The organism is Caulobacter sp. GW821-FHT09H08 (assembly GCF_059415885.1).
This window is the reverse complement of sequence record NZ_JBWKOC010000005.1, coordinates 115344-173014: the sequence shown is the minus strand read 5'-3', so window position 1 is coordinate 173014 and position 57671 is coordinate 115344. Positions and strand designations below refer to the sequence as shown.

The following is a 57671-nucleotide window of genomic DNA, read 5'->3' as shown; positions in this document are numbered from 1 at the left end:
GACGAGACCCGCAAGGTCAAGAAGGGATCGCGCAAGACCACGATCCATGCCGACGACACTCTGACGGTCGAGAAAGGCAACAGCCGCACGACGGTTTCGAGCGGCGACTACAACGTCACCATCTCGAAGGGCAAGGCGGTCATCGAGGCCAAGCAGTCGATCGAGCTCAAGGTCGGGCAGACCAGCATCAAGCTGACCCCCTCGGCGATCGAGATGACCAGCTTGAATGTGAAGATCGACGCCAAGATGGCGCTGGCGGCCAAGGCCGGCCTGACCGCCGACCTCAAGGCCGGCATGACTTTCACCATCAATGGCATGATCGTGCTGATCAACTAGGAGGCTGGGGTGTCGGGGGACTGGACCAGGGTGAAATGGACGGAGGCGGGGCAGGTGACCGCCGTGCTCGGCTGGACGGCCGCGCCCGGCGATCCTCCGGCCGGCGACACGCCCCATGCCTATTTCAGCGCCCTGCGATCGGCCGGCCGCCAGGCCGAGGCGGTCGAGTTCCTATCCCAGGCCTTGCCGCGCTGGGAGGTGGTGGCCTGGGCCGCGCGGGCCGTGCGCGATCTGGGCGGGCTGGGCGACGCGAGCGACCAGGCCGCCCTCCGTTCAGCCCTGCTGTGGGTGGAGGATCCGTCGGAAGAACGCCGCCGCGCCGCTCAGGGTAGCGCCGAGGCTGCCGAGGCCGACAGTCCCGCCCGGTTCGCCGCCTTGTCGGCCTTTTTCTCCGGCGGCTCGATCGCGCCCCCCGACGCCGACATCCTGCCCGCGCCGCGCGACGCGGCCGGGCGGTTCGCCGCCGGCGCCATTCTCACGGCGGCGGCGCGTCGCGAAGACATGGACGCCACCCTCGCCGCGGCGCTGGATCTCGGCTCGGCGATCGCGGCCGAACGCGCGGGATGACCCGATGAGCCTGACCCTGTCGATTACCAATATCGAGACGCTCGACAACGGCGAGGACATCCAGCTGCGCCTGGATCGGCGCGGCGCGGTCATCGGCCGCTCGCCCCACGCCGATTGGAGCCTGCCCGACCCGCGCAACTACATCTCCAGCACCCACTGCGAGGTGGAGTTCCGCGACGGCGGCTATTGGATCAACGACCGCTCGACCAACGGCCTCTTTATCAACGGCTCCAAGGAGCGACTGAGCGCGCCCCATCGCCTCGCCAACGGCGACGACCTGGCCATCGGCCACTATCGGATCTCCGCGCAGGTGGCCGATACCCCTGCGCCTCCGGCGCCGACGGTCTCGACCGACAAGGGCGGGTGGTGGGACACCGCCCCGCCGGAGCCTGCGCCCGTTCGCCGCGAAGGGCTCGGCTTTGATGCGCCGGCCCCGCCGCCGGCCCCCGAGCCGCGGCCCGTCTCCGATTGGCACGTAGAGGCTTCGGCCCCCAAGGCAGGCTGGACGCCGCAACCGGCCGGAACCTTCGGTACGGCCGAACACGACGATTCCTGGGTGCAACCCGCCGCGGCGCTGAGCGGGCGCGGCCCCCTGGCGGACGCCTGGACTCCGCCGCCGCCGGCCGGTCCGGCCGTCGATGTCTGGGCTCAGCTCGAGGCCAACAATCGCGTGGACTGGGGCCGAGGCGGGTTCGACAGCCGCTGGGGCGCACCGGCTCCGGCCACCGCTCCGCCCGTCGATCCGGCGCCTCAACCCCCGGCCAAGGCCGCCCCCTCGATCAGCCCCGCCGAGGCGGCCTGGACGGCGCTGCTGGAAGCGGCGGGTCTCGACGAGGGGGAGCTTGGCCCGCCGGGCAAGGCCGGTGCGAACGCGGGCGCGCTGCTACGGCGGTTGGTCGCTGGACTGGTGGTGATGCTCGAGGCGCGGGCGCGGGCCAAGGCCCAGCTGGGCGCCCAGGGCACCGCCTTCAATCCGGACGGCAACAACCCGCTCAAGTTCGCCCGCACGCCGGATCTCGCCCTGGCTCAGCTGCTCGGGCCGTCCCAGCGCGGCTATCTCGAGGCCGACCGCGCCATCGACGACGCCTTCAAGGACCTGCAAGCCCACCAGATGGCCACCCTCGCGGCCATGCAGGGCGCGCTGCGCTCGACCCTCGACCGCTTCTCGCCCCGCGCGATCCGCGACCGCGCCGAGCATCGCGGGATCCTGAGCAAGATCCTCCCGGGCGCCAGAGAGGCAGCGCTGTGGAAAGCCTACGAGCGCGAGTTCGAGGGCGTTGTCGAGGGCTCGGACGAGGCCTTCATGGACGTCTTCGCGAAGGCGTTCCGGGAGGCTTATGAGCGGGCTGCAGGGAGGGGGTGGTAGTGCCGAGAGCAGTTCTCATAGCGCAGCGGCAACTCGATGCTTTCGAAGCTGCGCAAGCCGCGCGCGTCCGGGAGCGGCTCGTAAACCTCCTGCGGAAAGATGTGCCAGAGCTTTGTGAAAATCTGAGTGACGCTGTGCTATGGCAACATGTCGAAACGTCCGAGCAATCTGCAGCAAGGTTCGGCATCGATGATCCAGTTCCACTTGTACAATTTGCGGTCCTCGCTCTCAGTGCAGGTCTCGATCTCTTTGAACACCCCGATGTCGCCGAATACCTTCATTCTTCGGACCTTGATCAGTTCGCGAAAATGGCTGGGCTGGTCGCCGAGATAGAGCATCAGGTCAGTTAGAAATGTTGGCTCTTCTGGCGCGCGCGGGTGCAGCCGTATTGGCAGCTATTAAGAGTCCCGCGCTGCGTAAGGCGACAATCGAAGGAGCGAAAAGGGCGGCTGTGTCTGCAAAGGAGTTGGGCAAGAAGGCTCTGCAAACATGCAAAGTAGCAATCGGCAAAACGAAAGTACCCAGTAGGGCAACCAAGACGCTTGAAGCGGTACGCAAGACCGGCAGGGCCCCGCCGGGCTATAAGGGAGGCAGAACTTTCCAAAACCGCGATGGTGGGCTCCCGAAAGGGGGGGCTTATAAGGAGTATGACATTGATCCGCTGCCGCAGGCAGGGGCGTCGCGGAATGCTGAAAGAATTATTGTAGACGATGTTTCAAAAAGAGCTTGGTATTCGCCAGATCACTATAAGACTTTTATAGAGATAAAGTGATGAAAGAATTTGTATTTGGAAAGAAAATTTTGAGAGATGGCAAGAGTCACATAATCTCTGTGAAAAGAGACATATGTGATAAATATTCTTTATTCGAATTTTTCTACAATGAAATGAAATTTCCGGAATATTTTGGAAATAATTGGGATGCGTTCGAGGAGTGCTTGGAGGATTTCCTTGAAGAATGTGCCGTGGAGGTTTGGCTTCTGCATGACGACGTGCCAATGGCCAACAATATTCGAGATCTAGGTATTTATCTTAAAATCCTCCAATCTGTGATGCGGGACAGGTTTGATGGGAGGCAGCTTTTTGTCAGGTTCCCCTCTGACGCTGAAGCAATGATTGCCGAAACGATAAGTCTATAGCCTCATGGGAAAACCCGCCGCGCGCATCACCGACATGCACGTCTGCCCAATGGTCAATCCTGGGCCGGTTCCACATGTTGGTGGTCCGGTGGCGATGGGTTCGCCCAATGTCATGACCGGCAAGCTGCCCCAGGCGCGGGTCGGAGATCTGGCTGTCTGTAACGGGCCGCCGGACGTCATCGCCGTTGGGTCTACGGGCGTCTTCGTCAACAAGAAGCCGGCCGCCCGGATGGGTGACCAGACCGCGCACGGCGGCGCCATCGTGGCGGGTCTGCCGACCGTGTTGATCGGCGAGACAAAGGGCGGCGGTGGAGGGGGCGCTGCGGTGTCAGTGCTGGGTTTCGCCGACTTCGCGGCGCAGGCGGAGACATTGATTTCGGCCTTCAAGGCCGGAGCGCCCTTCTGTGAAATCTGCTTCCAGAACGCCGTGGGCAAGCTCAATGCCAAGCTCTCGGCGCCCATGCTGAAGGGGGCGCCTGCGGCGGTCACGGCCAAACCGCCTACATCCGCGGCTCCGGCGGGCCCGTCTGCGCCGCAAGGGGCGACAATCGGGCCATCGAGCAAGACCTGCGAAGTTGTCTCCCTGACCTTGGCGTGCTCGCATGGCCGCTCCGCGGGCTCCGAAAACATTCTCTGCGTCGTGCCCGGCGGATCCCTCTGGTCGGACAAGATCACGGGTAGCCTAAAGATGAAGGGCGGCTGCGGGGTCCACCCGGCCTGGACGGTATCGGGTCATACCAACGCCGCCGGCAAGAACGCCAGTCCCACCTTCGACGCCACGCCGCTGGGCCAACGACCATCGGCCGCGCCGGGAAGCGACCACGTTTCCTACACGGTCAATGGCGAGAGCTGTGGCGGTAGCGCCGGCTCGATCACCGTGCTGGCTTACCCGCCGGAAGAGTTGAGCGTTTCGATCGACTTCATGAAGGCGATCAAGTCGATCGAAGACATCTTTACCAAGACCGGCGCCGCGTTCGGCGACGAGGAGGGAAAGAAATTCGAGTTCCTGCACGGCAGTCTGGCTCTCAGCACCAAGTGGTCTGAGGCTAAGGACTGGCGGTGCTACAACGAACGCAAAGTATCGGGTGGCTTCAGCCCACTCTTTGCCGGCTCGGCCAAACTGCCTTTCTACAAACCCGTACCCTGGCCGCTAAACAAGGTCGTCAAGGTGGAAGCCTACGTGACCGTGAAGGGATCTTGCCAAGTCCAAACCTCCTTGGCCTGGCAGTATTGGCCCTATCCTGAAGCGGGTAAAAAGCAGACGACTTGGAAAACCAATATCGTCGAAGGTGGAGGAGAGTTTCGGTTGGGCTTGGGAGCGGGCGCTAGCGTTGGTGAGGAGGTCTCGATCACGATCGAGGGAACTATTGGCGCCTCCATATCGGTTGAACCCGCGCATCAGGACTATCCCGCGGCGACGGTGAAGTGGGTCGTGGGCGATGGCCGTTTCGACGTGGCGGTGGAGATGCCGTGGGCGCTTGAGTTCAAGCGCGCTGCGACGCTCTGGCCAGGCTACACCGACGAGGCCGAGTGGCGTTTCGATGAGGCGAAAAGCTAGATGCCGTCGCTGCCGCTTCTGATGCTCGAATTGGATGTCGAGGGTCTGGCCGCAAGGGTGGAACTCAATGGCGTGGTCGTCTTTTCTTCAGATGGCCGGCGATCTCTACGCCAGAATCGGCGGCTCAATGGCTGGGCGCTGCCCGGCGGCAATCGCTTGCAAGTCCGACTGGCGAAGGTCGCCGAGGGAGCGGCTTCCTTCTTCATGGCCGTGCGTATCGTCCCGCGGGGGGGGGAGATCGCCGCCACGCCTGCAGTCTTGACCTATGAATGGAACGCTGAACGCGATTTGCTGGCCCCCACGCCACGTTTGGTCCTGGAGGAGACCGTTCCCTTCGACGGTCAGACTTGGCGCTGGGCGCAAGCGCCTACGCTCACGCTGAGCGGCGTGGATCGCGCTCAGATCGACAATCTGATCCGGCGCCTGCGCACGGCGTTGGTCGAGCGCCGCGCCGACGAGGTGCTGGCGCTTCAGGCGATCCAGCTGGAGGAGATGGCGCTTGCAGTTGGCGACGATCCGGCGCGCTACCGCGCTCAGTATGCAGGATTCCTGGCTGAGTTCTTCGCGGATCCGACCTTTGCCGTCGAGCCCTACGACGGCGACACACTGACACTGGAAGCGATGGCAGGCGGGCGTGTCGTGCATCCAGTGACTCGGGACGGTCCCGTCGTCCGGGCTCGTGCGGGCGAACGAGCGATGGCCATCGACCCCTACCTGTCAAAGATCGACGGACGCTGGACGATCGTGCGCTGATGTCCGCCGCCCCCCGCCTCTACGCCGTCCTCGACCTCGCCGCCGACCCGGGCCTCAATGCTCACGTAGCGCGGCTGGAGCCCGAGGCCGCTGCCTGTCTGTTCGAGGGCAAGTTGCACCCGGACGTGAAGGCGGTGTCGCCGCACGTCGTCGAGCTTGGCGCGACCGATCCGCTGTCCAGACTCTGGCGTGGCGAGGGATGGGGCCGCTCCTGGGGCCTGCTGCTGTCGTCGAGCGCGAGCCTGCTGGCGGTCCGGCGGCGCTTGCGCCACTTCACCCTTGCCAAGCTGCCGGACGGGGTCGGGCCCGTCCTCTTCCGGTTCTGGGATCCGCGCGTCTTTCGGACCTATCTGCCGCTGGTCGAGTCGGCCGAGCTGGCCGGCTGGTTTACCGACATCGATCGCTACATCGTCGAAACCGAGGACGGGGCGGGGAGCCTGCGATACAGCCTCGAGGGCGGCCGGCTGGTTGTCGAGACCTTGCCGCCGCCCTCGCGCTGAACCGCCTCAGCAGCCCATCGCCGCGTTGCAGCGATTGACCGGCTTGGGCGGTGGTTCCGGCGCTCTCTCCACGGGCTTTTCGCGCGCCACCGGACGCGCCGCGACCCGCTTCGGCTTGGCCTTGACCACGGCGCGGACCGGCTCGGGCGCGGCTTCCGGCGGAGGAGCAGCGGTGGCGACCGGCGCGGGCGGCGGCGCGGGCGCTGCGGGCGGTGCTTCCACCGTGTACCAATCCATCTGGCTGCTCCAGCCCTTGGCCTTGGCCTCGCTGGCCAGCCGCTCGGCGATCGGGCCGCCGCTCTCGCTGGTGAACGGGCCCGCGCCCCGCAGGGCGAGCAGGCCGTACGGTCCCTGCTGGTCGTTGCAAAGACCGATGCGAGTCCGATTGGCCCCGGCGGGAGAAACCTTGGCGATCGCGCCGGCCCCCGGCTGGATCTGCAACTTGCTCCGGAAGATCGCCTGAACGGTGCCGCCCGGACGCAGGAGGTAGAGCGCCATGTCCTCGCCGCTGGCCGTCGCCGTATCGACGTCGACAAAGGCCAGGGCCTGGCGTGGATCGCCACCGCACTCGGCCTGGCGGGCGGGCGTGAACGCGGGACTGGCGGCCTTTACCCATTCCGCCCCGGTCAGGGTCGGCGCCTTGAGCGGGCGAACCGCTTCCAGGAGCGCGCAGGATTGGCCGGCGACGAACAGCACGCCCGAGAGATCGGCATTGGCGACCCTCTGGCTGGTCGGCCCTTCGAAACCGGCCTGGGCCGCGCCCTTGAGGCGCGTGCTTTCGGGTCCGCCGTCTTGCTCGAGCCAGGCGCATTGCACGGCGCGCAGGCCTTCGTCGATGGTCGAGGCGGCCGCCGCGCCCCCGGCGTGGTCGTTGTCCTTCATGACGTTGTAAACCAGGGGCGCGCCGACCAGCAGGACGCCGACCCCAACGGCCGCGGCGATGACCGGCGGCGTCAGCCACCCGGCCGGCTTGCGCGCCTCGTTCTCGCCCTGACCAGGCGTCGCCTGCCGGGCCGGCGCCTTGACCTTGCTGGCCTTGGGAGATCCGCTGGGGAAGCTCAACGGCGCGTCGCCGACCGTGGCGATCGCGTGCAGAACCTCGTCCATCGTCCGGAAGCGGGCCTTGGGATCGGCCGCCAGCATGCGGCCGAACAGCGGCCGCAAGGCCGGCGAGAGCACCGAAAGGTCGGGCCCCGCGCGGCGACGATCGACGGCCTCCACCAAGGTGGTGCCCATGTCGACATTCTTGCCGCCGGCCACCGCCAGCATGACCAGGCCCAGGCTGTAGATATCGGTCCAGGGTCCGACCTCACGCCCGAAATCGCCGAACTGCTCGGGCGCGACGAAGGCGAGCTTGCCGGCGAAGCCGTCGCCGACGATCGTGGCGTGGGAAGCCTCCAGATCCTTGGCGATGCCGAAATCGATGATGGTCGCCGCCTCGATCCGATCGCCTGGGATCAGGATGTTGTCGGGTGAGATATCCCGGTGAACGGCGCCCAGGTCGTGGGCGACCTTGAGGCCCTCGGCCAGACGCTTGGTCAGGGCCAGGAAGTCGGCCTGGGACAGCTTGAGGCGGCCGATCAACTGGTCGAGCCCGACCCCGTCCAGGAAGTCGGTGACGATGTAGAGCACTCCTAGCGTCGGCTCGTTGGCCAGGACCCGATACTGCACGAGCGCCGGGTGGCTGAGGCGCGTCAGGGTGCGGGCCTCTTTCCGGAACATCGCCTGGACGTTGGGATCGGCGGCGAGGTGCGGCAGCACGACCTTGATGGCCACGCGCTCGTCGGTGTTGACGTTGACTCCTTCGTAGACTTCGCCCATGCCGCCGCGGGCGATGAAGCGTCGCACCTCGTAGATGTGATTGAGCACCGACCCGATCGCCACCCGGCCCGGTGGCGCGGCGCCTGGCGGGGCCATGGGTGCGCCTGGCGCGTACGAAACCGGTGCGGCCGGCGGCAGGCTTGGCTGCAGCACCGTGGCCTGGGGGGCAGCTGGCTTGCGGCCCTTTCGAGCCTTGGGCACGCTGGGTTTTTCGGCCTGCGCCGAGGCCTTCGGCGTAGCCCGCGCCTGCCCGCCGCCCGCCAGCCAATCGTCCTCGACCGCCGGTCCGCGGTCCGAGGGCAGGGGCTCGAACACGGTCTTGGCCAGGTCTTCGTCCTTGGGGGCCTTGGCCATGGTCTAGTCGACTCCCGGAAGGGTCAGGGCGGTCATTTCCTCGCAGGCCACGGTGATCAAGGTGACGTTGTCAGGCGCGCCCCGTTCAAGGGTCAGCGCCAGCAAGGCCCGCGTGGCGGTGCTCGGGTCCGAGGCCAGCAGATGCGCCTCGATCTCGGCCGAAGTGACCTGGCCGCTGAGCCCGTCGCTGCAGAGGAGGAAGACGTCGGTGGAGCGCAGGTCTCCGCCCAGGATCTCGACCTTGAGGTCAGCCTCCACGCCCACGGCGCGGGAAAGAACGTGCGACATAGGGTGGCCCTGGGCCTCTTCGGCCGTGATCAGCCCCCGGTCGATCATGTCCTGCACCTGAGTATGGTCACGGGTCAGTTGTTCGAGCCGTTGATCGCGCAGCCGGTAAAGGCGGCTGTCGCCGACCCAGGCGTAGCCGAAGCGCTGACCATCCGAGACCAGGACCACCACCGTGGAGCCCATTCGCGCGCCTTGCGCTTCGGCCTGGGTCCGGATGCGGTCGTTGGCCGTATCCAGGGCGCGGCGCACGCTCGCCAGATCGCTCTCGAAGTCGCCCGTGGCGACCACCTCGCCCAAGGCCGCGACCACGGTGCGCGAGGCCCACTGACCGTTCTCGTGGCCGCCCATGCCGTCGGCCACGGCCCAGAGGCCGATGTCGCTGCGCAGGATCAAGGAGTCTTCGTTGGCGCTGCGCACCCGCCCTTCGTGGGTCTGGTGGGCTGCGGAAAAGCGAAGGTTGGACCTCATGCGGCTTCCTCCAGGAGTCCGGCGACACGTTCAATAACCGCCGCGACGAGACCTTGCGGCGGGTCGGCGTCCACGACTGGCGGCTCAAGGCCGGCGAGCGACCACCAGACGCCTGGGCCGGAGCTTGCGGCGAGCGCGGCGGCGGCGGAAAGCGACTGCGGGGGCGGCGCGATCTCGGCTAGCCGTTGCAGGCCCAGATCGGCGTCGAGCGCTTCGATCAGCATCGCCCGGATGGTCGCCTCGGCGGCCTGGACGAGGTTCAGTCCGACGAAGGCCGCGTCGGCGCCGCTCAGGCCGTCGATCCCGGCTACGATCAGATAGCGACGGCCGGCCGCGTCGACCGAGGCGGCGATCGCCCCGCAGGACCAGGCTTCGCTCGCTAGGCCGGGGCCAGCCACGAACCCCCAGGGCGGGGTGACGTCGTGAGCGCCGGCGAAAGCCTCGCCAAGTCGATCGCGCGCGATCTCGAGTTCGGCGCTGGTCCAGTCGTCCCAGACGCGCTCGGCTTCAGGCGTCAGGCCGCGCGCGACGAAGTCGCCGTGGGCGGGGAGCTTTCCGAACAGGAAGGGCGAGGCCATGTTAGAGCTCCGCCGGGCAGCGGAAGCCCCAGGGGCCGTCCCGGAACGGATTGCGCAGGCCGCGCGGCAGCACCACGCTGAACGTCGCCGAGGAGCTGCCCTTCGCGAAGGTCGCCCTGAGGCTGTCCCCGCTGTTGACCAGCTGGGTAGGCGGTCCCATCAGCCGGAACAGCGCCCATTCACCGCTCTGATAGACATAGTCGGATGTGCCCTGGAAGGTGACGCTGGCGGTGGCGTTGTCGTTCGGCGTCCACTTGAAATCCACGGGCCGCGTATCCCCCCGGGTGAACACGTGCGTGGAGCTGCCGATGCGCACCTCCACGGCGCTGACGCCCGGGCTGAAGCTGACGGCGGTCATCTGCATCTGCAGGCCGTCGGACATCAGTAACTGCAGGTCGCGCGCCTCCTGGAACCGCTGTGGGCTGGAGACCAGGCGCTGGGCTACAGGATCCTCCAGCCGCCATCGCCAGAACGGTCCGCCCAGATCGATGTGCGGAGCAAGCTTGGCCTTGACGAACTGGTCCAGCGCCCCGTTGGGTCCGAAGAAGTCGGCGACTTCCCGTCGGCTGGCGTCGGTCGCGGCGCTGCGGACGAACGGATAGGCTTGGCCGGTCACGCGCTGGCAGGTCGGCAACAGGGTCTGCTGATACTCCTGCTTGAGCGCCTCGGCCGAGATCGACACTCCCGCCTCGCTGACGCGGCCGGCCGCGCCGGCTACGAAGGGGCGCAGATCGTCCGACGGCAGGCTCATCGCCATCATCTGCAGCTTCGAATTGGCCTCCTGCACGGCGGCCGCCGCGGTCGGGTCCGAGCTCGGCCGCAGGGAGGCCTCCTTCACCTGTCGAACCAGGTTAACGAAGGCCGTCGCATCGAAGCTCGACAAGGCAGCGAAGTCTGCGGTTACCCGCGCCCCGGCGTCGAGCCCGGCCAGTTGGGCCGGCTTCTTCCCCGGCAGGGCCAGGTTGGTCTGCCGCCGCACGTCGGCCAGGATGACGCCTAGAGGAGAGGGGGGCGACAGCAGGGCCTGGGCCGCGGCGTCGTCGCGCACATAGTCGGCAGGGGCCAGCGCCGAGAGCACCTCGCGCCAGCGCTGGCTGTATTCGGCCGTATAGGCCTGGCCGATCTCGCCGAACAGGGCGACGCGCGCCGTTGGCGGCGGCGGCTGATCGCCCAGCACCCAGCTCTCATCCGCCAACTGCTCGACCACGCGGGGCAGCCGGGCCTGGTATTGCTTGATGTAGCCCTCGCGCGTGAAAAGGAACGGCACCGAGAGCGCCTGGACCCGCGCGGGGTTGGCGAAGGCCCGGTATTTGGCCGCCGGCAGATTGGGGCGCCAGGCCGCGCCGCTGGCCGGCAGGTCGCGCAGGATGGCGTAACCTCGCTGCCCGGGCGTCAGGCGAGTGAGGAGGGCGGCCTGGGTGCTGGTGACCAGGGCCGGGTCGAAAGGCGCCTGGCGCGCGCCGCCCCAGACCCGTCCGATCTCAGGGTCCGATAGCAGGGCCTGCAAATGCTCGCCCAGCGTGGCGCGCACGCTGGCCATGTCCTCTCCCGAAAGGCTCGATCGCCGCCAGTCGGCCGTGACGAAGCCTGACACGCTTTCAATGTCGCGATCGTGGATCTTGGCCGGGGCGTCCCCGGCCAGCAGCCGATAGGCGCGCAGGCCCGAATAGAGCTCGACCGGCGGGACCTGGCTGTCACGCAGGAAATCCTCCATGCGCAGCATCAGGCGCGGCAGCAGGATGCGCTGCAGTCCGTCGCGGTAGGCCTCCTCGACGTCCCGGCTCAGACCATCGTCGTGCAGACCAAGGCCGAGCGGGATCTTGGGGAAACCCTTCTGGCGCCGAGCGGCATAGCCGCCGGGCAGGGCGCGCAGCCCCTCCAGCGCGGGCAAGGCCTCGACCAGGCCCGGATCGGCGGCGCTGACCTCACGGAAGTCCAGGCCCTGCAGCGACGGTGCAAGCGCCTCGGCGGCGACCTGAACCCGTTTCTGGAAGCCGCGATTGGCGATGAAGCTGGCCGTCCAGGCCAGGAGTAGAAGCGCGCTGACGGCCGCCAGGCCGGCATAGGCGGCGGTGACCAGGGCCGTGCTTTTGCCCCGCGCCCGGGCGGTTGGGTGGGCCAGGCCCGCCTCGCGAAACACCACCTCGTTCAGCAAGCGGTTGATGAAATAGGCCCGGCCGCGGCCGACCTGCGCGCCCTCGCCATCGCCGTCGACCAGGGCGGCCTTGTCGCCAAGCAGGGCGTCCAGCGGCGCGCCTTCCTGCAGGCCGCTGGTGAAATAGAAGCCGCGCAGCGGGCCGGACGGTTGCTCCTCCTCGACCGGAAAGGCTCCGGTCAGCAGGCGCACCACGGCGTCGCGCAGGCATTCCAGCTGGGCTGGAAAGCCGATGATCAGCCCGCGCCGTCGCGCGTCGAGCTCGGCCTGGATCCGTCCCGACACGCGGTCGGCGACGGCTTGGGCCACCTCGTCATAGGCCACCGCCAGGGCGCTCGGTTCGGACTTGCGGCCCAAGGGCAGGGTCGCGCCCAGAACCGCGCGGCGGCCCTCGACGTCCAGATCGTCGTAGTACTCGCGGAAGCCGCTGATGAGGTCGGTCTTGGTGAACACCACATAGACCGGGGCGAGGGTTTCCAGACCATCGCGCAGTTCGCGCAGCCGCCGCCGGATGGTGTCGGCCAGGCGATCGATGGTCGCGCAGTCGGCGCCGACGACGGTGTCCAGCGCCACGGCCACGAAGACGCCGTTGATCGGTTGCTGAGGTCGGTTGGCGCGCAGCAGGGCCAGGAATCGCGACCAGCCTTCCTTGTCCCGCGCCTCGTGGGAATCCTGGCTGGTGTAGCGCCCGGCGGTATCGACCAGGACGGCCTTGTCGGCGAACAGAAAGTCGAGATTGCGCGTGCCGCCCACGCCTTCCAGCGCCTTGTCGGCGAACGGAAACCGCAGGCCCGAATTGAGCAGCGCGGTCGTCTTGCCGGCGCCGGGAGAGCCGATGATCACGTACCAGGGGCGGCTGTAGAGGTAGTTGCGGCCTGCGCCGGTCTCGGTCTTCAGCTTGGCCATCGCCGCTTTCATGCGGTCGTCGAGCACGCGGCCCTCGTCCTCGGCCGGCGAGGACTGAGCCAAGCCGCCGGCCAGCCGCTCGCTCGCCCGTCGCGCCGCCAGCAGGCGCAGCGCCGCCGCCACGCCCCAGACCGCCGCCACGACCACGACGAACGCCAGCCGCCAGGGCCAGGGGCGAAGACCATGGATCAGGAGCGGCAGCACGAAGGCGGCCAGCAAGGCCACCAGCAGCGCCGCGGCGATCGACAGCACCCACCAGTCGCGCAGGAACGTCGTGAGGCGCTTCATCGGCCGCTCCGTTCGATGACGACCTCGACCCGACGATTGCGCGCCTTGCCGCCGGGACTGTCGTTGGGTCTGAGCGGTCGGCTGTCGCCGAAGGTTTCGGCGACGACGGCGCGGCTCTTGTCGGTGAGGGCGCCGCGGACGATGCGGGCGGCCGCGTCGGCGCGCGCCTGAGCCAATTGCCGGTTGTCGGTGAAGGTCAGTCCGCCGCGCGGGCGGTCGGAGTCGGTATGGCCCTCGATACGGACCGGTCCGGGCTCGGCGTTGAGCGCCTGGGCCACTTCCTCGAACAGTCCGGCATAGGCCGGCATCAGGCTGTCGGATCCCGGTGCGAACAGGCCCGGCACGAGGGTGCGCACGCGGATCGCGCCCGGCTCGTCGAGCACTTCGACCTCGCCGGCGCGAATGCGCGTGGCCAGGCGTCGGCGCAGGCCGTCGGCCTGGGCGCTGACCGCCGGCTTCACGGGCTCGGCGCGGCGCGACAGGGTCAGCGGATCGTCCGGGATCAAGGCGGCGACCGCCTCGCGCGCCGAGCGGCCGGCCAGGCCCAGCCAGATATGCAGCGCCAGATAGACGACCAGCAGCAGGCCCAGGGTCGCCGCGGCGGTGATCGCCACTCGCGTCCACGGCGTGACGGTGTTGATCGGCGCGTCCTCGCCGCGCCAGTGGGGCGATAGCTCGACCCGCGACAGGGTTGGCGGATGCGGCAGCGCCTTGAAGACCTGCTGCATCAGGGCTTCGAGCTGAGCCCGGCCGCCGGCCATGACCCGGTATCGGCCCTCGAACCCGGCCCCCATGCAGGCATGATAGAGCTCCAGGAGGTGACCGCTCTCGCGAGGCCGCGCCACCATCTCGTTGAGCAGGCTCCAGAACCGGTCGCCGCCGATCGCTTCGTGGAAGAACCTCACGACGATGCTGCGCTGGGCCCACTCGGCGACGTCCGCCGGCTCGAAGGGCAGGTTCAGCGCGATGTCGTCGGCGGTGGCGGCCAGCGCATAGGTCGCCCGCCGCAGCTCCTCCTCGGTGTAGATGCCCGACAGGCTGGCGCGAAACTGCTCGATGTCGACGGTCACCTGCCTGTGCAGGTCCGGCAGGCGCATGCGGGCTCGCGCCGAACGCATGGAGGCGAGCAGGGCCAGCAACGGCGTGGCGCTGGTCATCATGGGATTGCGCGGCGCCAGACCCGGCGGGGCCTCGGGAATGTCGTCGCCCCGCGCGGCGCTCGGCGGCCGATAGGCCGCCGCGGCGGTCTCGCGCATCTGCGCGAGCGGCGAGGGCTGGAAGAGCGTGCGGTTAGGGCCCGAGCCCTTCTGGTCGCTCATGACCCGCTCCGCTTGACCCACCAGAGTTCAAGTTCCAGCTCGGGCCAATCCCCCGCTACGTGCAGCCCGATCGCCGGCGTCTTGGTTAGTTCGGGCCAGTCGGGCGAGGTCCGGTCGAGCTCGAAATAGAGGAAGCCCGGCATGACCCTGAGCTGCGGCGGCGGCGTCGGCGTCGGGGTAATCCGCACGCCGGCCTGCAGCGAGCTGGAAACGATTTCGCGCATGCGCGTCACCGGTCCCAGCTTCACGAGCGAGGCGAACCTGGCCAGCATCGCCTCGGGCGGGGCGGCGGCTCTGGCGGCCAAATAGAGCGCCCCGTTCTGGAAGACGCCGTGGTCCTCGACCCGCGCGGTGAAGGCGCCGGGGCCGACCGGCTCCAGCTTGAACTGACCGGCCGAGCGGGCGATCTCCATCGACAGGGCCGCTTGCAGGAGCTCGAACGGCGGCTGGAACGTGGCCTGCAGACGCTCGTGGTCATAGGCCGGGAAATTCGGTGGCCGCCGCTGGGGCAGGGCCAGGGTGGCGATCTCGCCGGCCATGCTCACGAAGGTCTCGTAGAGGCGTTCGGGATGCAGCGAGGGCAGCGACCTTTGATGTTCCAGCACCGGACGCCAGCGATTGAGCGCCTGCAGCAGCAGGAATGAGGCGAAAGTCTCGGCTCCGCCCCGGGTCGCCTCGACCGCCCGCACCGACAGCTCGTCGACCCGCTGCTCGGCTCGGCCCAGGATATCGACGACCATGGCCTTCAGCCGTTCGGACGCTCGCGTGTCGAGCGTCGGAGCGATGAACTGGTCGTCCAGCACCACACGGCCGCCGCTCACCTCGCGCACACGCGCCAGGGCCAGGAGCACACGGCCGTCGGTGTGTTCGGCGGTGAGTCCGAAGGCGAGGTTGGGGCGGGCCACCTCGATCGTTTCCGACAGGCGCTCGTCGGCATAGGTGTCGTGCAGGACAGCGTCCTCGACGACGTAGCGGACCGCCGGATCGGCTGCGGTGGAGAACGCGACCGCGCCGGGCTGCCGCGCGGGGAGCGTCAGGTAGATCACCTGGTCGCGAGTCGAGACGGGGATGTCGAGCGGCGCCGGCGGCGTCTGGGCCGGAACGTCGACACAGGCGCCGTCCGGCAGGATAGCGACGCAGCGCTCCACCCCGAACTTGCCCAGCTGCAGGAGGCTTTCACTGATCACGAGCTCCCGCACACCCCAGGGATACGGCGTCAGGACCGCAGCGCGCTGCTCCACCAGGTCCTCGGCGAACCGGTCCTGCTGCTGGAAGTGTTGAGGGCGCAAGAAGGCGCCTTCGCGCCAGGCCACACGGTTCTCACCCGACATGTCCCCTCCCGACTCAATCCCAACGACAAACGATGTCGATTGCGAAGCCCCGATTGAAACCCTTATTGGTCAGAGCGGGCAGGGAGCAAGTGGCGAATGACTGTTCGTCGAACGCCGGACGACGAAATGCCGCCGGATGAACCGTCTTTGGACCCCCGGACCTGGGCTGCGCCCGGACGGCGCGAGGGCGCGCCGCCGCCGTCCGCCGCCGCCTCCGACTCTTTCGACCCCCGCAGCTGGGTCGCGCCGCCTCCAGCGTCCCGGAGGGACGCTCGACCTTCGCGGCGAGTGGCGCTGATCGCGGTCGGCGGTGGTTTGGCGGCCCTTGTCGGCGGCGCGCTGCTGTTTGGGCGTCGCGAGCGCCGGCCGACGGAAGGCGAGACCCTCCCGCTGGCCAGCGCCGCTCCCGGCGCCGAGAGCACCTACGCCGCGCCGCCGGTGGACGGTTATGACGGGCTGGCGCGACGTCTCGCCAACTATGGCGTGGCCGCCGGCGATGTCGCTTCGGCGGTGGAGGCCCTGCGCGCCCAGGCCGGGCCGGATCCAGGGCGGATGAGGCTGACCCTTCGCCTGCGGGCCGGAGCTCAAGGCCGTGCGGCGCTCATAGAGGCGGAGTTGCGGCGCGCCCGCGACGGAGTCGGCTACCGGATCTCGCGCCAGGACGATCGGTTCGTCGTCGCCGTGCTGGCCGCGGGCCTCGTGCGCCGGCTGGTCGCCCACCCCCGCGCCCAGGTCAATCGCGACGGCCTCTACGCCTCGGCGGTCGGCGCGATCGATCCGGACCTGATGACCCAGTTCGCCCAGGCCCTGGCCTTCGACTTCGACATCGCCCAGGAGGTGCGCGAAGGCGACCAGTTCGAGCTCGTCCACGAGGAGCAGGACGATCCCCGCGGCGATCCGGTCGGCCCGCCCAATCTGCTTTTCGCGTTCATGAGCGCCGGCGGCAAGGACCGCTATCTCTACCGCTTCACCGCGGCGGGCGAGGAGGCGGCCTGGTACGATGACCGTGGCCGCGACGTGCGCCGCAGCTTCATGCGCACGCCGCTCGACGGCGCCCGGATCACCTCGCTGTTCGGCGAGCGCAAGCACCCCGTCCTGGCCGGTGTCGTGCGCAATCACAATGGTATCGACTTCGGCTGTCCGATCGGCACGCGAGTCTTTGCCGCCGCCGATGGCGAGGTCTCCTATGCCGGCCCCGCCAGCGGCTTTGGCCAGGTGCTCAAGCTGCGTCATGAGAACGGGCTGGAGACCTGGTACGGCCATCTCAGCGGCTTCCCGCCCGGCATTCGGGCGGGCTTGGCCGTGCGCCAGGGGCAGGTGATCGCCATTTCCGGAAACAGCGGCGTCTCCAGCGGTCCGCACCTTCACTACGAGGTACGCGAGAACGGCGCGCCGACCGATCCGAAGGCCTTCCTGGACGCCCAGATCGGCCCGTCCGGCGCGGGGCGGACGCTATCGGGCGCCGCGCTTCAGGCCTTTATGGCCTTCAAGACCGAGATCGACCTGCTTCGCCGCGCGCAAGCTTGACGCCCGGCGCCGCAGCGCCAATCCTTGGTTGAGGCTGGGGGCGGCGCGAGCCGATAGGGTCATGCTGAAACGAGAGGCGGCCAGCCTCGGACGGTGGTTGACCGTCAGTGCGTTGGCGCTGGGTATCGGCCTCGGCGCGATATCCCCGGTCGCGGCGCGCCAAGTCGAAGGGCGACGCATCGCCTTGCTGATCACCAACGAGGCCGCTGGTCCCGACGTGGCCGCCAGCAGCGATGCTCTGTCGAAGACCCTCAGTCAGGCCGGATACGAGATCGTTCCGGCGGCCAATGCCGGGCAGATGCAGCTGAGCCTCAGCCTGGCCAATGTCGAAGACCGAATCGCCGGCGATACGCTCGTGCTCATCCACTATGCCGGCTATGCGGTTCGGGCCGGCGGCCAGGACTGGTTGATTCCGGCCGGAATGACGCCCGTTTCGGCGGCCGACTTGCCCGGCAAGGGCCAACCGCTCAACGAGATCGTGCGCCGCTTTCGGGATCGTGGCGCGGTCGTGGCCATCGTCGTCGACGCCTGTCGCCAGTCACGCCTGCTGACCGCGCTGGGCGGGGTCTGCGCCGGCGATCGCGCCGGCGGCGATCGCGACGTCTACATGGCCTCGGCGACCTATCAGTTGAGTCCCGGCGACCTGACCACCCAAGTCCAGAGCGTCTTCGCGCCAGACCGCACCATCGACGAGGCGTTCGTGGACCTGCAATCCCGCCTCGGCGGCGGGGTCCTGGTCCGCACGCCCGTTTCGGCCTCTCTCCGCAGCCTCATGCCGCTGGTCAGCGTGGCCGGAACGGCGACACCCGCCTCCAGCCCCTCGTTCACGGCGCCTACGCCGGCGGCCGTCGTTCCGCAGCCGGCGCCGTCTATGCCACCGTCCGTGCCACCGCCGCCGCCTGTCGCTCCGGTGTCCTCCGGGAGTGCTGCCCCGTTCACGTTCGGTCCGGAGGTCAAGCTCGCCGACGCGCTCTATGACGTGGTCACCTGGCAGGACTACGGCGATCTCAGGCGCGCCCGGGTAGGCGCCGCCGCCATTCCAACCCGCTACGACATCCAGGGGCTCGACGAACGCGACAGGCTGCTGGTCAACGGTCAGATCGACTATGCCAAGGGCGACTACGCCGCCGCCGCCAGCGACTTCGAACGGTCGCGCGACTTGGAGGCCTCGGGCGGCTATGCGACCTTGCCGGCGGCCGCGGAGGGACGCCGGAGCCGGATCCAAGGTAGCGCCTATCTGCGGCTCAACCGTCTTGCCGACGCCACCCGGCAGCTCGAGCTTTCGCTCCAGAAGTATCGTGAGTTCGGCGACGCCTCGAAGTTGGGCCCGATCTGGACCCTTCTGGGCGAGGCCTATCGCAAAGGTGGTCGCCGCCAGGAATCGCGCCAAGCTCTTAGCGAGGCGCTGAAGATCGATACGAACGGTGGGGTGGGCGCGGCCTACCTCCAAATGGCGCTGCTGCTCCTGGACGAGGAGAACTGGAACGGCGCCGAGGCCAATGCCCGCAGCGGCTCGCGCCTGCTCCGGAGCGTTCAGGCCACCTCGGGCGTGGCGGAGTCCTACGCTATAATCGGGCGGGCCATTCGCCACCTTGGCCGCGAGCGTGAGGGCGAATCCTGGGGGTATTACGACCTGGCCGTCGAGACCGACAGCCAATCGGCGATGGCCCAGGTGCTGAAGGCGGAACTGCCGGCGCGTCTGCCGTCGCCGCCCTTCGAAACCATGCGCCCCACCTTCCAGTTCGCCCGCCAACTCGAGGGTGAGGCCCAGTCCTGCTACGACACTTCGGCCGAGCGCGACCTCTATCTGGCCCGGATCAACGCCGAACTGGACGCTCTCTACGGCTACAACACCCGGATCAACACCGCGATCGAGGCCCTCTGGTCGACCATCTCGGACTATGAGCGGCGCGGCTATCTGGAAGATTATCAGAGCGACCTGCAGGGCCGTGGCTATAGCTATCGTTCGGATACGACCAGGGAAGCCGATGTCCTGAAGGCCCGCGGCGCGGCGGTTCTCGCCCGGCACCGGGCGCTCAGCACATGGCATCGGTACGCCGGCACGGCCGGCGTCGTCCCGTGCGCGACGGGGCAGGTCGCCACGACCCTCGCGCCGCCGACGGGCTACGACCCCATGCTGCCGCCCAGCGACCGCCTGCCGGCGGTGATCCGCACGCCCCAGCGCCTGGTCGTGGCCGCGCCCGCGCCAACGTTCCCCGCCGCGCCTGCGCCCACGCCCACCTACGCCGCGCCGCCGCCTGCGCCAGCGCCGCGCATCGAGCCGTCCGCACCGCCCGCATCGCCTCCGACGACCGTGCTCGCCACGCCAGGCCCGCAGGCGGGACCGCCGGCGCCGTCCACCAACCCCGGCCTGTTTCTGGCGTCGGGACCTGAGGTCAAGCCCGCGCCCGCGACGCCTATCAAGGAGCCCGCGGCACCACCGGTGACCGCGACGCCTCGGCCAACGCCGGCCCTGGACAGCGCGACGGTCCCGCGACCATCCCCGCCGCCGCTTTCGCTTGCCTCGACCGCTCAGCCTCCTCCGGAAAAGCCAACGGAGAAGCCGGCTGAAAAGCCCGTCGTGACGGCTGCCGCGTCGCCGCCCGTCGCCGTTCCAGCGACACAGCCCGCAGCCGCGCCGCTGACAACGCCGCCGCCGCCTCGGCCGCAACCCTCGATCTTGGCCAAGACGCCGAGCCCGGAGAAAACGACGCCGGTCAGCGCGCCCGCCGGCCCCAAACCTTCCGCCGAGCCGAGTGTAGCCGCGCTAGACACCAAAAGCCCGGCCGCCGCCGCGCCTCCGCCCGTGGCTAAACTCGCAGTCGCCGACCGTACGCTTCCGCCCAAGGATACGGTGAAGCCCAGTCCGTCGCCGTCGGTGACGAGCCCCCAGACTGTCGCTCAGAAGGCGGCGGACACCCCGAGCGCCCGGGGCACCGCGGGCCCGCCTGCATCACCGCAAGGCCAGCAGCTGGCGAAAAACGAGACGCCGGCCACGGTGGTCGCATCGCGCCCCCCGCCCAAGCCTTCGCCGGAGCCGGTCACGCCTGCGTCCGCCGCGCCAGTCAAGCTGGCGGCCACGACGAGCCCGCCTTCCACACCAGCCGCGCCGCCGCGTTCGGAGCCGCCACAGGCCAAGCCTTCACCTTCTACGCCGCCGCCCGCATCGACTCCGACGGCAACCTCGACACCGACAACGACGCCGGCGCCTGCGAGCGCCGTCGTTCCGGCCGCATCGCCAGGCTTCGTTTCACCCTCCGGCGTCCTGCTGTTCGCCGCCGCCAAACCGCCGCCGCCTCCGGCGCCGCCACCCGCTCCTCCGGCGGCGACCGCCAAGACCGGCAAGGGCGCGCGCGGCGCGGCCGCACGGGTCGTAAAGCCCGTCCCGCCGGTCAAGCCGACGGGCGCGGCGGCCGCCAAGCTGTCGGTCGAAAGGGGCGACGACTTCCTGGCGCAGGGCAAGTACGACCTCGCGCAGCGCGAATACCAGGAGGCGCTGGCCGCCGAGGCCGCCAACACCCAAGCCCAGGCGGGTTTGGCCGCCAGTCGCGGCCTGATCAGGTTGCAGGCTGGTCAGGTCGCCCAAGCCATGGACGATTTGAACGCGTCGCGCGCCATCAAGCCGATCCCCGAAGCGCTCGAGGCGCTGGGTCGCATCTATGCCGCCAATAGCAGCCGCGGCGCGGCCATCGACTATTTCAGCGAGGCGATCAAGCTGCGCCCAGACTACCCTCAGGCCCATCTGGACCGCGCCGAGGCCTTGCGCGAACGGGCCACGCCACTCCGCGACGAAGCCGAACTGAAGCTCGCCATCGAGGACTACAAGATCGCGCTGGCCGCCCGCCCGGATCTGCCGGAGGCCCTCCTGGGCCTGGCGATTACGCGCTTCGAGCTGACCGACTACGCTGGCGCGGTCGAGAACACCGATGCCGCGCTGCGCACCCGACCGATCTACTCGGACGCCAAATATGTGCGCGCCCGTGCGCGGCTTGAATTGGGCGCACATCAGGACGCGATCCGGGATTTGATCGATCTTCCGCCGACCTTCGACGTCTATGCACGTAGCTGCAGCATGGGCATCGCGGTCTCTGGCCGTGGCGACGCGGCGCTGGTCGCCAAGGACGAGCCGCTGGCGATCGAATGGTACGTAAAGGCCCTGCCGTCCTTCCAGCAAGCCTTGGACCTCCGACCGGCCGATGCGCGGGCCAGGCTTTGGATCGATCGTACGACCCAGAACGCCGCGTCCGGTCTCACCGGCAAGAGCGCGCGCTACAAGCAACTGAACTATCTACGCCAACAGGCCGCTCGCAAGACGGTCTCGGCAACGGCGACCTTGGCCTATCAGGACGCTTGCAAGCGAAATTGAGGGCGAAGGGGAGGGGCCCCGTCGCTAACTTGTATTCTCGGCCTCTGGCGCTGCACCGCCCGGAGGAAGGCGATGCAGGAAGTCAGCGAACACCGGAAACGGGGGCGCGGCTGGTTCTCCTAAAATACCTCGACGTTCAGCGTTTCCCGATCGACCAGGAACAACCGGCCGCGATCGTCGGTGAAGAGCAGCCGTCCAGGGTCGAGGAGCGCACCCCCTCGCGCCAATGGCACGACAGGCGAGCGGGCCAAGCAGGTCATCGGGGTGTCGGGGTGGTGCTCGAGCGTCAGGAACGCCGTGGCGCTGTCGGCGTCCTGGATCAGCGTATGCGCCGTGTCGCCGGTCTTGGACCAGAGATAGGGGCGACCAAAATCGCAGGACTGGAACCTGTCCAAGCCCTCCAGTCCGAGGCGTGTGCGTTGAGCCGCGTAGTTGACCGCAAGCTGTTCGGTCCTTGTCGTCCACGGCGAGATCCAGAGCGCATCGCGACGCAGGTCGGCGGTGCGAAGGGGGGCTCCGACGGATTTGGGCGACCAGAACCAATCGGCCGGATCGCGCACGGAGCCCTGGCCGGGCTGCGAGGGAATACAGAGCGTCGTCTCGAGCTTGCTGGAGCGGTTCATGCTCCAGAGTTCCAGGACGCCGCGACGCCCTTCGCTGACGTCCCGGGTCAGCCATTGCGGGCGTTCGGGCGTGTGCGCGAAGGCGATCGTCTGGAGGCGATCGGTGAGGCGCGCCGACCACAGGAACTCGATCTCCGGGATCGGCAGGCAGAGCTTGACGAGGTCCAGGGCGCCGATCTCGCCGTCGATCTGCACGAGCCACTGTCCTTCGGAGGTGACGTCGTGGTGCGCGGCCAGGCGAACCTTGCCGATGGGATGGAACCGCCGCGCGGGGCAGGCGAGGCGCGTCAGCTGATGGGCGCCGTCCGATGTCTCCTGGACGACGATGACATCCGAGCCCGCGCCAATCGGAACGAGCGCGACGACGGCGTCGAGGTTCTGTTGCCAGACGACCCCGCCATGCCGGTCGAAAAGCTGCAGCAGCCGGCTCTCGCGCCAGGCCAGCACCTGCCCGGTTCCAAGAAGGCAGGCGGTTTTGACGCCGGGTTGAATGACCTTGGCCGTAGGGACTTTCCACTCTCGGGCTTTGGGCGTGGATCGGCCATGGAGTTTGCTGAGCTTACCGAGATCGAAGGACAGAACCCGAAGATCGGCCTGGTCGAGCAGCCCGCGGATGGCTTTCAGTTCGCCGGCGCCGAGGCGTTCTGGCGCCGTAGAGATCAGCGCCAGGGCATAGGCCTCGAGCAGGGGCTTTGCGGGTCCTCCCCAGAACATCGCCTGCTCGCAGCGATCGGGATGGGCCAGCCGCGTCAGGGGGCGCAAAAGCTCGACGAGAACCGCGCCGGTTCCGACGCCTTCGCCAGCCAGGGCCGCGTCGAAGTCGTCGCTGAGCGCGCGCACGGGGCCGTCGTCCCACGGCCCGGTCAAAAGTGTGCGGGCGAGCAGTTCCGGCTCGGGATGGATCGGTTCGGCTGCGGTGACGGCCAGCGTCAGCCAGCGTCGCCGCGCGGCGATCAGCACTTCGGACGCGTCTTGCGCCCCGGCCAGCCGATCGGTGACCTGCAAGGCGCGAAGCAGCTGCCCGGTGTCGATCAACGCCTGGGCCCAGGCGTTCATCACGAAGGCGTGGAAGGCGGGCTCGGCTTCGCGGCTATCCTCGGCCAGCTGATCGAAGCAACCGCTTCGCTTGGCCAAACCAAGGGCGGCGGCATGCTCATCGGCCTTGAACAGCAGGCGGATGGTGACGGTCGGTTCGAGCCCCGCCTCCATGGCCAGCTTGGCGGCCTCGCCAAACAGTCCCCCGCGTTCGAGCGTAAGCACCGCCGCCAGATGCTCATCCAGAAGCTTTGAATGAACATAGGCCGCCCGCCTGAAGTCGCCGCGGGCCTCGAGCGTCTTGGCCAGATCAAGATAGCGACCGCGCAGATCTTGATAGGCCGCCGCGCCGAAGATGCGCGCCACGCCGCCGCCTGGCCGGAAGGCAAGGTCCAGGGACGCCCGCAAGCCCGGGAGCGCATTTGGGTAGCGCTCGCGCCCGACGCCCGGTTTGCCGCCGCCGAGCGCCAGGGCCAGCCTGAGCGCGGTGTCGAGGTCGCCTTTCGACAAATGCCGCTCGACCGTGGCCATGCGGTTCGCGAACTGTCCCCTCAGGCCGGCGCCTAGCGGGGTATGCCAACGCAACCAGCCTTGCAGGTTCTCAAGTACGCCCGGCTCGCGCTCGCCGGTCTCTGGAGAAGCGCGCCTTGTGATGAGTTGCTTGAAGATCGCCGGCAGTCGCGTCCGCGCATCGATGGCCTTCAGCCGCGCCTCGATGTCGCCGACAGCGTCACCGCCTTCGCGCCGCAGTCCAATTTCGGCGTGGGCGATCCTTGCAAGGCCAGCCTCACGCGGACCTTTTCGTGGGGTGTCCCCAGTGTCGGCGGGCAGGCCCAGCCGTGGCCGGCGGCGTGAAGCATGGAGCGTGAGCCGCGGCGTTTCCCACAGGGTCGCGAGCGACACGGGCTGCAGCCGATCCAGAGCCAGACGGTGGCGCTGGCCGTTCCACCAGACCTGTACCCATCGCCATCCGCTCGGCGTGCGGGAGGCGCCCGAGGGCGCATCGGCCGGCAGTTGATCGACGAAGCTGGCCAAGGCACCCGTGGCTGTCGCGCGTAGCGGCAGGCCCGGCTCCGTGGCGGCATCGGCCAGGCGCGGCGCGACGAACACGACCACAAGCACGTACGGCGCGGCGGGGGCAGCGCTCAGACGACCACGCCACAAGGCGGCTACGGCCTCGCGGAGCGGACCGAGGTCGGGCGCGGGCTCGGCCTGATCCGAAAGGAAGATCAGACCGTCGCAAGGCGCGCCGGGCGGCAGGGTCGGCAGATCGGGGAACCGGTCGGCTGCGGCCTGCTCGCCGCGCGCGGCCGCGTGGGAGCGTCTAGTCATGCAGACGCCCCATCTCCAGGCGCTCGGCCTTTTGCCGAAGGCGATCGAGGTTGTAGTGCGTCGGCGCATAGCCGCCGCCACTCTTGTGCTTGCGATAGACGGTCAGGGTGCTCGGCTCACCAGCCAGGTCCGTCGAGACAGCCCAGACAACACCGTCGCCGCCGATGTCCACCGCCACCGTATCGGTCGCCGCCCGACCCAGCTTGAGCACCGTCCCCGTCGAGTTGCGCTCCGCGCCGGCGACACGGATCCCCCGGATTTCGCCATCGCCGCCATATCGCGCGTCGGACCACAATCGGGCGCTGACGACCGCGCCGCGCGCCTGGCCCGTCAGCAGGGTTTCGTGCGGCGCAAGCGTCAGCTGATCCTCGTCAGGGCCCATGCCTTTTGCGAAGGAGATGAAACGCCAGCGGTTGGGGGCGAGGCTATAGGCCAAGCTGGTGGTGTTGTGATTGTAGCGGATGGCCTGCAAGGCCGAAGCCTGCAACGGATGCTGGCCTTCGTCGATGCTGTGGAGCGTTTGGCCCGTGGGACGCAGGACCTCGATACGACCGGCGTCGCGCCCTTGGAAGCGCACGACCTCGTAGACGCCGTTCGAATTCAGGATGCGAGGCCCTTTGTAGAGCGGCTCGAACGTCATGGCCTCCTTGGCCCCAAAGACCAGTTGGAACGCCATGCCCGACGAGGAATAGATCCGCACGCCACCGACGTGGGTCAGGCTGGGCAAGGCGTAGGCCGGTTGCTGTGCGAAGAGATGGGCGGAAGGCGCGGTGGCCAGATGACGGAAGGTCAGCCGAGGCTGGCTGCCTCGTCCCCATTGATAGCTTCCGAGCGCCAGCCTCCCGTCGCCGCCGTCGCCGGTCTGGACGACCAGCATGAAGCCTTCGCGATAGAGCCGCACGCCCGCTAGGCGCACGCCCTTGTCGAGCGGCGCGAAAGCGCTTTGCGAGACTTGATGGTTGTCGTCGAGCCGCAGGAACAGCAGCCCGTCCGCCATCCGTACCAACTTCAGGTCGGCCGCGGCGTTGATCAGATAACGCGCCGCCCATCCTTCGGGTCCCCGTGACCGTGCGGCCGGAGCGCCTGGGGCGACCTTGGCCGGAGGCGGGCGGAATGGGTTGCGCAAGGCTCCGACACACACGGTGTCGTCGGGCAGGATCAGCTGGACGCGCCGCCGTTCTCGCCCCTGACGCCGCAAACCCACCTCCACGGTTCGCGGAAGGTCGCCCGCTGGCGGCGCGACAGCGAACATCAGGGCGTTGGCGCCGAGGCTGACGGCGTCGGATCGCCCTGTCAGGCGCGGCCGCGCGCCAATGACCCAGTCCAGGCGCGCCGCTGGTTTGCGTTTCGGCGTCTGCGCGAAGAGCTCCTCCCAGAGCGCGCTGGCCGAGGTCACCTCCGCATTGGTGGGTTCACGATGGCTGGCGGCGCGGAGCAGGCGCTTGACGTTGTTGACCGACAGCGTGTCGAACCAGACCGGCCCGTCGGTGCGGGGCAGGAAGCTCCAATAGAAGTCCGCGTCTCGGGCCGCGGCGAGCCGAGCCAGAAAGAACAATGCGGCGAGGGTCACGAAGCGTCCGTGGCCGAGCGTCCCTGGACCCACCGAGACCGACACCCGGAACACCGGCCGTTGTCCTGGATCGGCGTGGGTCGTCTCGTGGAAGAGGGTCTCGCCTTCGACGAACCGGCGGAGGAACTCCAGCGGCGCCTCGGTGCGCAGCAGGAGCTCGCTGGCCGCCGCGCGGTCGATGTCGCCGCGTCGCGTGATCCCTCCCAGGCCTTCGACCTCGCCTCGCGACGCAAGGCGGGGTCGGGACACCTCCTCGACCAGAGCTTCGAACTGATCCAGAAGGCCCCGGAGCACGGCGACGAGGGGCGCGGACAGGCGCTCGAACAGCGGCCCGAACGCGGCATAGGCGTCAGGCGTCCGTGCGCCTGGCGTCTGGGTCTCCGGCGAGCTCAAGCGCCGCCCTCCAAGGTCGGTGCGTCGATCGGAGAAGGGTCGCGGACCAGGAAGACATCCGCCTCGCGCGTTGAGGCTTCGCCGCTCGCCAGTCGCGGAAGCACGATGGCGGGAGGCGCGACATCGGAGCGCTCCGACAGCGACACCCACAGCGCGGCGTGAACGTGGAGAGGCGCATCGAGCGTCATCCCCAACGGCAGCCACCAGCCCGCAATGGCTTCGTAGAGCGCGATGGCGTCCGGCAATCGCGGTAGCACAGGCTCTTCGATCCCGCCGACTCGGGCGGCGAAGACGGCCGCCCAGTCTTCGCCCCACGCGATCGGCAAGGCGCCGAAGAGGCGGGACTTGCCGCGCAGGGCGTCAATCAATCGCGCTTCGGCGTCCGCGCCGACCAGGATGAGCGCGCCCACGCCTTGCAGCGGTTCGGTGCGTCGCCAATGCATCAGCCGACCTTCGTCGTAGCGGCCTCCGTCGCGCCTCGGGCCTGCTCACCCAGGGCGGTCTCGAGACCCGTCCGGACCGCCTTCAGAGCGGTCGGCAGGCTGTCCTTGTCGAAGGCCGCGTCGATGCGCGTAAGTACGGTCTCGAGCCGGACCAGCCAGATCTCGCGCGCGGCGTCTTCACCGGCCGGCGGCGGCGACTTGAGCAGGTCGCCGGCGTGCTCGGCGAGTTGGGCGGCATGGGCCGTCCGCCCCTGGGTCGCACTCGCGACGCTGTCGCCCAGCACCGGGTTGTAGCTGGCCTTCAATTCGGCTTGCAGCAGGTCGCGCGCCTGATCCTGCTCGTCCTTGGACTGGACGAGGAAGATGGTCGGCCACAGATCCTCGGGACCGGCGACTCGCGCGCCGCGCAGAACGGCCGCGGCGGCGACGAGCTTCTGGCCCTTGACGATCTTGCGGTCGGACAAGGACGCGCCCAGGAGGCGGATCTTGCGGACGAGATGGGCATAGGTCTCGCGAACGGGTTCGAGGTCCACGGCGAGTGTCGCCTCGTGCAGCTCAGCCAGGGTCGTCAGGCTCAAGGCGGGCTGGGTTTCGAGGGCTGGCTGATCCCATCCGGCGCGGAGCAGATCGCCCAGCTCATGCTCGCCCACCGGATCGACGAACAACGTCATCAGGAACCGATCGGCGAACGCGGCCAGGGCCGGATCCTCGGGGAGGGCGTTGGACGCCGCCACGCACGACAGCAGCGGCGATTGCATGCTGAAGCGCCCTCGCCGATAGGTGCGTTCGTTGAGGATCTTCAGCAGGCTGTTGAGGATGGCCGTCGAGCCCAGGAAGATCTCGTCCAGGAACGCGATCTCGGCTTCGGGAAGCATGCCTTCGGTGACCGGCCGCACATGACCGTCCTTGAGCGCGCCAAGGTCCAGCGATCCGAAGATCTCCGAAGGCTCGGTGAAGCGGCCGATCAGATATTCGAAGCACCGGGCGGTCACGGAGTCCGCGATGGCCTCGACGACCGCGGACTTGCCGGTGCCTGGCGGACCGATCAGCAACACATGCTCCCGGGTCATCAGTCCGAGCAGGATGACCTCGAGGACGACGCGACGCGCAACGAAACGGGCGCTGAGCGCATCGAGATGCGCGTTGATCCGCGACGCGACGTCGCCCGTGCTCAAGTGATACGACGCCATGCGGTCCTCATGACCGACGGTGCTTGGAAAGCTGTTCGCCGGACCTCTACTGAAGATTGTTCTTGCAGGAGGTCACACCGTTTTCAAGCAAAGTCGCCGCTTAGCGTTGAAGGCTTGGCGTATGGGCGCGGCGCCAGCGGGTCGGCGTGGCGCCGACGATCGCGTGGAACAGGCGAGACATGTGCGCCTGGTCGGCGAAACCGCTGTCCAGGGCGATCTGGCTGAGGGGCGCTCGGGTCTCCCGCATCAGGATCTTGGCCCGTTCGAGGCGGCTGCGGATCACGTATTCACGCGGCGAAACGCCGAAGCTGCCTTTGAAACAACGTGAAAAGTGCCCGATGCTCAGGCCGGCGATCCGGGCCAGTTCGTCGTTGCGGACGGTCTGCTCCAGGCGCCCGCCGATATGGCTCAGGACCTTGCGTTCCTGCCACGGCGCAAGGGTCGGTGCGGTGCGGGGACCGGGGGGCTTTGACGTCGGTTCCAGGAGGCGCGAGGCCTGGCCGATGAAGATGCGGGCCTGTCGAGGGTCGATATCGATGGCGCGATCGGCGCGGCCCAGCATGTCTAGCACGACGCGCGCCGTCGAAGCCGTCGGCGGGCGGGGGTCGATGGTGTCCTGTAAAGCGCTCATCGTATCCATGCAGGCGACCTCCAACGGGGGGCGAACCTCCCCGATTTGGTCGAACGCAGGTCGGCCAGAATTCCTCATTGAGGTCGAAGGCGTAGTTTGTGATGTGGACTTCGCCGCAGGCCGCGTTCTGCCTTGTGGAAAGCCGATGGTCGTTGGACAGGCGGCGGAGTCTCTGATGGGAATGGCGCGAGAGGGGCTCATGACGGACGCTTCCGACGCCGCCGCGCGCGCCGACGTCTTCGCCCGACAGGCGGCGGCGATGCGAGGGCCCTTGGCCTCTTACTTCCACCGCCGGATCCGCAACGCCGGCGAGGTCGAGGATCTGGTGCAGGAGGTCTTCCTTCGCCTGACGGTGCGCGGCACGCCCGACAACACCGACCACGCCAGCGCCTACATCTTCCAGATCGCCGCCAGCGTGCTGGCCGATCGCTATCGCCGCCGCACGGTCCGCCACGCCGACGAGCATGTCACGCTGGATCCCGAACTTCGTGGCGAGCAGGATTTCGATCCCGCCCGGATCTATGCCGGCAAGCAGGCGCTCAACGCCGCCGCCGCCGCTTTGATGACCATGCCGGAGCGGACGCGGACGATCTTCCTGCTGCGTCGGATCGATGGTCTTCGCCATCAGGCGATCGCCACGCAATTGGGCCTGTCTGTGAGTGCGGTGGAAAAGCATATGGTTCGCGCCATCGAGCATCTGATGGCCCATGCGGGAGGCGTACGATGACCCGCGAAGCCCTGAGCCCGGCCCAGGCCGCCGCCCGCTGGCTGGCCTGCGAGGACCTGGATCAATCGCCCCACCGCGAGGCCTTCGCGCAGTGGCTGGAGGAAAGCCCGGAGCATCGCGACGCCTGGCTCACTGCGCATCGCATGTGGGACGTTTTTGACGAGGCCGACGACAGCGACCTGATCGCCGCCCTGGCGCGCGCGGCCAGGCGGGCCGGACCCGAGCCCGTCGCCAGACCGTTCTGGCCCCGGGTAGCGGCGGCGTGCCTCGCCGTGGCCGTCGTGTCAGCGGCGTTGTTCGCTGGCATCCAGCAAGGCTGGTTCGAGCGTTCGGACAAGCCGGCCCAGGTGGCCACTGCGGCTCCGTCGCTGTCGGCCAGCGGGCCGGCGGACTATGTCACGGGCGCGGGGCAGAAGTCGGTGGTCGACCTGCCGGACGGCACACGCGTCACGCTGGACGCTGACAGCGCGCTGGACGTCGTCTACGCGAAGGGGCGCCGCGACGTGCGCCTGCTGACTGGCCACGCCTTCTTCGATGTCGCCCACGACCGCGCCCACCCGTTCGCCGTGCAGGCGGGCGAGCGCGTGGTGACGGCGCTCGGCACGCAGTTCGACGTGCATCTGACCCAGGACGCGGTGCAGGTGGTGCTGGCCGAAGGCAGCGTGTCGGTGGCCGCGACTCCGGGGCGTTCCACCGAGCCGCCGGTCAAGCTCCAGCCCGGCCAGGTCTTCGCGGCCAAGGTCGGCGCGTCGGGTAAGGTGTCGCCGGCTGATCTGGATCGAGCCCTCGCCTGGAAGCAAGGGGTCGTGGAGTTCCACGATCAGCCCCTGTCGGAAGCTGTAGACCTGCTGAACCGCTACACGCGGGCCCGGATCGTCGTCAGGGACCCCAAGGTCGCGGCCCTGCGCATCACCGGCGTCTTCAAGACGGGCGACATCAAGCGGTTCGGCCGCTCGGTGTCGCAGGTGCTGCCGGTCAGGCTGGTCGCCCGCGACGCCGATACCTATGAGCTGGTTTCCACGCGCCGCTGATCGCTGCGGACTTTCGAGGAGCCTGCGTTCTCCAGGGTAGAGCGCCACCGGGCCGAGAGGTCTTTTCTCGCCGGCCTTCGTCGCTCGAAACCCCTGAGCGAGGACCCGCCATGACTTCGTTTCCGACCGTCCGCGATCCGCTGACGGATCAACTCCTGACGCCGCAGAACGCCGCCCTGGTGATCATCGATTTCCAGCCGGTGCAGGTCTCGTCCATCGTCACCATGGAAAAGCGCCTGCTGATCGCCAATGTCGTCAACCTGGCTCGGACCGCCAGGCTCTACGACCTGCCTGTGGTGCTTACCACGGTCAATGTCGCCACGGGGCTCAACACGCCGACGATCACGCCGATCACCGACGTCCTGCCGGAGATACGGCCGATCGACCGTACCGCCATCAACGCCTGGGAAGACGAGGACTTCGTCGCGGCGGTGAGGGCCACCGGTCGCCGGAAGCTGATCATGGTCGCCCTGTGGACCGAGGTCTGCCTGGCCTTTCCGGCGCTGGACGCCCTGGCGGAGGGCTACGAGGTCTTCGCGGTGGTGGACGCGGTCGGCGGCACCTCGCAACTGGCGCACCAGGCTGGCATCGATCGTGTGGTCCAGGCGGGTGGCAAGCCCGTCAGCTGGATCCAGGTGGCGTGCGAGCTGCAACGCGACTGGAACCGCAAGGCGACCGCGGAGGGTTTTGCCGACATCGTCCTGCGGGCCGTCGGCCATTGATCGAGAGGCGGGAGCAGGGCGGTCCGCCTTGCTCCCGCTTGCGCTCAGGGTTTGGGCGTGTTGGCCGCCTCGACATAGTCGGTGCTCGTCGGGCCGAAGCCCGAAATGTAGACGGTCGCGCCTTCGGGGCCAGTCATGGCGAAATGCTCGACTCCGGCGGGCTCGCTATAGAAGCCGCCCGGCGGCAGGGTCTTGGCCAGGGTCTCGTCCGCCTTGCGCCCGTAGCCGAAGCGCCAGACGCCGGCGATCACCACGGCGGTGCGGTCGTCGCGATGACTGTGAGCGGCGATCCGGACGTTGGGCGGGGCGCGCAGGGCGATCGTGTAGGGGCCGGGCTTCGTCGGGTCGCCGTAGAGGATCGTCGTACGAATACCTGCGACGCCGGACGTGCCGACCCCGGCGCCGCCCTGGTCGAGGGCCGCGATCTCGGACGGAGTCAGCCGCAGCAGGCGGTCCTGGGCCGAGGCGCCGCTCGTGACCGCAGCCAGTACGAGCGCGAGGCTTGCGAAGGCGAGGCGGCGGCTCATGGTTTGGCTTCCAGGAAGTCGCGGACCATCTTCACCGTGGCCTTGGGGTTTTCCTCCATGATCCAGTGACCGGAGTCGGGCACCACGCCCTCGGTGACGTCGCTGGCGGCGAAGCGCATCACGGTCGCCATCATCGGCCCGAACGACTTCTCGCCGCCCAGGGCCAGCACCGGCATGGTCAGCTTGCCCTCCGCCACGAAGGCCTTGTTGTCGACGGCGTCCTGGTCGAAGGCGGCGAACTGCGAGAACCCGCCGTGCATGGCGCCGGGCTGGGCGTAGAGCTTGGCGTAGTGCTGGCGTGAGGCTTCCGTGAAGCGGGCCGGCGTGGCCGAGAACTCGTTCCAGAAGCGGTCGAGATAGATGCGCTCGCGGCCGGCGACCAGGCGCTCCATGTCCGGTCCGCCGAACCGGAAGTGCCACAGCAGCGGGTTCTTGAGGATCTCCTCCCACGGGCCGACGCCTGGCAGCGGCGCGTCGATCAGCACGAAGCGGCCGATCCGGTCGCGGTGTTCGGCGGCGAAGGCGTAGCCAACCATGTTGCCGATGTCGTGTGTGACGAGATCAGCCTTGGCGATCTTCAGGGCGTCGAGCACGCCGGCCACGTCCTGGCCCTGGGTCTTCTTGTCGTAGCCGCCGGAGGCGGGCTTGGACGACAGGCCAAGGCCCCGCAGGTCGGGCACGATCACCGTGTGGTCCTTGGCGAGGTCGGCGGCCATCGGCTCCCACATGTCGCCGGTCTCGCCGTAGCCGTGCAGCAGCACCACGGCTGGACCCTTGCCGCCGACCCGGACGTGGATCGTCACGCCGTTGGTGGCGATCTCCTGGGTCTTGAACTCGGCCGGGAAGGGTTTGACCTGCGCCAGGGCGGAGGATGAAAGGAATAGGGCCGCCGCCAGGGCGGCCGGGGCGAGCTTGAGCATCTGCGGTCCTCCGAACGGGCGCGGAATCGACCGCGTCCAGGCGTCCGGCGGACGCCCTCATCAGGGAAAACGCAGGCGTTCAGGGAACCCGTACGAGGGGCGGCGAGGCCTAGAAATGACTTGAGAGCGCCAGCTCGAAGCGCCGCCGACGAGGGTCGCCGCGATAGTCGTAGCCCATGTGGTTGGGGTCCGCGACGATGGGCGGGGTGGTGTCCAACAGGTTCTGCACCGCTAGCCGCACATCCAGCGAGCGCAGCCTGTGGTCGGTCCCGAAATCGAACCGCCGATGCGCCGTCAGGTCCAGATAGACCCGCGATGGGATGTAGGACCGCGCCTGATTGCGGGCGGTGGTCTGGGCCAGCACCACGCTGTAGGCCGACCAGCGCGGGCTGGATCGGTCGAGATATTGGGCGTTCAGATCCAAGAGCAATGGACCGCGCGTCCATTGCAGTCCCGCATTGCCGCGCCATTCCAACGGACCGTCCCGGTAGCCGATACGGTCCAGCCACGCCAGGTCCGGCCTGCGTCTTGACCTCAAGGTCGGCTGCCAGGTCGCCGCGCCGTAGAGCACGGTTTCGCCATCGAAAAGCGACGGCAGACGCCAGTCGAGCTGGGCGTCGACCGTCTCGGCCACGGTTCGTCCGACGTTTCCCTGTCCGATGTACAGGGCGACGATCCGGCCGACGGTGTAGCCCAGAGCGGCGTCTGCTGGGGTCAGCGGTGCGCGGACGACGCGGCCGGGATAGCGCTCCTCTTCGTCGATCACGCGTTGCGGCATCAGGCCGGATGCGCCGACCTCGTCGCGGATTTCGATCCGGGAGGCATCGATCGACAGGCGCGGACCGGCCCGTCCCGAGGGGTTGAGCACCAGACCGACCGATTGGGTCAGGCCCTTCTCCTGGCCGATGCCGTGCCAACCGCGCTGACCCATGGCGAAGGGGCCGTCGGCGACGATGGGACGGCCGCCGCGCTTGGGGTCGTTGTAGGGATAGATGGCCGTGCTCGTCGCCAGGATGCCGAGTTCCTGGAGCTGGGTGATGTCGGCGGGCGTCTCGCCCGTCGCCGCGCTGGCCCGCAGCAGCAGCCAGTCGGCGGGGAAACTGCGGACGCCCAGGGTGAAGACGTCCGCCCGGCGTTGGACGGTGGCGCGGACTTGGGCGTTGGAGACACCCGTCAAAACCGTGTCCGGGAAGGTGGTCCGAACGTCGTCGCGGCGGATAGCCAGCTGCAGTTCCAGGCCGCGCGCCGGGGTGAAACGGGCGTCGCGCGATACGAGAGGGGCGCGTATCTCGACATAGCCCGAAGTCACGCGCTGGATCCGGTCGGAGGAGGGGAGGATGGTCGTCCCGGCGTCCGTGGTCGAGACGTACTCCGCCTCGGGCATGCGTTCACGGCGGGTTTCCACCAAGAGCGTCGCGGTGAGCGGGCCGCCTGGAAGGGCAAGCACCGGTCCCGCCGCGCGGAGAGCGCCGCTGCTGTACTGCGTGACCAGCCGATTGCGGTTGGAGAACGGCGCGGCGTAAGCCAGGGCCGCCGACTGCAACGTCGAAAAGTCCCCGAGCGGGATCACCGGGGTCTGGCCGCGGGCGCCGGCAAAGCCGTTCGACAGGGCGTTGGCGATGCTGGAGGTGATGGTCAGGCCTTCGCTCCGGGAGTCCAGCAGCGCACGGCCCACGGTATAGTCGGCGGACGCCTGCCAACGGCCGGGGAGGGCGGCGATGAGGCCGGCGGTCGCGCGACTTACATCGACCGTGACCGACCTGTGGTCCACCAGATCCGGCACGGGAAAGTAGAAATAGACCGCGTTGACGAACGGATTGCCCGTCGCCGTACCATTGCTCAGGCTTCGAAAACCGGGCGCTCGAGGCGTTTCGGTCCGGCCCGCGTCATGGAGGTCGAACCCGTCGGCGAAGACCTCGATCCCGTCGCTGAGCCGATGGCGGACGCTGAACAGGACGGAGTAGGTCGTCGGCGTCGAGACCAGCGAGGTGTCGTCGCCCGCCGGGTCGGTGGGCAAGCGACCGGCGTTGGCGGCCAGTAGGGCGGTCTTTTCCTGCTCGGTCCCGTAAAAATCGATCGGCAGGAACGTGTAGCTGCCGTTCAGCACGGTTCCGCCATAGGCGGCGTCCAACTGCAGCGGCTCGCCCTGGGCGGTGCGGACGGTGATCGCGTTGACGGGACGTTGCTGGGTCAGAAACTCGGCCGGATTGTTCTGGGCCTGCCACTCCAGGGATCGGCGGGCGTAGTCGCGTTGACCGACGGTGAGCCGTTGCGCCGCCGTGTAGGACGCCGCCAGCATGATGTCCGTGCGCCCATGATCCGGTGTGAAGCCGATCCGGCCCTCGATCCTGCCCCGACCGGCGTCGCCGCGGCTGGAAATCCCCGAGACGACCGTGAAGTCCGCGCCGCGATAGTCGCGCTTCAGCACCAGGTTGACCACGCCGCCGATGGCCGTCGGGCCGTGGATGCCGCCGGCCGTGGCGGTCAGCGTCTCGATCCGCTCGACCACGCCCAGCGGGATGGCGTTGACGTCGCTCTGCTCCAGTCCGGCCGTCCGCGAGGGCAGGCTGGGCAGGCGTCGTCCGTCAACCAGCACCAGGGTCCTTTGCAGGCCGATGCCGCGCAGATCGATCGCCGAGTTCGTCCCGGCGGCGCTGTTTACGTACTGGCTGGGCGAGATCACCTGGCCGTCGGTGGGCAATCGCTCGCGCAGGAACTGGTCGATATTGTCCTGGGCCGCGACGGCCAGGTTGCGCGGGCCGAAGACCTTGTAGGGCTGGATGTCGTTCTCGGTGCGGCGGATGTCGGCGTTCTGGGTGCGCCGGCCCAGCACCAGCACTTCCGAGATGGCGCCGTCGCCGGGATCGGCGATCTCCGGCTTGGGCAGCGTGAAGAGGACGAACACCCCGTCCGATGTGATCCGGTACCCGACGCCGGTCCCAAGCAGCAGCTGCGCGACAGCCTGCTCGGTGGTGAGCCGCCCCTTGACGGTCGGCGATCGCCTCCCGCGGACGAGGTCCGCCGAGTAGAGGATATCGGCGCCGCTTTCGCGGGCCAGTTCGATCAGCGCGTCCTGCAGCGCGCCAGCGCGGAGATCGACGTAAGCGCCCGTGGCGTGGGCGCGCCCTGTGACCGCTATCATCGCCAGGATGACGAGATGCGTCCAAGGCCGCCGATGACGCCGGTGCTGATGCATACCTTCCCCAAGCGTCCCCAGGCCTAGCCACGCTTCCTCTAGCGGCGCTGGGCGCGCTTTAGAAGGGCGAACGCTTGCAGGCTGGCCGAGCGTAGCCTCGACGCCAAGGCGAGAAGCACGAAGGGGTCAGAAGTTCGCGTTTGGGTCCTGCAATAGGGCGATCGAAACGGGTTCCCGCGCGGCGCCGCCGCTTCGCCACCACGAGGCCTGCAGGTCGGACGCTCCAAACGGGATCGTCGAGGTGATCTCGATCGTGCGGCGCTCTCCGGGGAAGATGTCGAAGTAGTTGTCGCTGTAGCGAAGATCGGGCCGAGGCGAGGTCAGATGGGTGAACGGCAGCCAGGCTGAAGCCTCAAGCGCGATGCGGAGGGCGCAGGGGCTCAAGCGCGACACCGTAACGCGCGGACGGTCGCCGGTGAGCTCCAGGTCCTTGATGGGGGCGAAGAGGTGTCGAGCCGGTTCGAATGCGCCGGCGACGGACTGCGCGCGTAGCAAGCGATCGCGCGTGGAGGGGAAGGTGGCGCGCCAAACCATGGCGTGACCGTTCGCGGGCGCCTCATAGGCGACCGTCCAGCGTTGAGCAGCGACGCCGTCGAAGCCTTCGAGCGAGATCGTGACATCACCTTGAACGGGATCGCGCGTGTCGTTGGTGATCCAGAGTTCGATGGCGCCGTCGGCGGCCGTCTTGAACGACGCCAGGACGGGGGCGAAGGCGCGGCGGACGGCGTGGTAGGCCGCTTTCTCGACGCCGTCGTAGTCGACCAGGCTCCAGCTGACGCAGGGCCAGCAGTCGTTGAACTGCCAGATGAGGGCGCCGGAGCAGTGTGGCCGGCGGCGTCGGAAGTGTTCGATGCCGAACTTCAGGCCCTCGGCCTGGGTCCACTGGGTGAAGTCGACATAGTCCTCGATCGTCGCCGGCGGACCGGTGACCGGATCGATCATGGCCAGGGCCTTGCGGGCCTCGTCCTTGATCCGCTGCTCGAAGCCTTCGCTGTCGGGCGACAGATCGGAGGGATCCATCCAGCGCTTGAGCGTCTCCAGCGCGGGCGCGGCCTGGATGCCGAACTCGCTGATGAAGCGGCCGGTGTCCTCGGCGTAGCGCTGGTAGCCGATCTTGTCCGGCGCGAAGCCGAACGGCTCGATCATGTGGTCGTCCGGGATGGGCGGCACGCCGTGCCAGACCGTCCAGTCGTGGACGTCGCCGGCCTTCATCCCGTTGGGATTGGCGCCGCCCCAGGGGCTGCCGGGCCAATAGGGCGTGCCGGGATCCAGTGCCGCCAGCAGGCTCGGCAGCACCTGGTCATAGAGGATCGCGCCGGGCAGGGGCGTGTCGACGCCTGAGACGTCGACATTGATGCGGTGGATGGCCTGGTTCTCGTTGTTGCCGCACCAGAGGGCGAGGCACGGATGGTGGCGCAGGCGGCGCACCTGCTCGTCGGCTTCGGCCCGCACGGCGGCGATGAAGGGCGCATCGTCGGGGTATGGGGCGCAGGCGAACATGAAGTCCTGCCAGACCAGCACACCCTTCTCGTCGCAGAGGTCGTAGAACAGGTCCGGCTCGTAGATCCCGCCGCCCCAGACCCGCATCATGTTCATGTTGGCGCCGACCGTCTGGTCGATCAGGCGCGTGTAGGCCACTTTGTCGACATCAGCGACGAACGAGGTCGAGGGGACCCAGCAGGCGCCCTTGGCGAAGATCGGCTGTCCGTTCAGCACGAAGCGGAAGAAGGTCGCGCCCGGCTCGTCCGGATCGGGGGACTGGTCCAGCGCGATGGTGCGCAGGCCGACGCGGCGCTGGACCTCGTCCACCACACGGTCGCCGTCGAGCAAGCGCACATGGAGGCCGTAGAGCGGCTGGTCGCCAAGGTCGGCGGTCCACCAGAGCTGCGGCTGGTCGATGGCGACGGCAATGGGACCGTCGGCTTGCGCGCGCTGATCCAGCACCACGGCGCCTTCGGGATCTGTGAGCAGGATCTGGACGCTGCGGCCAGCAACGGCGTCGCTGAACTCGACCTCGACGGAGGCCCCCACGCGCGCTTCCGAGAGCGAATGGATGGCGAAGAGGGCGTCGCTGATGCGTCGGCGCGGCCGGACCTCGATCGCCGCCGGCTTCCAGAGGCCGACCGTGGGCAGGTCGGGACCCCAGTCCCAGCCCCAGCCGAACTGGGCCTTGCGCATCAGATTGCGCTTCGAGCGGCTGATGCGGTCGGTGAAGGCGGCCCAAGGCGGAGGCGGAACTCGCCCTTCCAGCGCCTTGGCGGTGGGATCGAAGCGGATCGCCAGCTGGTGCGTCGCGCCCGGCGTCACGCGCTCGGCCAGAGCGTAGCGCCAACCGTGGAACATGTTGTCGGCGCGGCCCAGGGACACGCCGTCCAGGAAGATCTCCGCGAAGGTGTCCAGCCCCTCGAACGCCAGGTCGATGTCCTCGTCCGTGCTCCAGTCGGGGGCGACGAAGCTGGTGCGCCACCACCACTCGCGGTCGCGAACCCAGGCGGCGTCGGCTTCGTTGCGGGCCTCGAACGGATGCTCCAGGCGGCCGGCCGCAACGAGGGCCTGGTAGGTGTCGCCGGGCGCCGAGACGATCATCCCGACGTCGGCTGGCGGGGAGGGGGCGCCCGCGCCGGGATCGACGTCGTGGACGGTCCAGCGGTCGAGGGCGATCGTGCGGCGTCCGCTCATCGCTTCTGCTCGACCTCGGCGATGAAACGCTCGACTTCGGCGTTGGCGCGGTCGCCATGGGCGACGAAGTAGTTGTGGCCAGTGTCCTCGAAGGTCACCAGGCGCGCATCCGGTAGCAGTTCGGAAAGCCGCTTGCCCTGATCGTAGGGTACCGCCAGATCCTGCGTGCCGTGCAGCACCAGGGCCGGCTTCGTCAGCGCCTGGACGTCGGCCGGCTCGACTGAATAGTCGGAAATGGCCTTGGCCTGGGCCCACACGCCCTTCCGGCTGAACGGGTCCTTCGCCAGCCGCGCCACGTCGCTCTGGATCCGGTCCTCGGGCGCCGCGTCACCATAGCCGCGATTGTATTTCTTGGAGCTCAGCGCCTTCAGGATCGGTGTCGGCAGGTGATAGATCACCCAGTGCAGCCAACTGCGCTTGGCGGCGAATTCCGGCGTCTTGGCCATGGTGCAGCCGAGGATCAGCGAGCGCGTGCGGTCGGGGTGGCGAAGGCCGAACTCCAGGGCGATGCCGCCACCCATCGAGACGCCGTAGACGTGAGCGCTATCGACGCCGGCCGCGTCCAGCACGGCCAGGGCGTCATCGGCCATCTCCCGAACGCTGGTGCGCCTACGCGCGCCGCTCTGTCCCGTACCCTGATTGTCGAACCAGATCAGGCGGTAACGGTCGCCCAGCCCCTCGAACACGGGGTACCACATGGCCGAGCTGTAGCGGTGGCCCATGATCAGCAGGATCGGCGTTCCCGAGCCGCTCTCGTTCCAGGCCAGGCGCACGCCGCCGCGTTCCAGGTAACGCATTCCACTCTCCCTTGGCGCGGCTTGTCCACCCTCTCGGGCCGCCGCTTTGACGCTCACCCTCATCCCGTCTCGTGGCAAATGCAAGATATTCATTCGCGATTGAATGAATGTTGACGTGGGGCCAAATCGGTGAAAACCATCAAGGGGTAGCGACGGAGATCGCTGAGGAAACGCATAGGAACAGGGGGACCCGAATGGGCCGCAGCTTCTTGATTTCGACGTCCGCCGTCGCGCTGCTCTGGTGCGGCGCGGCTCACGCTCAGCAGGCCGCGCCCACCGCGCAGGACCCGCAGAGCGCCGTGCTGGGCGAGGTGGTGGTCACCGCCGAACGTCGCACGACCAACCTCCAGACGACCGCCGTCGCGGCCGCCGTGCTGAGCGGCGAGGAGCTGCAAAGCAAGGGGGTCAGCAATATCGAGACCCTGCAGTTCTCAATGCCGTCGGTGACGGTCCAGAACTCCGGCCAGGGCAACAGCTTCAACATCCGCGGCATCGGCAAGACCGAGAACAGCTCGTCCATCGGCGTCGGTGTCATCACCTATCGCGACGGCGTGGCGGTGTTCCCCGCCTACTTCCAGAACGAGCCCTTCTACGACATCCAGAGCGTCGAGGTGCTGCGCGGCCCGCAGGGCACCTTCGCCGGTCAGAACGCCACCGGCGGCGCGGTCTTCATCACCGAGCGCAACCCCGACATGGGCGGTTTCAGCGGCTATGTGACCGGCCAAGTCGGCAACTATGACGACTTCCGGGTGCAGGGTTCGGTCAACATCCCGCTGGGCGAACACCTGGCCGGGCGCATCGCCTTCAACCGGGAGACCCGCGACAGCTTCTTCAAGATCCTGGGCACGCCGACGACCAGCGGCAAGCCGGGCGAGCTCGACACCAAGAGCATTCGCGGCAGCCTGCTGTGGACGCCGAACGACAAGGTGCGGGTGCTGCTGAAGAGCGACTACACCGACCACGACATGGGCGGCTATCCGATCAGCCCGGTCTTCTCGCCGCTGCCGCTGCACACCATCGCGACGAACGGCCCCTATGCCGCCGCCGACGAGACCTCGCGCACGGTGCTGAACGCCAGCTACGTCTTCGACAATGGCGTCACCCTGCGGTCGATCTCCGGCGCGCAGTACGGCACGACCATGGTCCGGGCCGACACCGATGGCACGGCGACCCTGCCGTTCACCTACTACGGTGAGAGCAAGCAGCGTCTGCTGTCGCAGGAATTCAACCTGATCTCGCCGGACACCGGCCCGCTGAAGTGGGTGGTCGGCGCCTACTACCAGGACGACAAGATCACTTTCCCGCCGAACCAGTTCGTCACGACCCAATATGTGTCGGCGACCCTGCCCATCATCTACGCCCTCTATCTGCAGGGCCGAAATCCCAAGACGACGACCGCCGGCTTCGGGCAAATCAGCTATGACCTGAGCGATAAGCTGGAGCTCCAGGCAGGGGCTCGCTACACGCACTCGACCGTCGTCAACGACGCGGTCAGCTCGGCGCCGCTGCTGGGTCTCAGCCTGACTCAGAAGGACCGCTACGAGGAGAACGCGGTCACCGGCAAGATCGCCCTGAACTACACGCTCGACGACGACAACTTCCTCTACGGTTTCGTCGCGCGCGGCCATAAGGCCGGCGGTCTGAACGGCGTGAACCTGGCCTTCGTGCCGCCCAAGCCGTTCAAGGGCGAGAACGTCACCGACATCGAGGCGGGCTGGAAGTCGACGCTGATGGGCGGGCGCCTGCGCACCCAGCTGGGCGCCTACTACAACATCTACAAGAACTTCCAGATCATCATCGGCGACCCGACCACGCCCTCGATCAACTCGATCCTGAACGTGACCGGCGACACCAAGATCTACGGCTTTGAGGCCTCGGCGCAGGGGCGCTTCGGCAACCTGGGCCTGGATGTGGGTCTCAGCCTGGCGCACTCCAAGCTGGGCGACTTCTACGCCGCCGATCCGCGCCGGACGCGGACCGGGCTGTGCGACGCCAGGGGCGGGCCGGCGACGGGCAACTGCGTGAACGTCGGCGGCAACGCCCAGACCTATGCACCGGAAGTCACCTTCAGCCTCGGCCTGGAATACGACTTCCACCTGGGCGCCGGCACGCTGACGCCGCGTATCGACTACAGCCACATCTCCGACACGTGGACGACGATCTTCGCCAACCCGACGCTCGGCGACCACCTGGCCAAGCGCGATATCGTCAACGCCCAGCTGACCTACGAGACCGGCGACTGGAGGCTGCAGGCCTATTCGACCAACCTCGGCGACCTTGAGTACATCGGCTCGGTCAAGGCCGGCATGCGCTACGCCGGTCCGCCTCGGCAGTACGGCGTCCGCCTGACGCGGAGCTTCTAATCCCCCGACTTCCCGGCCGCCTTAGGGGGCGGGTTTCGGCCCGCCCCTGACTTTTCCTCCGCGAAGCTGCGCCTTACCGTTGAAAGCTGAAATGACCCTGCAACCCTATTTCGACCACACGTCCGAAGGCGCCGTCACAGAACGCCAGCGTCCGCTCGCGGCGATGAGCGACGGGATGCAGACCTACGACCTGACCGTCGACAAGTTCCTGGTCCACGCCGCCCGCTGGCACCCCAATACCGAAGTCGTCTCCTGCGACATCGAGGGCGAGGTCAGCCGCCTGACCTATGCCGAAGTACTCAACCGCAGCCGATGTCTGTCCGGGGCGCTCAAAGACCTGGGCCTGGAGCAGGGCGACGTCGTCGCTACCCTGGCCTGGAACACCCGACCGCACATGGAGATGTGGTATGCCGCCATGGGTGTTGGCATGGTCTGCCACACGCTGAACCCGCGCCTGACCGCTGCGCAACTTGTCTCGATGCTGGAGCAGTCCGAAGCGAGCGTCCTGGCCTACGGCGCCGGCCTGTCTCGGCTCGCCGAGGAGATATCGGTCCTGCGTCTTGGCCTGACTCTGGTCGCCCTGGACGAACGCCCCGCCGCTAACTCGAACACCCTCGACCATGAACATCTCGTGGCCTCCGGGTCTTCGCAGGCTTGGGGCGGCTTCGACGAGCGCACGCCGGCCGGCCTGTGCTTCACATCCGGCACCACCGGCGCGCCCAAGGGTGTCGTCTACACCCACCGGTCCAACTATCTGGTGACCCTGCGCTCGGTGATGGCCGACGCCTTGGCCCTGACCCGCAGCGATACCGTGCTGGTGGCCGTGCCGATGTTCCATGCCAACGCCTGGGGCTTCCCGTTTTCGGCCCCGGCGGTGGGCGCCAAGCTGGTCCTGCCCGGCCGCGTCACCGACGGCCCGCGCCTGGCCCGTCTGATCCGCGAGGAGGGCGTGACCGTGACGGCCGGTGTCCCGACTGTCTGGCTGGGCCTGGTGGAGCATGTCGAGTTGAGCGGCGAGGGCGTGCCCAGCCTGGAGCGGATCGTGCTCGGGGGCTCGGGTTGCCCCGAAAGCCTGATGAACCGGCTGGAGCAGACGCTGGGCGTCCGCGTCCAGACCAGCTGGGGCATGACCGAACTGTCGCCGACGGGCACCCTTTCGGACCCGGCCGAGCCCGCTTTGGCTTCGGGGCGAGGCTCTGTCGGCCTGGACCTGCTGCTGACCGACGCCGATGGGGCGGTGCTGCCGGAGCAGCGGAACGTGGTCGGCCACCTAAAGGTGCGCGGCGCCAGCGTGGTGAACCGCTATCTCGGCGCTCCACAGGTGGCCGTGGACGCCGAAGGTTGGTTCGACACCGGCGATCTCGCCTCCATCGACGACACCGGCGCCCTTACGATCGCCGGGCGGTCCAAGGACCTGATCAAGTCCGGCGGCGAGTGGATCAATCCCGTCGAGATCGAGCAGTTCGTGGGCGCGCTCGACGCGGTGTCCCTGGCGGCCGTGATCGGGCGGCCTGACGCCAAGTGGGGCGAACGTCCGGTCCTGGTGGTCGAGTTGCGCGAACCCGTCGCGGACGCGGATATCAAGGCCGCGATCAGGGGGCGAGTCGCCGACTGGTGGATCCCCGATCGCATTCAACGTGTGGACGTCATGCCCTTGGCGGCCACCGGCAAGATCGACAAGGCGCGGCTGCGCGCCCTCTACGGACAGGACTGATGGCGGCTTCCAAATCTCCTCGCGCCGGTAAATCCCCCGCGACGCCGGCTTCGCCAGCGACAGCCAAGGCCAAGAAGCCTGCGGCCGCGCCGCGCCGCTCGAAGGCCGAGCAGCGGGCGGAGACGCACGAGCAGATCCTGAACGCGGCCGAGCGCCTGTTCTCCAAGCACGGCCTCTACGGCGTGACGCTGAAGGACGTGGCCAATGAGGTCGGCGTCCACACCTCGCTGATGCACTACTATTTCGACGACAAGAAAGCCCTCTTCGACGCGGTGATGGAGCGCCGGGCGCCGATCACCTCGGGCCGCCGGATGGAGGCGATGGACGCCTACGAGGCGTCCGTGAACGGTAAGGTGACGGTGGAGGGCGCGCTGCACGCCTATCTCGACACCGATCTGGATTCCTACATCCAGGGTGGCGAGCCCTGGCGCAACTACGCCGCCCTTGGCGCCCAGGTCGCCAACACCCCGGAATGGGGCTCGGAGATCATGAACCGCCTGATGAACCCGGTGGTGCGGCGCCTGATCGACCTGCTGCGCAAGGCCATGCCCAACACCCCCGACGAGGACATCTTCTGGGGCTACCACTTCGTTTCGGGCGCCCTGATGATGACGCTGGCGCGGACCGGGCGGATCGACACGCTGTCGGACGGCCTGTGCCGCTCCGAGGACTTCGAGGCGGTGAAGGCGCGGATGGCCAAGTTCATGGCCGGCGGCTTCCACGCGATCTGCGCCGAACGCGCGCAGGAACGACAAGCCTCGCAAGATGAGTGAGGGACCGGGCGGCTTCGACGTCGCGGCCACGGCCGGGGACACGGGCTTCGACCCGGGCGGACTGGACCGGCTCCGCGCCTACATGGCGGACATGGTCTCCGCTGAACGGATCGCCGGCGGCGCGATCCTGCTCCTGCGGCACGGCCGGATCGCGACCTTCGACACCTTCGGTGTCGCCGACCTGGAGACCCGCAAGCCGATCGCCGCCGACACCCTTTACCGCATCTATTCGATGACCAAGCCGGTGACCTCGGTCGCCCTGATGACCCTGTTCGAGCAAGGTCTGTGGAGCCTCGACGATCCGGTCACTCGGTTCATTCCCGAGTTCGAGCGCCTGCGGGTCTTCACGGGCGTCGACGCCGACGGCGCGATGGCTACGGAACCGATGAACCGCTCGCCGACCATGCGGGAGGTGATGAGCCACACCGCCGGCTTCGGCTACGGCCTGTTCGACGCCCACTCGGTCGATTGCGAGGTTCACGGCAGGGGCGTACTGCGTTCGAACGGCTTCGACGAGATGATCGCCCGGACGGCGGATATCCCGCTGATGTTCCAGCCGGGAACGGAGTGGGCCTACTCGATCGCCAGCGACATCCAGGGCTGCCTGGTCGAGCGGATCTCCGGACAGCCCTTCGACAGCTATCTGCGCGACGTCATCTTCGCGCCGCTAAAGATGATCGACACCGCCTTCCAGGTTCCCGAGGACAAGCGCGACCGGCTCTCCGCCATCTACGCCGCCGGACCGGATGGCAAGCTGGCCGAGGCGGTGACGGCCTTCAATTTCCCGATCCTCGACTTCACCAAGCGACCTGAGCTGTTGCTCGGCGGGGGAGGGCTGGTTTCGACGGCCGGGGACTATGCGCGCTTCTGCCAGATGATCCTGAACCGGGGCGAACTGGACGGTGTCCGTATCCTGCGCGCCGAGACCGTGGACCTGATGGCGACCAACATGATCCCGGAGGCGGTCCTGGCCGTCTCCAATCCGGCGCGTCTGCTGCCGTTCGGTCCGGCCTTCGGCTTCGGTCTCGGCTTTTCCATCGTGCTCGACCCGGCCGCCATCGGCGCCGTCGAGGGCAGGGGGACGCTAGCCTGGGGCGGCGGTGGCGGCACCTGGTTCTGGATCGATCCTGAAAACGACCTGGCCTTCATCGGCCTGATCCAGCGCATGGCCGACCCGGTCAGCGCTGAGTTCAGGGCGGTGACGCGCAAGCTCACATACGAGGCCCTGACCCATCGCGGCATGGCCCGACCCGAGGAAACGCAATGACCCTTCTGTCCCCCGCGGATGGAGCCGACGCCGTGCCGCTGGCTCCCGCAACCGCCTTCCGAAAGACGAAGTGGAGCGTCGTCTGGCTCCTGACCCTGACGCTGTTCTCGGCCCTGACGGTCGGCGGCCTACTGGCCCCGCTGCAGGAAGCGGCCAAGGCCGACTTGAAGATCAGCGACTTCCAGCTAGCCATGATCGTCGGCAGCGCCACGGCGATCCCGGCGGCGGTCCTGTCCCTGCCGATCGCCTGGCTGGTGGATCACTACACGCGGGCGAAACTGCTCATCATCCTGGCCTCGTTGTGGGCCGTGGGCACGATCGGCACCGCCTTCGTGCATGACTTCTACGGGTTGTTCGCCGCGCGCCTCGTCGCGGGCCTGGGCGGCGCCACCGCCTTCCCGGTGGTCGTGTCGCTGCTTGCGGATGTCTGCATGCCCGAACGGCGCGGTCGCTCCATGCTGCTGCTGTCGATCGGCGCCTGGGCAGGCGTGGGCGCGGCCTTCGCCGTCGGCGGCCTGCTGTTCGGTTGGCTGGACGCGCACCCGACGGCGTTTGTGCAGGGCATGCCCGCCTGGCGTGAGACCCATCTGATCGCCGGCATCGCCGCCGCCATCCTGGTTCTCCCGCTCCTATTGATCCGGGAGCCGGCGCGCCAGGAAGTGGAGCAGCAGACGATCGCGTTCAAACCCGCGCTGCGCGCCTTCTGGAAGCGCCGCTATTTCCTCGGCGCGCTCTATGTCGGCAACTTCGCCGGCTCGCTGGCCGAGGGCGCCGCGGCGCTCTGGATGGGCTCAGTGCTGGTCCGCCAGTACGGCCAGTCCCCCGGCCAGTTCGGCGGCTGGGTGGGGCTGGTGATCCTGGCTTCCGGGATCGTCGGCTCGGTCATCGGTGGCTTCGCGGCGGACGCGGGCCAAAAGCTGAAGATGCGCGGCGGCATCCTGTTGCCGGCCGTGATCGCCACCCTCCTCAGCATCCCGGCCAGCGCTTATCCGATCATGCCGACCGTCACGGGCTTCGCCTGGGTGCTCTTCGCCCTGCTGACCGGCGGCGCGGTGGTCAACCTCGTCAACTCCGCGGCCATCGCGGTGCTTCTGCCCAACGAGGAGCGCGCGACCAGCCTGGCGGCCCTGGCCATCGTCGGCAAGTTCGTCGGCGGTCCGGTGACGGCGGGGATCATCGCCTGGATGACCGTCCTCTTCAAAGGTCCGAGCGGCCTGGGCCTGACCCTCACCTGGCTGGGCGTGATCACCGGATTTCTCTCGCTGGGCGGATACTGGGTCGCCATGGCCTTCGCGCCCCGCGCGGTCGCCGACGACGCGCCGGCCGAGCCCTTGGCGCAGCCGTGATGAGCCCGCATCGCGCGCCGCTCAGCATCTCCCGGCTGGCCGCCATGACCGGCGTCACCGTCCGCGCCCTGCGGCACTACGAGGATGTCGGCCTGCTGCGCTCTGATCGCGCGGCCAGCGGCGCCAGGGTCTTCGATCCGCGAGAATGCGAGACGGCCTCCCTGATCGTCATGTTGCGCCGATGCGACGTCTCGCTGGAGGAGATCCGGCGGGTCCTGGGGGCGGCGTGCGACGACGATCGTCAAGCCCGCCTTCGCCAGGTTCTGGCCGGCAAGCAGGCCGAGCTCGAACGCAAGCTGGACACGGTGAAGTCCATCCTCTCCCCGACATCCTCGGCAGAGCGGCTGCGCGCCGCCTGAGCCCGACACCCAACGGAGACCTTCCATGACCCGAGCCCTTGTCGCAGGCGTCGGCATGATCCCGTTCGCCAAGCCCGGACAGAGCGCGGACTGGGACGTGATGGCCGAACAGGCCATCCGCCTGGCCCTGGCGGACGCCGGGGTCGGCTACGAGCTGATCCAGCAGGCCTATGCCGGCTATGTCTATGCCGACTCCACCGCCGGCCAGTCGGCGCTGTATCGCGTCGGCGCCACCGGCATCCCGGTGGTCAACGTCAACAACAACTGCTCGACCGGCTCGACGGCCCTGTGGCTGGCGCGGCAGATGATCGAGGCCGGCGCGGTCGACTGCGTCCTGGCCTTCGGGTTCGAGCAGATGATGCCCGGCGCCCTCGGCGCGGTCTTCGGTGACCGCAAGCGGACGCTGGATCATCACCTGACCAAGCAGGAGGAGATCCTCGGCAAGGACGACGCCTCGCCCCTGGTCGCCCAGCAGTTCGGCGGCGCCGGCCTGGACTACCAGTCGCGCTACGGGGCTCCGGACGAGGTGTTCGGCATGATCTCGGTCAAGGCGCGCCGGCACGCCGCCAACAACCCCCTGGCGCTATTCCGCGACCCGATCTCGCTGGACGAGGTGATGGCGTCCAAGCACCTCTACGGCCCGCTGACGCGCTACCAGGCCTGCCCGCCGACGTGCGGGGCGGCGGCCGCCATCCTGGTCTCGCCGGCCTTCGCCGCGCGTCACGGCCTGAAGGCGGACGTCGCCATCCTCGGCCAGGCCATGACGACCGACTATGCCGAGACCTTCGCCGGCCGCTCGATGATGAGCGTCGTCGGCTACGAGATGGCCCGCGAGGCGGCCCGGTCGGTCTACGAGCAGGCGGGCGTCGGGCCGAAGGATATCGGCGTCGTCGAGCTGCACGACTGCTTCAGCGCCAATGAATTGATCTCCTATGAGGCGCTCGGCCTGTGCGGGGAGGGCGAGGCGGAGCGCTACATTCGCGATGGCCGCAACACCTATGGCGGCGATCATGTCGTCAACCCATCTGGCGGCCTGCTGTCCAAGGGACATCCGCTCGGGGCGACCGGCCTGGCGCAGTGTTTCGAGCTGACCCAGCAACTGCGCGGCGCCGCCGGCGCGCGGCAGGTGGAGAACCTCGACTTCGCCCTGCAGCACAATCTCGGCCTCGGCGGCGCCTGCGTCGTGACGCTTTACGGGCGCGCGGCATGAGCGGCCCGGTCAAGGGCATGGTCGACAGCCTGACGGGCTATGGCGGCGCCTCGGCTGACGAGCTGGCCTTCGCCCGGGCCTATCTGGCGACGGGCGAGATGGACCTCGCCGTCCTGGCCATGCTCGGCGACGCCGACAGGATCGCCACCCGCGATCGGATCAAGGCCCAGCGCAAGGCTGACGATTTCGCCGCGCTAGGCCACTATCGCGACGCCAATGCGGCTCTGGCCGGGCAAGCGGTCGAGGTCGTCTTCATCGGCGACTCCATCACCGAGATGTGGGCGCTCGCCCAGCCCGACCTGTTCACGAACGGCATCGTCGGCCGAGGCGTCAGCGGCCAAACCAGCGCCCAGATCCTGCTGCGCTTCATGGCCGACGTCGTGACCGTGAGGCCGCGCGCGGTCCACCTGATGTGCGGCGTCAACGACGTGGCCGGCAACACCGGTCCCACCACGCCGGACGACTATCGCAACAACATCCGCGCGATGGTCGATCTTGCGCGCGCCCACGACATCGCCGTCGTCCTCGGCAGCCTGACCCCGGTCACCGCTCTGCCCTGGGCGCCCGAGGTGCGGGATCCGCGCGGAAGGGTTCCCGAGCTGAACGCCTGGCTTCGCGCCTTCGCGGCCGAGAACGGCTTGGCCTTCGCCGACTATTTCGCGGTGCTGGCGGACGGCGAAAATGCCTTGAGCGCCAACCTCACCCGGGACGGCGTCCACCCCCAGACCGTCGGCTACGAGCTGATGCGTCCGGTCGCCGAAGCGGCGATGCGCGGCCTCGCTTCAGCGGTGTGATCCCAAGGGGCGTCTCCAGAGCCGGTTTGACGTCGGCGCGCATTCTTGGTCGAACGGCTTCATGACCGATCATCGGAGAATGCAACGGATCGCGGGCGGCGAGTTCACCATGGGCTCGGAGCGGTTCTATCCGGAAGAGGCGCCGCGGCGTCGGGTGAAGGTCGATCCGTTCTGGATCGACGAGGCGCCGGTGACCAACGCCGACTTCGCGCGGTTCGTCGCGGCGACAGGACACGTCACGACCGCCGAACGCGCGCCTGACCCGCGAGCCTATCCCGACCTGACGCCGGAGCAGCGCCAGCCGGCGTCGCTGGTGTTCCGCTCCCCGGCTGCAGCGATGCCCTCGGCGGATTTGTCCTGGTGGACGATGGAGGTCGGGGCCTCTTGGCGTCAGCCGTTCGGCTCCGGCAGCTCGATCGAGGGCCTGGACGACCATCCGGTGGTGCATGTGACCTTCGAGGACGCCAAGGCCTACGCCGCCTGGGCGGGGAAGTCTCTGCCGACCGAGGCCGAATGGGAGCTGGCGGCGCGGGGCGGGCTGGTCGATGCGGAGTTCGCCTGGGGAGACGAATTGGCGCCGGAGGGGCGCATGTTGGCCAACTACTGGCAGGGCGCCTTCCCGCACGAGAACCTGCGGCTCGACGGCTGGGAGGGGACCTCGCCGGTGAGGTCGTTCCCACCGAACGGTCATGGCCTGTTCGACATGATCGGCAATGTCTGGGAGTGGACGATCGACTGGTACGCGGTTCCCAAGGCCGCGCCGAAGAAGTCTGGCGGATGCTGCGCCACGCCCAACCCGCGCGGCGGCACGAAGGCCGAAAGCGTCGACCGGCGGGATGGAACCAAGATTCCGCGCAAGGTGATCAAGGGCGGGTCGTTCCTCTGCGCGGAATCCTACTGTCAGCGGTATCGCCCGGCCGCCCGCCATCCTCAGACGATCGACACCTCCACCTGCCATCTCGGCTTCCGGTGCGTGGTGCGAAGCTAGTCTACCAGAGGGGCTGACCAGCTTCGCCGAATAGACGCCGTTCGCAAGGCGGAGCGCAGGGACAGGAGACGCGCTCTCTCCAGTCTGGCGTCCGATCGTCCCCAAAAGGAGACAAGCATACCGCGCGCGACAAATGCCTGACGTGTATTGTGCGTCCGCGTTCGCCGAAAACGCGCTTCGACAAACGTTTCGCCCAATTCTATGTATCAGTATGTCCAAGCATCAGTAGGCGGATCAGTAATTTCGTAGGCCCAGGTCGCTCAACGGCTCGCTAGACATGCTCCTGCTCGAAGAAGCCGAACGGCTCGACATCTTGCGGTCCTACCAGATCCTGGACACGCCGACCGATCCCGCGTTCGACCGCCTGACCGCGCTGGCGAGCGACCTGTTCGACGCACCGATCGCCCTGATCTCGTTCATCGACGCCGACCGGCAGTGGTTCAAGGCCCGGCGCGGCATGGCCCAGAGCCAGACGCCGCGCGCCTGGTCCTTCTGCGATCACGCCATTCGACTTGGGCCATCTTCGGTGATGGTCGTCGAGGACGCCCTGGCAGATCCCCGGTTCGCCGAGAACCCGCTCGTCACCGGGATCCCCAGCATCCGCTTCTACGCCGGGGCGGTCATGACCACGCCGGCGGGACGCAACCTCGGCACGCTCTGCGTCATCGATACCAAGCCGAGGCCCCCGCCGACGCCGCGCGAGCTGGATCGTCTGCGACGCTTGGCCGAAATGGCGATGGCCGAGATCGAGCGGCCGCATCAGGCCCGGATCGCAGCCGAGCGTCAGCGCCTCCTCGAACTAGCCGAGACACAGGCGCAGGTGGGGCACTGGCGGATCGACGTCCCCACCGGCCGAGTGACCTGGTCGGATTTGGTCTACGCCATCCACGGAGTCGAGCCTGGAACCTTCGATCCCAATCTCGACCAGGCGATCGACTTCTATCATCCCGAGGACCGCGAGGCGGTCGCCAGCCATATCGCCGCCGCGATCGAGACCAAGGGGACCTACGAGTTCGAGCTTCGGCTCATCCGCTCGGACGGCGAGGTCCGCGATGTCCTCTCGCGCGCCGGCTGCCAACTGGACGACAGGGGCGCGGTCTCGGCGATCGTCGGCCTCTTCCAGGACATCACCGAGCAGAAGCGGACACGGGTCGCGCTGGAGGATAGCGAAGCACGCTACCGCCTGATCGCCGATAACACCTCGGACGTGATCGTCAAGGCGGGCCTGGACGGGAAGTTGAAGTTCGTTTCGGCCAGCGTCAGCGCCATGGGCCATGATCCGGAAGCGCTGGTTGGGACCTCCGCCTATGCGCTGGTCCACCCCGACGATCTGGAGCGCTTCACCGCCAACTCCGCCGCGCTGTTCGCGGGCGAACCCATCGATCCCGGCGCCGATCGCGAGCATCGCTACCAGACGGGCTGGGGAGAGTGGATCTGGATGGAGGGCAGTCCCCAGGTCATTCGCGACGAGGCCGGCCGTCCCATCGAGATCGTCAACATTCTGCGCGACGTGACCGAGCGACGGGCCTTGCGCGAGGAGACTGACCGGCTCACCGGGCTCATGGCGCTGGGTGAGGAAATGGCCGACGTCGCCTACTATCGATACGACATCGCCACGGGCGCGCTCGTGGGGTCCAGGCAGTTGGCCAGGATCTATGGCCTGGAACAGGACCGTCCGCTTGAACTCTCCCAGTTGGAGGCGGCGGTTCACCCGGACGATCAGGCGGCGTTGCGCGAGCGAGTCGCCAACGCGTTGGAGCACGGTGTGGATTGGCGGCGAGTGGGCTCGCGGATCGTTCGCGCCGACGGAGAGATCAGGCATCTCGAAGGTTCCGGCGCCTGCCAGCGCGACCAGGACGGCGTCGTGCGCGCCGTCTTCGGCACCGTGACGGATGTCACGGATCGCGTCCGCGAGGAGATCGCGCGCGCCGAGGCGCAGGAGCAGTTGCGGCGCCTTTCGGAACGCGCGCTGCTGGCCGCCCAGGCCGGTAAGGTCGGGATCTGGGAACACGATCTGGCCACCGGTGAGCTCGTCTGGGACGCGCGCATGTTCGAGCTCTACGGGCTCGCCGCCGACGGCGCGCCGAGCTTCTCGGCCTTCATGCAAGCGGTCCATCCGGACGACCGGGAGCAGTTGGCCGAGGTCTTCCGCTCCGAGATCGAGGACGACGCGCCGCTGGACACCGAGTTCCGGGTCTGTCGACAGGACGGCTCGGTCGCCGCCATCCGCGCCATCGGCCGGGTCGTGCGCGACGAGCACGGCGCGGCCCGGCGGATCGTCGGCACCAATTGGGACGTCACCGACATCCGCGACCTGGAGCAATCGCTGAGGGCCAGCGAGGCGCGCTATCGCCTGATCGCCGAGAACAGCAGCGATGTCATCGTCACCACCGGCCTGGACGGACGCGTGGTCTTCGTCAGCCCATCCTGCGAAGTCGCGACGGGGTATTCGCCTGACGAGATCCGAGGTCTCGGTCCCGCCGGGCGCACCCATGCCGAGGACCTGCCGGGCGTGCTCGTGGTCTATCGCGGCATGCTGGCCGGCGAGCCCGGGCGGAGGGTCCGATGGCGGCTACGCCACAAACACACCGGCGAGTTGGTGTGGTTCGAATCCAATCCCACCCTGATGAGGGACCTGCAGACCGGGACGCCGATCGGCTTTCTCGACGTGGTTCGGGACGTCAACGTCCAGGTCGCGCAGGAGGAAGCCCTGGCCCAGGCGCGCGCCGAGGCCGAGGCCTCCGCCACCGTGAAGGCCGAGTTCCTATCCAATATGAGCCACGAGATCCGCACGCCGCTGACGGCGGTCATCGGCTTTTCGAACCTGCTGGCTCAGAACCGCAAGCTCGACGAGACCTCGCGCAGCTACGTGCACCGCGTCTCGACGGCGGGCCGGGCCCTGATGTCGATCGTCAACGACATCCTAGACTTCTCCAAACTAGAGGCCGGGCAGGTCGAGATCCTGGCGCGACCGATCTCGCCCAGGGAGCTGGCGAGCGACGCCCTCGCCATGTTCGAGCCCCAGGCCAGCGCCAAGGGGCTGGATCTGGAGTTCGTGGCCGATCCTCATCTGCCGGAATACGTCCTGGCGGACGGTGAGCGGTTGACCCAGATCCTGCTCAACCTCGTCGGCAACGCCGTCAAGTTCACCGACGCGGGGTCGGTGCAGGTGCGCGTCGCGCATGACGCCGCGCAGGAGCGGCTGGGCATCGAGGTGGTCGACACGGGGCCAGGGATGACGTCCGGGCAAGCGGCGGGCCTCTTCCAGCGGTTTTCCCAGGTCGATGCTTCGGCGACGCGTCAGCATGGCGGCACAGGTCTCGGGCTTGCGATCAGCAAGGGGCTTTGCGAAGCGATGGGCGGTTCGATCGGGGTCGAAAGCGCGCCAGGAAAAGGCGCGCTCTTCTTCTTCAATGTCGCCGCGCCGATCGCGGCGGCGCCCGATACGGACGAAGGCGATGACAGCCTGGACGTATCGATGCTCGAGGGCGCGAGGATCCTGGTCGTGGACGACAATCCCATGAACCGCGAACTCGCCGGAGCGGTGCTGGAGCAGGTGGGCGTCATCGTCGACAAGGCGTCGGACGGACAGACTTGCCTGGACCTCATGGCGCATGAGCGGTTCGACGCGGTTCTGCTGGACCTGCGCATGCCGGGTCTGTCGGGGCGCGAGGTCCTGGCGCGCATCCGCCAGTCACACGCCGCGGACACGCCGGTCCTGGCGTTCACCGCCGACGACGAGATCGACCGTCTCGGCGCCGACAGCCGCTTCGACGGTCTCGTCCGCAAGCCAATGGATGGCGTGGAGCTCATCGTCGCCGTGGCGCAGGCGGTGCGGCGGCTCTAAGCCACTTCGCCAGGGTTCGGCGTTCGCGGCGTCAGCACCCCGTCTTGGGCGTCGGTCTCAGGACAACCCGGCCAGGAAGCTTGCCGGTCACCTTGCCAGCCTCGAGCACGGATTCGCCGTTGACGATCAGCGCCTCGACGCCGGCGCTCAGTTCGCGCGGATGGACATAGTCGGCCTTCGGTGCATAGCGATCCGGATCGAGCACGACCACGTCGGCGAAATAGCCGGGGCGCAGATAGCCGCGCGCTTCCAGCTTGAACATGTCGGCCGTGCGACCGGTCGAGCTGCGGATGAATTCGCCGATCGTGATGGTCCGCTCGCCCTTCACGTACTTGGCGTACTTGGTCGGGAAGGTAGCGTACTGGCGCGGATGGCCGTCGGACCCGTCCGAACTGGTCACGACCCAGGACTGGCGCATGAACAGCTTGATGTCGTCCTCGATCATGTTGAAGGAGGCGACCGAGGTTCCGGCTCGGCCTTCGCGGATGATCTTCAGGGCCGCGTCGATGGGGCCGAGGCTCCAGGTCTGGCCCATCTGCTCCAGCGTCTTTCCAGTCCAGGGACGGTCGGCAGAGGTCAGCAGCAGGGACGCGGCGCCGCCGCGTCGACGCAGGTTCTCGTCCATCTCGGCGCGGACCTTTTCCAGCGTCGCCGGATCGTCCAGGCGCTTCAACAGCGCCGGCCGGCCGCCATCCACCGCCCAGCGGGGCAGCAACGAGGCTTCGAGGTTCGAGCCCGAGGCGGTCCAGGGATACTGGTCGGCCGTGACGTCGAGGCCGGCCGCGCGCGCCCGTTCGATGGCCTTGATCACCTGCGGCGCCTGGCCCTGGACGTCGACGCCCAGCGCCTTGATGTGGGCGAAGTGGACCGGCATGCGCGCCTCACGACCGATCTGGATCGCCTCTTCGACCGAGCCCATCAGGCCGATGCTGTAGGAAGACTCGTCGCGCTGGTGGGTGTCGTAGACGCCGCCCCGGGTGGCTGCTTCCTTGGCGAGGGCGATCACCTCGTCGGTCTTGGCGAAGCTTTGCGGCGCGTAGAACAGTCCCGTGGAGAAGCCGATCGCGCCCTGGCACATGGCGCCGGCGACCAGTTGCTTCATCTGGGTCAGTTCCGTCGGCGAAGGCGCACGGGCCTCCTGCTTCAGGACCTGGCCGCGCACCGCGCCGAACCCGACATAGGGGACGAGGTTCGTCCCCACGCCCTGCTCGCCGAACCGCTTGGCTTCGCCGGCGATGTCCGGTGTCCCGCCGCCGTCGATGCCGATGAAGACCGTCGACACCCCCTGGAAAATCCAGGGCGCGTTGACGCGCGTGGCGCGGTCGGCCGAGCGGATGTAGGTCTCCGGGTGGGTGTGCGGGTCGATGAAGCCGGGCGCGACGATCTTGCCCCTGGCGTCGATGGAGCGCGCCGCGCGGTAGCCGCGAGCGGCGTTGGGGCCGACGCCGACGATACGGTCCTTCACGATCACCACGTCGCCGCGCACCGGCGGCGCGTCGGCGCCCGAGTAGATGAGGCCGCCCATGACGATCAGGTCGGCGGGCTTTCGCGCGGGCGTCGCCGCGAGGCTCGTCGCGGCCAGGCTCGACAGGGCGACGAACACGAAGCTCCGAGCGGCGAAGGATCTGGTGCTGTGCTGCTTCATGAGCGTTCCCGAAGGCCCAACGGCCGTGCTGAAGGGTTCAAGTGATTGCCGCGCCACGCAGGGTCTGGCCCATCAGGCGCACGAAGGCCTGGGCCAGGGTCGACAGCGGCCGGTCGTCCAGGTGGGCGTACTGCACGCGGAAGCGCACGGGCGGCGAGAGTGGGCGGAAACTCAAGCCCGGTTCCAGGCTGGCGCGGGCCGTGAACTCGTCGACGGCGGCGAAGCCGGCGCCGAAGCGCACCAAGGCGGCGGCGACGTAGTAGGTGTGGACGGAAATGGCCTCGTTGAGATCGAGGCCCCGGCTTTCGATTTCCTGCGATAGCAGGGCGCCCACGGGCCCGCTGCCGACCATGCCGATGACCGTCCGCCCGTCCAGGATTGACAGCTCAATGCGCGGCGGCGCGGTAGGCATCTCGACCTCGGGATAGAGGACGCCGACCTCGGCTTCGCCCATCTCCACGACGGTGAGGCGCGGGTGCGGGGTGACCTCGAAGCCGACGGCGAGGTCGCATTCGCGCTCGTAGAGCGACCGCAGGATTTCCGAATGATGCAGGGTGCGGACGTCGAAGCTGACGCGCGGGTGCTCTCGGCGGAAGGCGGCGATGGCGGCCGGCGCCACGCCCAGGCCCAGCGAGGGCAGCACGGCCAGGCGCAGGTGCCCTTCGCCGGCCCGCTTGAGGTTCAGCGCCGCCTGCCGCAGCGAGTGGACGCGGCCGTAGAGCTCGTCGACTTCACGGAACAGGGCATGGGCTTCGTCCGTGGGAGCCAAGCGGCCCTTGAGACGACGAAACAGGACAAAGCCGAGGCGTGTCTCGGCATGCCTGAGCACCTTGCTGACCGACGGCTGCGAGACGTTGAGGGCCCTGGCGGCGCCGCTGACCGAGCCGGCCAGGTACACCTCTCGGAACACCTCGATATGACGCAAGTTCATGCGCGATCCTCGGACGCGCCGAAACGCCGGCGACGCGCTATCGATAACTGTTGGCTATGACCAGGCAAGTCCGAGCTCGAGCGCATGCCGCCGTCAGCTCGGCAGATAGGCGACCGCCTCGATCTCGACGGCGGCGTCGACGAGGAGGCCGGAGACTACGGTCGAGCGGGTCGGGTAGGGCTCCTGGAAGAGCTCGCGATAGACCGCGTTGAACTCGCCGGCGAACGCGGCGTCGGTCAGCCAGACGGTGGTCTTGACCACATCGGCCAGGGTCGCGCCGTGCTCGGCCAGGATGGCCTGCAGATTGGCGATGGCCTGGCGCGTCTGGACCTCGATATCGCCTTGGACGATTTCGCCGGACGGGCCGCGCGGCAGCTGGCCCGAGATGAATAGCAGGTCGCCGGCGCGACGCGCCTTGCTGAGCGGCGGCGGGATGGGCGGCATCGAGGTCTCCTAGGTGTTCTGCGTGACGGCTTCGAGCGCGAGGGCGGCGGCGCGCTCGGCCGCGCCCATGCTGAGCGTCCAGCCCAGCATGCCGTGACCGACATTCAGCACCAGCCGTGGGCGGGGGCGCGAGATGATCGGGGTGGAGTTGGGTGTCATCGGGCGCAGGCCGGTCCAGGCCGTGCTGGCCGAGTCGTAGTCGGCGGCGTCGGGCAAGGAGGCGCGGGCGGCGTCCACCAGCCATTCGAACCGGCGCGGATCCACCCTCAGGTCACGCTCGCCCAGTTCGGCGACGCCGGCGACGCGCATCTGGCCGGAAAGGCGGCAGAAGACGATCTTGCGCTGGGTGTCGGTGATGCTGACCTGGGGCGCAGCGGCGCCCTGGGGCGCTGTGAACGAATAGCCCTTCATCGGCAGGATCGGGACGCGCACGCCGAATTGGCGAAGGAAGGCGGGGGCGTCGGCGCCGAGGGCCACCACGAGCGTCCGCGCCCGGATACGTTGGCCGTCGCGAGCGGTGAGCGCGACTTCGTGCTGGCCTATCTCGGCCTTGGCG

Annotated in this window: 44 protein-coding genes (2 of these 44 cut by a window edge); 24 read left to right on the top strand and 20 right to left on the bottom strand. The window is 68.3% G+C overall.

The window, feature by feature from the left end; all coding sequences use genetic code 11:
• The 9 genes in view from AC07NN_RS18670 to AC07NN_RS18630 are tightly spaced (at most 54 nt apart) and all read left to right on the top strand, a layout consistent with a single transcriptional unit that may run on beyond the window.
• Nucleotides 1-336: the final stretch of a type VI secretion system Vgr family protein gene (locus AC07NN_RS18670; protein ID WP_494644398.1), read on the top strand. The gene continues 1737 nt to the left of window position 1, outside the view; only the last 336 of its 2073 coding nucleotides appear in the window; its start codon lies off the left edge, out of view; it ends in the stop codon at nt 334-336.
• Nucleotides 337-390: 54 nt separating this feature from the next.
• Entirely contained in the window at nt 391-903 is a 513-nt protein-coding gene (locus tag AC07NN_RS18665; protein ID WP_494644395.1) for a DUF6931 family protein, read from the top strand.
• A 4-nt stretch (nt 904-907) separates the two neighbouring features.
• Nucleotides 908-2269 carry a type VI secretion system-associated FHA domain protein TagH gene (gene tagH, locus AC07NN_RS18660; protein WP_494644393.1) on the top strand — a complete coding sequence of 454 codons (1362 nt, stop codon included), beginning with the start codon at nt 908-910 and terminating at the stop codon, nt 2267-2269.
• Nucleotides 2269-2619: a hypothetical protein gene (locus AC07NN_RS18655; protein ID WP_494644392.1), complete on the top strand. Its 351-nt coding sequence runs from the start codon at nt 2269-2271 to the stop codon at nt 2617-2619. Before tagH ends, AC07NN_RS18655 begins: the two co-directional genes overlap by 1 nt.
• 2 nt (nt 2620-2621) lie before the next feature.
• On the top strand, nt 2622-3041 hold the full coding sequence (locus AC07NN_RS18650) for a ribonuclease domain-containing protein (protein WP_494644389.1): 420 nt from the start codon (nt 2622-2624) through the stop codon (nt 3039-3041).
• A complete protein-coding gene (locus AC07NN_RS18645) occupies nt 3041-3406 on the top strand; it encodes a barstar family protein (protein ID WP_494644387.1) in 366 nt (121 codons plus the stop codon). The genes AC07NN_RS18650 and AC07NN_RS18645 overlap by 1 nt, the downstream gene beginning before the upstream one ends.
• Before the next feature lie 4 nt (nt 3407-3410).
• The gene (locus AC07NN_RS18640) at nt 3411-4964 is read left to right on the top strand and encodes a PAAR domain-containing protein (RefSeq protein ID WP_494644385.1); all 1554 of its coding nucleotides are present in this window, start codon (nt 3411-3413) and stop codon (nt 4962-4964) included.
• The gene (locus tag AC07NN_RS18635; RefSeq protein WP_494644383.1) at nt 4965-5717 is read left to right on the top strand and encodes a hypothetical protein; all 753 of its coding nucleotides are present in this window, start codon (nt 4965-4967) and stop codon (nt 5715-5717) included. It begins immediately after the preceding gene.
• Nucleotides 5717-6217: a DUF4123 domain-containing protein gene (locus AC07NN_RS18630; RefSeq protein ID WP_494644381.1), complete on the top strand. Its 501-nt coding sequence runs from the start codon at nt 5717-5719 to the stop codon at nt 6215-6217. The genes AC07NN_RS18635 and AC07NN_RS18630 overlap by 1 nt, the downstream gene beginning before the upstream one ends.
• 6 nt (nt 6218-6223) lie before the next feature.
• Here the strand turns inward: AC07NN_RS18630 and AC07NN_RS18625 are convergent, their stop codons facing one another.
• From AC07NN_RS18625 to tssK, 6 genes are read right to left on the bottom strand one after another with little or no spacing between them, the layout of a single operon-like run.
• Entirely contained in the window at nt 6224-8392 is a 2169-nt protein-coding gene (locus tag AC07NN_RS18625) for a serine/threonine-protein kinase (RefSeq protein ID WP_494644377.1), read from the bottom strand.
• Nucleotides 8393-8395: 3 nt separating this feature from the next.
• A complete protein-coding gene (locus AC07NN_RS18620) occupies nt 8396-9148 on the bottom strand; it encodes a PP2C family protein-serine/threonine phosphatase (RefSeq protein ID WP_494644372.1) in 753 nt (250 codons plus the stop codon).
• Nucleotides 9145-9726 carry a type VI secretion system-associated protein TagF gene (gene tagF, locus AC07NN_RS18615; RefSeq protein ID WP_494644370.1) on the bottom strand — a complete coding sequence of 194 codons (582 nt, stop codon included), beginning with the start codon at nt 9724-9726 and terminating at the stop codon, nt 9145-9147. The genes AC07NN_RS18620 and tagF overlap by 4 nt, the downstream gene beginning before the upstream one ends.
• 1 nt (nt 9727) lies before the next feature.
• Nucleotides 9728-13075 (bottom strand): type VI secretion system membrane subunit TssM, encoded by a 3348-nt coding sequence (gene tssM, locus AC07NN_RS18610; RefSeq protein WP_494644368.1) that lies wholly within the window; start codon nt 13073-13075, stop codon nt 9728-9730.
• Nucleotides 13072-14394 carry a type IVB secretion system protein IcmH/DotU gene (gene icmH / locus AC07NN_RS18605; RefSeq protein ID WP_494644364.1) on the bottom strand — a complete coding sequence of 441 codons (1323 nt, stop codon included), beginning with the start codon at nt 14392-14394 and terminating at the stop codon, nt 13072-13074. Before icmH ends, tssM begins: the two co-directional genes overlap by 4 nt.
• On the bottom strand, nt 14391-15725 hold the full coding sequence (gene tssK / locus AC07NN_RS18600) for a type VI secretion system baseplate subunit TssK (RefSeq protein ID WP_494644360.1): 1335 nt from the start codon (nt 15723-15725) through the stop codon (nt 14391-14393). Before tssK ends, icmH begins: the two co-directional genes overlap by 4 nt.
• A 288-nt stretch (nt 15726-16013) precedes the next feature.
• Here tssK and AC07NN_RS18595 point away from each other — a divergent pair, with 288 nt between their 5' ends.
• Nucleotides 16014-17252 carry a peptidoglycan DD-metalloendopeptidase family protein gene (locus AC07NN_RS18595; RefSeq protein ID WP_494644357.1) on the top strand — a complete coding sequence of 413 codons (1239 nt, stop codon included), beginning with the start codon at nt 16014-16016 and terminating at the stop codon, nt 17250-17252.
• 61 nt (nt 17253-17313) lie between these two features.
• Nucleotides 17314-21618 (top strand): tetratricopeptide repeat protein, encoded by a 4305-nt coding sequence (locus AC07NN_RS18590; protein WP_494644355.1) that lies wholly within the window; start codon nt 17314-17316, stop codon nt 21616-21618.
• A 119-nt stretch (nt 21619-21737) separates the two neighbouring features.
• Here AC07NN_RS18590 and AC07NN_RS18585 read toward each other — a convergent pair whose 3' ends face one another.
• The 5 genes from AC07NN_RS18585 to AC07NN_RS18565 form a co-directional block, all read right to left on the bottom strand.
• A complete protein-coding gene (locus AC07NN_RS18585) occupies nt 21738-24608 on the bottom strand; it encodes a hypothetical protein (protein ID WP_494644351.1) in 2871 nt (956 codons plus the stop codon).
• Entirely contained in the window at nt 24601-26571 is a 1971-nt protein-coding gene (locus AC07NN_RS18580; RefSeq protein ID WP_494644347.1) for a hypothetical protein, read from the bottom strand. Before AC07NN_RS18580 ends, AC07NN_RS18585 begins: the two co-directional genes overlap by 8 nt.
• The gene (locus tag AC07NN_RS18575; RefSeq protein ID WP_494644342.1) at nt 26568-27014 is read right to left on the bottom strand and encodes a hypothetical protein; all 447 of its coding nucleotides are present in this window, start codon (nt 27012-27014) and stop codon (nt 26568-26570) included. The genes AC07NN_RS18580 and AC07NN_RS18575 overlap by 4 nt, the downstream gene beginning before the upstream one ends.
• A complete protein-coding gene (locus AC07NN_RS18570) occupies nt 27014-28204 on the bottom strand; it encodes an AAA family ATPase (protein ID WP_494644337.1) in 1191 nt (396 codons plus the stop codon). The genes AC07NN_RS18575 and AC07NN_RS18570 overlap by 1 nt, the downstream gene beginning before the upstream one ends.
• Before the next feature lie 100 nt (nt 28205-28304).
• Complete coding sequence (locus AC07NN_RS18565) at nt 28305-28859, bottom strand: helix-turn-helix domain-containing protein (protein ID WP_494644334.1); 555 nt, start codon at nt 28857-28859, stop codon at nt 28305-28307.
• 175 nt (nt 28860-29034) lie between these two features.
• Between AC07NN_RS18565 and AC07NN_RS18560 the strand changes: the two genes are divergently transcribed.
• The 3 genes from AC07NN_RS18560 (at nt 29035) to AC07NN_RS18550 (ending at nt 31315) form a co-directional block, all read left to right on the top strand.
• Nucleotides 29035-29562, top strand: a complete 528-nt coding sequence (locus AC07NN_RS18560) for an RNA polymerase sigma factor (RefSeq protein ID WP_494644330.1) — start codon at nt 29035-29037, stop codon at nt 29560-29562.
• Nucleotides 29559-30593, top strand: a complete 1035-nt coding sequence (locus tag AC07NN_RS18555) for a FecR family protein (protein ID WP_494644326.1) — start codon at nt 29559-29561, stop codon at nt 30591-30593. Before AC07NN_RS18560 ends, AC07NN_RS18555 begins: the two co-directional genes overlap by 4 nt.
• Before the next feature lie 110 nt (nt 30594-30703).
• The gene (locus AC07NN_RS18550) at nt 30704-31315 is read left to right on the top strand and encodes a hydrolase (RefSeq protein ID WP_494644322.1); all 612 of its coding nucleotides are present in this window, start codon (nt 30704-30706) and stop codon (nt 31313-31315) included.
• A 44-nt stretch (nt 31316-31359) separates the two neighbouring features.
• Here the strand turns inward: AC07NN_RS18550 and AC07NN_RS18545 are convergent, their stop codons facing one another.
• The 5 genes from AC07NN_RS18545 to AC07NN_RS18525 form a co-directional block, all read right to left on the bottom strand.
• Entirely contained in the window at nt 31360-31842 is a 483-nt protein-coding gene (locus AC07NN_RS18545; RefSeq protein WP_494644318.1) for a cupin domain-containing protein, read from the bottom strand.
• Nucleotides 31839-32762 (bottom strand): alpha/beta fold hydrolase, encoded by a 924-nt coding sequence (locus AC07NN_RS18540; RefSeq protein WP_494644316.1) that lies wholly within the window; start codon nt 32760-32762, stop codon nt 31839-31841. The genes AC07NN_RS18545 and AC07NN_RS18540 overlap by 4 nt, the downstream gene beginning before the upstream one ends.
• A 109-nt stretch (nt 32763-32871) precedes the next feature.
• The gene (locus AC07NN_RS18535) at nt 32872-35958 is read right to left on the bottom strand and encodes a TonB-dependent receptor (protein ID WP_494644311.1); all 3087 of its coding nucleotides are present in this window, start codon (nt 35956-35958) and stop codon (nt 32872-32874) included.
• Nucleotides 35959-36084: 126 nt separating this feature from the next.
• Complete coding sequence (locus tag AC07NN_RS18530; RefSeq protein WP_494644309.1) at nt 36085-38637, bottom strand: beta-mannosidase; 2553 nt, start codon at nt 38635-38637, stop codon at nt 36085-36087.
• A complete protein-coding gene (locus AC07NN_RS18525; RefSeq protein ID WP_494644307.1) occupies nt 38634-39434 on the bottom strand; it encodes an alpha/beta fold hydrolase in 801 nt (266 codons plus the stop codon). Before AC07NN_RS18525 ends, AC07NN_RS18530 begins: the two co-directional genes overlap by 4 nt.
• A 194-nt stretch (nt 39435-39628) precedes the next feature.
• Between AC07NN_RS18525 and AC07NN_RS18520 the strand changes: the two genes are divergently transcribed.
• From AC07NN_RS18520 to AC07NN_RS18475, 10 genes are all read left to right on the top strand, one after another.
• A complete protein-coding gene (locus tag AC07NN_RS18520; RefSeq protein WP_494644304.1) occupies nt 39629-41797 on the top strand; it encodes a TonB-dependent receptor in 2169 nt (722 codons plus the stop codon).
• A 91-nt stretch (nt 41798-41888) separates the two neighbouring features.
• On the top strand, nt 41889-43511 hold the full coding sequence (locus AC07NN_RS18515; protein ID WP_494644302.1) for an AMP-binding protein: 1623 nt from the start codon (nt 41889-41891) through the stop codon (nt 43509-43511).
• Complete coding sequence (locus tag AC07NN_RS18510; RefSeq protein WP_494644300.1) at nt 43511-44284, top strand: TetR/AcrR family transcriptional regulator; 774 nt, start codon at nt 43511-43513, stop codon at nt 44282-44284. The genes AC07NN_RS18515 and AC07NN_RS18510 overlap by 1 nt, the downstream gene beginning before the upstream one ends.
• Nucleotides 44277-45551 carry a serine hydrolase domain-containing protein gene (locus AC07NN_RS18505; RefSeq protein WP_494644298.1) on the top strand — a complete coding sequence of 425 codons (1275 nt, stop codon included), beginning with the start codon at nt 44277-44279 and terminating at the stop codon, nt 45549-45551. The genes AC07NN_RS18510 and AC07NN_RS18505 overlap by 8 nt, the downstream gene beginning before the upstream one ends.
• Complete coding sequence (locus AC07NN_RS18500) at nt 45548-46897, top strand: MFS transporter (RefSeq protein WP_494644295.1); 1350 nt, start codon at nt 45548-45550, stop codon at nt 46895-46897. Before AC07NN_RS18505 ends, AC07NN_RS18500 begins: the two co-directional genes overlap by 4 nt.
• Nucleotides 46897-47256: a MerR family transcriptional regulator gene (locus AC07NN_RS18495; RefSeq protein ID WP_494644285.1), complete on the top strand. Its 360-nt coding sequence runs from the start codon at nt 46897-46899 to the stop codon at nt 47254-47256. The genes AC07NN_RS18500 and AC07NN_RS18495 overlap by 1 nt, the downstream gene beginning before the upstream one ends.
• A 25-nt stretch (nt 47257-47281) precedes the next feature.
• A complete protein-coding gene (locus AC07NN_RS18490; RefSeq protein ID WP_494644276.1) occupies nt 47282-48466 on the top strand; it encodes a lipid-transfer protein in 1185 nt (394 codons plus the stop codon).
• Nucleotides 48463-49260 (top strand): GDSL-type esterase/lipase family protein, encoded by a 798-nt coding sequence (locus tag AC07NN_RS18485; RefSeq protein WP_494644265.1) that lies wholly within the window; start codon nt 48463-48465, stop codon nt 49258-49260. The genes AC07NN_RS18490 and AC07NN_RS18485 overlap by 4 nt, the downstream gene beginning before the upstream one ends.
• Nucleotides 49261-49339: 79 nt before the next feature.
• A complete protein-coding gene (locus AC07NN_RS18480; RefSeq protein WP_494644261.1) occupies nt 49340-50248 on the top strand; it encodes a formylglycine-generating enzyme family protein in 909 nt (302 codons plus the stop codon).
• A gap of 277 nt (nt 50249-50525) precedes the next feature.
• Nucleotides 50526-54095, top strand: coding sequence for a PAS domain S-box protein (locus AC07NN_RS18475; protein ID WP_494644258.1), 3570 nt, complete (start codon nt 50526-50528; stop codon nt 54093-54095).
• A gap of 31 nt (nt 54096-54126) precedes the next feature.
• On the opposite strand, the gene AC07NN_RS18470 is transcribed toward AC07NN_RS18475, so the two are convergent.
• The 4 genes from AC07NN_RS18470 to AC07NN_RS18455 form a co-directional block, all read right to left on the bottom strand.
• Nucleotides 54127-55740 carry an N-acyl-D-amino-acid deacylase family protein gene (locus tag AC07NN_RS18470; RefSeq protein ID WP_494644256.1) on the bottom strand — a complete coding sequence of 538 codons (1614 nt, stop codon included), beginning with the start codon at nt 55738-55740 and terminating at the stop codon, nt 54127-54129.
• 37 nt (nt 55741-55777) lie between these two features.
• Entirely contained in the window at nt 55778-56671 is an 894-nt protein-coding gene (locus tag AC07NN_RS18465) for a LysR family transcriptional regulator (protein ID WP_494644254.1), read from the bottom strand.
• A gap of 93 nt (nt 56672-56764) precedes the next feature.
• Nucleotides 56765-57115, bottom strand: coding sequence for a RidA family protein (locus tag AC07NN_RS18460; protein ID WP_494644251.1), 351 nt, complete (start codon nt 57113-57115; stop codon nt 56765-56767).
• 9 nt (nt 57116-57124) lie between these two features.
• Nucleotides 57125-57671 carry the end of an FAD-dependent oxidoreductase gene (locus tag AC07NN_RS18455; protein WP_494644249.1) on the bottom strand. The gene runs 767 nt beyond the window's last position, so the window shows 547 of its 1314 coding nt (coding positions 768-1314); its start codon lies off the right edge, out of view — the gene reads right to left on this strand; the stop codon is at nt 57125-57127.

What these genes read in the sequence shown, in the direction of transcription:
- tagH (WP_494644393.1), top strand. Translation starts at nt 908, where the DNA reads ATGAGCCTGACCCTGTCGATTACCAATATCGAGACGCTCGACAACGGC.
- AC07NN_RS18650 (WP_494644389.1), top strand. Translation starts at nt 2,622, where the DNA reads ATGTTGGCTCTTCTGGCGCGCGCGGGTGCAGCCGTATTGGCAGCTATT.
- AC07NN_RS18645 (WP_494644387.1), top strand. Translation starts at nt 3,041, where the DNA reads ATGAAAGAATTTGTATTTGGAAAGAAAATTTTGAGAGATGGCAAGAGT.
- AC07NN_RS18640 (WP_494644385.1), top strand. Translation starts at nt 3,411, where the DNA reads ATGGGAAAACCCGCCGCGCGCATCACCGACATGCACGTCTGCCCAATG.
- AC07NN_RS18635 (WP_494644383.1), top strand. Translation starts at nt 4,965, where the DNA reads ATGCCGTCGCTGCCGCTTCTGATGCTCGAATTGGATGTCGAGGGTCTG.
- AC07NN_RS18630 (WP_494644381.1), top strand. Translation starts at nt 5,717, where the DNA reads ATGTCCGCCGCCCCCCGCCTCTACGCCGTCCTCGACCTCGCCGCCGAC.
- AC07NN_RS18625 (WP_494644377.1), bottom strand. Translation starts at nt 8,392, where the DNA reads ATGGCCAAGGCCCCCAAGGACGAAGACCTGGCCAAGACCGTGTTCGAG.
- AC07NN_RS18620 (WP_494644372.1), bottom strand. Translation starts at nt 9,148, where the DNA reads ATGAGGTCCAACCTTCGCTTTTCCGCAGCCCACCAGACCCACGAAGGG.
- tagF (WP_494644370.1), bottom strand. Translation starts at nt 9,726, where the DNA reads ATGGCCTCGCCCTTCCTGTTCGGAAAGCTCCCCGCCCACGGCGACTTC.
- tssM (WP_494644368.1), bottom strand. Translation starts at nt 13,075, where the DNA reads ATGAAGCGCCTCACGACGTTCCTGCGCGACTGGTGGGTGCTGTCGATC.
- icmH (WP_494644364.1), bottom strand. Translation starts at nt 14,394, where the DNA reads ATGAGCGACCAGAAGGGCTCGGGCCCTAACCGCACGCTCTTCCAGCCC.
- tssK (WP_494644360.1), bottom strand. Translation starts at nt 15,725, where the DNA reads ATGTCGGGTGAGAACCGTGTGGCCTGGCGCGAAGGCGCCTTCTTGCGC.
- AC07NN_RS18590 (WP_494644355.1), top strand. Translation starts at nt 17,314, where the DNA reads ATGCTGAAACGAGAGGCGGCCAGCCTCGGACGGTGGTTGACCGTCAGT.
- AC07NN_RS18585 (WP_494644351.1), bottom strand. Translation starts at nt 24,608, where the DNA reads ATGACTAGACGCTCCCACGCGGCCGCGCGCGGCGAGCAGGCCGCAGCC.
- AC07NN_RS18575 (WP_494644342.1), bottom strand. Translation starts at nt 27,014, where the DNA reads ATGCATTGGCGACGCACCGAACCGCTGCAAGGCGTGGGCGCGCTCATC.
- AC07NN_RS18570 (WP_494644337.1), bottom strand. Translation starts at nt 28,204, where the DNA reads ATGGCGTCGTATCACTTGAGCACGGGCGACGTCGCGTCGCGGATCAAC.
- AC07NN_RS18560 (WP_494644330.1), top strand. Translation starts at nt 29,035, where the DNA reads ATGACGGACGCTTCCGACGCCGCCGCGCGCGCCGACGTCTTCGCCCGA.
- AC07NN_RS18555 (WP_494644326.1), top strand. Translation starts at nt 29,559, where the DNA reads ATGACCCGCGAAGCCCTGAGCCCGGCCCAGGCCGCCGCCCGCTGGCTG.
- AC07NN_RS18550 (WP_494644322.1), top strand. Translation starts at nt 30,704, where the DNA reads ATGACTTCGTTTCCGACCGTCCGCGATCCGCTGACGGATCAACTCCTG.
- AC07NN_RS18545 (WP_494644318.1), bottom strand. Translation starts at nt 31,842, where the DNA reads ATGAGCCGCCGCCTCGCCTTCGCAAGCCTCGCGCTCGTACTGGCTGCG.
- AC07NN_RS18540 (WP_494644316.1), bottom strand. Translation starts at nt 32,762, where the DNA reads ATGCTCAAGCTCGCCCCGGCCGCCCTGGCGGCGGCCCTATTCCTTTCA.
- AC07NN_RS18535 (WP_494644311.1), bottom strand. Translation starts at nt 35,958, where the DNA reads ATGCATCAGCACCGGCGTCATCGGCGGCCTTGGACGCATCTCGTCATC.
- AC07NN_RS18530 (WP_494644309.1), bottom strand. Translation starts at nt 38,637, where the DNA reads ATGAGCGGACGCCGCACGATCGCCCTCGACCGCTGGACCGTCCACGAC.
- AC07NN_RS18525 (WP_494644307.1), bottom strand. Translation starts at nt 39,434, where the DNA reads ATGCGTTACCTGGAACGCGGCGGCGTGCGCCTGGCCTGGAACGAGAGC.
- AC07NN_RS18520 (WP_494644304.1), top strand. Translation starts at nt 39,629, where the DNA reads ATGGGCCGCAGCTTCTTGATTTCGACGTCCGCCGTCGCGCTGCTCTGG.
- AC07NN_RS18515 (WP_494644302.1), top strand. Translation starts at nt 41,889, where the DNA reads ATGACCCTGCAACCCTATTTCGACCACACGTCCGAAGGCGCCGTCACA.
- AC07NN_RS18510 (WP_494644300.1), top strand. Translation starts at nt 43,511, where the DNA reads ATGGCGGCTTCCAAATCTCCTCGCGCCGGTAAATCCCCCGCGACGCCG.
- AC07NN_RS18505 (WP_494644298.1), top strand. Translation starts at nt 44,277, where the DNA reads ATGAGTGAGGGACCGGGCGGCTTCGACGTCGCGGCCACGGCCGGGGAC.
- AC07NN_RS18500 (WP_494644295.1), top strand. Translation starts at nt 45,548, where the DNA reads ATGACCCTTCTGTCCCCCGCGGATGGAGCCGACGCCGTGCCGCTGGCT.
- AC07NN_RS18495 (WP_494644285.1), top strand. Translation starts at nt 46,897, where the DNA reads ATGAGCCCGCATCGCGCGCCGCTCAGCATCTCCCGGCTGGCCGCCATG.
- AC07NN_RS18490 (WP_494644276.1), top strand. Translation starts at nt 47,282, where the DNA reads ATGACCCGAGCCCTTGTCGCAGGCGTCGGCATGATCCCGTTCGCCAAG.
- AC07NN_RS18485 (WP_494644265.1), top strand. Translation starts at nt 48,463, where the DNA reads ATGAGCGGCCCGGTCAAGGGCATGGTCGACAGCCTGACGGGCTATGGC.
- AC07NN_RS18480 (WP_494644261.1), top strand. Translation starts at nt 49,340, where the DNA reads ATGCAACGGATCGCGGGCGGCGAGTTCACCATGGGCTCGGAGCGGTTC.
- AC07NN_RS18475 (WP_494644258.1), top strand. Translation starts at nt 50,526, where the DNA reads ATGCTCCTGCTCGAAGAAGCCGAACGGCTCGACATCTTGCGGTCCTAC.
- AC07NN_RS18470 (WP_494644256.1), bottom strand. Translation starts at nt 55,740, where the DNA reads ATGAAGCAGCACAGCACCAGATCCTTCGCCGCTCGGAGCTTCGTGTTC.
- AC07NN_RS18465 (WP_494644254.1), bottom strand. Translation starts at nt 56,671, where the DNA reads ATGAACTTGCGTCATATCGAGGTGTTCCGAGAGGTGTACCTGGCCGGC.
- AC07NN_RS18460 (WP_494644251.1), bottom strand. Translation starts at nt 57,115, where the DNA reads ATGCCGCCCATCCCGCCGCCGCTCAGCAAGGCGCGTCGCGCCGGCGAC.